Source organism: Litchfieldella qijiaojingensis, assembly GCF_014651875.1.
Lineage (GTDB): Bacteria > Pseudomonadota > Gammaproteobacteria > Pseudomonadales > Halomonadaceae > Litchfieldella > Litchfieldella qijiaojingensis.
Genome location: NZ_BMXS01000006.1, coordinates 110,647 through 167,310 on the forward strand (window position 1 = coordinate 110,647; position 56,664 = coordinate 167,310).

54 protein-coding genes and 1 tRNA gene (2 of these 55 cut by a window edge) are annotated in these 56,664 nt (G+C 62.0%); 35 read left to right on the top strand and 20 right to left on the bottom strand.

Annotated elements, in window-relative coordinates:
* On the top strand, positions 1 to 1,859 hold the 3' portion of the coding sequence (locus IE093_RS08300) for an nSTAND1 domain-containing NTPase (protein ID WP_189468056.1). Its footprint begins 2,446 nt before the window's first position; the window shows 1,859 of its 4,305 coding nt (coding positions 2,447-4,305); its start codon lies off the left edge, out of view; its stop codon occupies positions 1,857 to 1,859.
* Here IE093_RS08300 and IE093_RS08305 read toward each other — a convergent pair.
* The gene (locus tag IE093_RS08305) at positions 1,854 to 2,810 is read right to left on the bottom strand and encodes a hypothetical protein (RefSeq protein WP_189468058.1); all 957 of its coding nucleotides are present in this window, start codon (positions 2,808 to 2,810) and stop codon (positions 1,854 to 1,856) included. The two genes, IE093_RS08300 and IE093_RS08305, sit on opposite strands and share 6 nt — an antisense overlap.
* Before the next feature lie 199 nt (positions 2,811 to 3,009).
* Positions 3,010 to 3,489: a glycine zipper 2TM domain-containing protein gene (locus tag IE093_RS08310; RefSeq protein WP_189468060.1), complete on the bottom strand. Its 480-nt coding sequence runs from the start codon at positions 3,487 to 3,489 to the stop codon at positions 3,010 to 3,012.
* Positions 3,490 to 3,682: 193 nt separating this feature from the next.
* Between IE093_RS08310 and IE093_RS08315 the strand changes: the two genes are divergently transcribed.
* Positions 3,683 to 4,195 carry a DUF4231 domain-containing protein gene (locus tag IE093_RS08315; protein WP_229803395.1) on the top strand — a complete coding sequence of 171 codons (513 nt, stop codon included), beginning with the start codon at positions 3,683 to 3,685 and terminating at the stop codon, positions 4,193 to 4,195.
* A 62-nt stretch (positions 4,196 to 4,257) separates the two neighbouring features.
* Here the strand turns inward: IE093_RS08315 and IE093_RS08320 are convergent, their stop codons facing one another.
* The 4 genes from IE093_RS08320 to IE093_RS08335 are packed head-to-tail and all read right to left on the bottom strand — an operon-like array spanning position 4,258 to position 8,052.
* Positions 4,258 to 5,448 (bottom strand): branched-chain amino acid ABC transporter permease, encoded by a 1,191-nt coding sequence (locus tag IE093_RS08320; protein WP_229803397.1) that lies wholly within the window; start codon positions 5,446 to 5,448, stop codon positions 4,258 to 4,260.
* A gap of 3 nt (positions 5,449 to 5,451) precedes the next feature.
* Positions 5,452 to 6,522, bottom strand: a complete 1,071-nt coding sequence (locus IE093_RS08325; RefSeq protein WP_189468062.1) for a branched-chain amino acid ABC transporter permease — start codon at positions 6,520 to 6,522, stop codon at positions 5,452 to 5,454.
* Positions 6,523 to 6,524: 2 nt separating this feature from the next.
* A complete protein-coding gene (locus IE093_RS08330; protein WP_189468063.1) occupies positions 6,525 to 7,232 on the bottom strand; it encodes an ABC transporter ATP-binding protein in 708 nt (235 codons plus the stop codon).
* Positions 7,213 to 8,052, bottom strand: coding sequence for an ABC transporter ATP-binding protein (locus tag IE093_RS08335; RefSeq protein ID WP_189468066.1), 840 nt, complete (start codon positions 8,050 to 8,052; stop codon positions 7,213 to 7,215). Before IE093_RS08335 ends, IE093_RS08330 begins: the two co-directional genes overlap by 20 nt.
* A gap of 212 nt (positions 8,053 to 8,264) precedes the next feature.
* Between IE093_RS08335 and IE093_RS08340 the strand changes: the two genes are divergently transcribed.
* The 4 genes from IE093_RS08340 (at position 8,265) to IE093_RS08355 (ending at position 11,373) form a co-directional block, all read left to right on the top strand.
* A complete protein-coding gene (locus IE093_RS08340; protein ID WP_189468068.1) occupies positions 8,265 to 9,608 on the top strand; it encodes an ABC transporter substrate-binding protein in 1,344 nt (447 codons plus the stop codon).
* Between the two features lie 99 nt (positions 9,609 to 9,707).
* Positions 9,708 to 10,346 carry a DUF1326 domain-containing protein gene (locus IE093_RS08345; RefSeq protein ID WP_189468070.1) on the top strand — a complete coding sequence of 213 codons (639 nt, stop codon included), beginning with the start codon at positions 9,708 to 9,710 and terminating at the stop codon, positions 10,344 to 10,346.
* 207 nt (positions 10,347 to 10,553) lie between these two features.
* Positions 10,554 to 10,868: an antibiotic biosynthesis monooxygenase family protein gene (locus tag IE093_RS08350; RefSeq protein ID WP_189468072.1), complete on the top strand. Its 315-nt coding sequence runs from the start codon at positions 10,554 to 10,556 to the stop codon at positions 10,866 to 10,868.
* 73 nt (positions 10,869 to 10,941) lie between these two features.
* Entirely contained in the window at positions 10,942 to 11,373 is a 432-nt protein-coding gene (locus IE093_RS08355; RefSeq protein WP_189468074.1) for an anthrone oxygenase family protein, read from the top strand.
* Positions 11,374 to 11,382: 9 nt separating this feature from the next.
* Here the strand turns inward: IE093_RS08355 and IE093_RS08360 are convergent, their stop codons facing one another.
* Positions 11,383 to 12,453: a patatin-like phospholipase family protein gene (locus IE093_RS08360; RefSeq protein ID WP_189468077.1), complete on the bottom strand. Its 1,071-nt coding sequence runs from the start codon at positions 12,451 to 12,453 to the stop codon at positions 11,383 to 11,385.
* Positions 12,454 to 12,700: 247 nt separating this feature from the next.
* On the opposite strand from IE093_RS08360, the gene IE093_RS08365 reads away from it, so the two are divergent.
* From IE093_RS08365 to IE093_RS08395, 7 genes are all read left to right on the top strand, one after another.
* On the top strand, positions 12,701 to 13,891 hold the full coding sequence (locus IE093_RS08365; RefSeq protein WP_229803398.1) for a TRAP transporter substrate-binding protein: 1,191 nt from the start codon (positions 12,701 to 12,703) through the stop codon (positions 13,889 to 13,891).
* 127 nt (positions 13,892 to 14,018) lie between these two features.
* On the top strand, positions 14,019 to 14,630 hold the full coding sequence (locus IE093_RS08370) for a TRAP transporter small permease subunit (RefSeq protein WP_189468079.1): 612 nt from the start codon (positions 14,019 to 14,021) through the stop codon (positions 14,628 to 14,630).
* Entirely contained in the window at positions 14,627 to 16,048 is a 1,422-nt protein-coding gene (locus IE093_RS08375) for a TRAP transporter large permease (RefSeq protein WP_189468081.1), read from the top strand. Before IE093_RS08370 ends, IE093_RS08375 begins: the two co-directional genes overlap by 4 nt.
* Positions 16,038 to 17,393 carry an amidase gene (locus IE093_RS08380; protein WP_189468082.1) on the top strand — a complete coding sequence of 452 codons (1,356 nt, stop codon included), beginning with the start codon at positions 16,038 to 16,040 and terminating at the stop codon, positions 17,391 to 17,393. The genes IE093_RS08375 and IE093_RS08380 overlap by 11 nt, the downstream gene beginning before the upstream one ends.
* A complete protein-coding gene (locus IE093_RS08385) occupies positions 17,390 to 17,554 on the top strand; it encodes a hypothetical protein (protein WP_189468084.1) in 165 nt (54 codons plus the stop codon). Before IE093_RS08380 ends, IE093_RS08385 begins: the two co-directional genes overlap by 4 nt.
* 37 nt (positions 17,555 to 17,591) lie before the next feature.
* Positions 17,592 to 18,674: a multicopper oxidase domain-containing protein gene (locus tag IE093_RS08390; RefSeq protein ID WP_189468086.1), complete on the top strand. Its 1,083-nt coding sequence runs from the start codon at positions 17,592 to 17,594 to the stop codon at positions 18,672 to 18,674.
* The gene (locus tag IE093_RS08395) at positions 18,671 to 19,828 is read left to right on the top strand and encodes a ZIP family metal transporter (protein ID WP_189468088.1); all 1,158 of its coding nucleotides are present in this window, start codon (positions 18,671 to 18,673) and stop codon (positions 19,826 to 19,828) included. Before IE093_RS08390 ends, IE093_RS08395 begins: the two co-directional genes overlap by 4 nt.
* A gap of 127 nt (positions 19,829 to 19,955) precedes the next feature.
* On the opposite strand, the gene IE093_RS08400 is transcribed toward IE093_RS08395, so the two are convergent.
* A complete protein-coding gene (locus IE093_RS08400; RefSeq protein ID WP_189468091.1) occupies positions 19,956 to 21,332 on the bottom strand; it encodes a dihydrolipoyl dehydrogenase family protein in 1,377 nt (458 codons plus the stop codon).
* Between the two features lie 580 nt (positions 21,333 to 21,912).
* On the opposite strand from IE093_RS08400, the gene IE093_RS08405 reads away from it, so the two are divergent.
* The 14 genes from IE093_RS08405 to IE093_RS08470 all read left to right on the top strand — a co-directional run bounded on the left by IE093_RS08405 (position 21,913) and on the right by IE093_RS08470 (position 30,873).
* Positions 21,913 to 23,256: a site-specific integrase gene (locus tag IE093_RS08405; RefSeq protein WP_189468093.1), complete on the top strand. Its 1,344-nt coding sequence runs from the start codon at positions 21,913 to 21,915 to the stop codon at positions 23,254 to 23,256.
* Between the two features lie 123 nt (positions 23,257 to 23,379).
* Positions 23,380 to 23,838 carry a hypothetical protein gene (locus IE093_RS08410; protein WP_189468095.1) on the top strand — a complete coding sequence of 153 codons (459 nt, stop codon included), beginning with the start codon at positions 23,380 to 23,382 and terminating at the stop codon, positions 23,836 to 23,838.
* 94 nt (positions 23,839 to 23,932) lie between these two features.
* Entirely contained in the window at positions 23,933 to 24,241 is a 309-nt protein-coding gene (locus IE093_RS08415; RefSeq protein WP_189468096.1) for a hypothetical protein, read from the top strand.
* A gap of 5 nt (positions 24,242 to 24,246) precedes the next feature.
* Positions 24,247 to 24,516 (top strand): helix-turn-helix domain-containing protein, encoded by a 270-nt coding sequence (locus IE093_RS22880; protein ID WP_422730967.1) that lies wholly within the window; start codon positions 24,247 to 24,249, stop codon positions 24,514 to 24,516.
* 44 nt (positions 24,517 to 24,560) lie between these two features.
* The gene (locus IE093_RS08425; protein WP_189468099.1) at positions 24,561 to 24,956 is read left to right on the top strand and encodes a MarR family transcriptional regulator; all 396 of its coding nucleotides are present in this window, start codon (positions 24,561 to 24,563) and stop codon (positions 24,954 to 24,956) included.
* 187 nt (positions 24,957 to 25,143) lie between these two features.
* Complete coding sequence (locus IE093_RS08430; RefSeq protein WP_189468101.1) at positions 25,144 to 25,572, top strand: helix-turn-helix domain-containing protein; 429 nt, start codon at positions 25,144 to 25,146, stop codon at positions 25,570 to 25,572.
* A 60-nt stretch (positions 25,573 to 25,632) separates the two neighbouring features.
* Positions 25,633 to 26,616 carry a hypothetical protein gene (locus IE093_RS08435; protein WP_189468103.1) on the top strand — a complete coding sequence of 328 codons (984 nt, stop codon included), beginning with the start codon at positions 25,633 to 25,635 and terminating at the stop codon, positions 26,614 to 26,616.
* A gap of 8 nt (positions 26,617 to 26,624) precedes the next feature.
* Entirely contained in the window at positions 26,625 to 27,005 is a 381-nt protein-coding gene (locus tag IE093_RS08440) for a hypothetical protein (protein WP_189468105.1), read from the top strand.
* Positions 27,002 to 27,289 carry a hypothetical protein gene (locus tag IE093_RS08445; protein WP_189468107.1) on the top strand — a complete coding sequence of 96 codons (288 nt, stop codon included), beginning with the start codon at positions 27,002 to 27,004 and terminating at the stop codon, positions 27,287 to 27,289. Before IE093_RS08440 ends, IE093_RS08445 begins: the two co-directional genes overlap by 4 nt.
* A 35-nt stretch (positions 27,290 to 27,324) precedes the next feature.
* On the top strand, positions 27,325 to 29,343 hold the full coding sequence (locus tag IE093_RS08450) for a hypothetical protein (protein ID WP_189468109.1): 2,019 nt from the start codon (positions 27,325 to 27,327) through the stop codon (positions 29,341 to 29,343).
* Positions 29,340 to 29,579, top strand: a complete 240-nt coding sequence (locus tag IE093_RS08455; protein WP_189468111.1) for a hypothetical protein — start codon at positions 29,340 to 29,342, stop codon at positions 29,577 to 29,579. The genes IE093_RS08450 and IE093_RS08455 overlap by 4 nt, the downstream gene beginning before the upstream one ends.
* Positions 29,579 to 29,827, top strand: coding sequence for a hypothetical protein (locus tag IE093_RS08460; protein WP_189468113.1), 249 nt, complete (start codon positions 29,579 to 29,581; stop codon positions 29,825 to 29,827). Before IE093_RS08455 ends, IE093_RS08460 begins: the two co-directional genes overlap by 1 nt.
* 246 nt (positions 29,828 to 30,073) lie before the next feature.
* A complete protein-coding gene (locus tag IE093_RS08465; RefSeq protein ID WP_189468115.1) occupies positions 30,074 to 30,250 on the top strand; it encodes a hypothetical protein in 177 nt (58 codons plus the stop codon).
* Between the two features lie 71 nt (positions 30,251 to 30,321).
* Positions 30,322 to 30,873 (top strand): hypothetical protein, encoded by a 552-nt coding sequence (locus tag IE093_RS08470; protein ID WP_189468117.1) that lies wholly within the window; start codon positions 30,322 to 30,324, stop codon positions 30,871 to 30,873.
* Positions 30,874 to 31,119: 246 nt separating this feature from the next.
* On the opposite strand, the gene IE093_RS08475 is transcribed toward IE093_RS08470, so the two are convergent.
* Positions 31,120 to 31,195: transfer RNA gene (locus IE093_RS08475), tRNA-Thr, on the bottom strand.
* A gap of 262 nt (positions 31,196 to 31,457) precedes the next feature.
* On the opposite strand from IE093_RS08475, the gene IE093_RS08480 reads away from it, so the two are divergent.
* Together IE093_RS08480 and IE093_RS08485 are read left to right on the top strand one after the other, a co-directional pair.
* Positions 31,458 to 32,213 (top strand): TerC family protein, encoded by a 756-nt coding sequence (locus IE093_RS08480; protein ID WP_189468119.1) that lies wholly within the window; start codon positions 31,458 to 31,460, stop codon positions 32,211 to 32,213.
* A 170-nt stretch (positions 32,214 to 32,383) separates the two neighbouring features.
* Positions 32,384 to 33,130 (top strand): sulfite exporter TauE/SafE family protein, encoded by a 747-nt coding sequence (locus IE093_RS08485; RefSeq protein WP_189468121.1) that lies wholly within the window; start codon positions 32,384 to 32,386, stop codon positions 33,128 to 33,130.
* Positions 33,131 to 33,155: 25 nt separating this feature from the next.
* Here IE093_RS08485 and IE093_RS08490 read toward each other — a convergent pair whose 3' ends face one another.
* The 9 genes from IE093_RS08490 to IE093_RS08530 all read right to left on the bottom strand — a co-directional run bounded on the left by IE093_RS08490 (position 33,156) and on the right by IE093_RS08530 (position 43,214).
* On the bottom strand, positions 33,156 to 34,373 hold the full coding sequence (locus tag IE093_RS08490; protein ID WP_189468123.1) for an MFS transporter: 1,218 nt from the start codon (positions 34,371 to 34,373) through the stop codon (positions 33,156 to 33,158).
* Positions 34,374 to 34,381: 8 nt separating this feature from the next.
* Positions 34,382 to 35,314 carry a hydroxymethylglutaryl-CoA lyase gene (locus IE093_RS08495; RefSeq protein WP_189468125.1) on the bottom strand — a complete coding sequence of 311 codons (933 nt, stop codon included), beginning with the start codon at positions 35,312 to 35,314 and terminating at the stop codon, positions 34,382 to 34,384.
* The gene (locus IE093_RS08500) at positions 35,311 to 37,275 is read right to left on the bottom strand and encodes an aconitate hydratase (RefSeq protein ID WP_189468127.1); all 1,965 of its coding nucleotides are present in this window, start codon (positions 37,273 to 37,275) and stop codon (positions 35,311 to 35,313) included. Before IE093_RS08500 ends, IE093_RS08495 begins: the two co-directional genes overlap by 4 nt.
* Positions 37,268 to 37,798 carry a TRAP transporter small permease subunit gene (locus tag IE093_RS08505; RefSeq protein WP_189468129.1) on the bottom strand — a complete coding sequence of 177 codons (531 nt, stop codon included), beginning with the start codon at positions 37,796 to 37,798 and terminating at the stop codon, positions 37,268 to 37,270. Before IE093_RS08505 ends, IE093_RS08500 begins: the two co-directional genes overlap by 8 nt.
* Positions 37,799 to 37,807: 9 nt before the next feature.
* Positions 37,808 to 38,854, bottom strand: coding sequence for a TRAP transporter substrate-binding protein (locus tag IE093_RS08510; protein WP_189468130.1), 1,047 nt, complete (start codon positions 38,852 to 38,854; stop codon positions 37,808 to 37,810).
* 76 nt (positions 38,855 to 38,930) lie between these two features.
* On the bottom strand, positions 38,931 to 40,220 hold the full coding sequence (locus tag IE093_RS08515) for a TRAP transporter large permease (protein ID WP_189468132.1): 1,290 nt from the start codon (positions 40,218 to 40,220) through the stop codon (positions 38,931 to 38,933).
* A 12-nt stretch (positions 40,221 to 40,232) separates the two neighbouring features.
* Entirely contained in the window at positions 40,233 to 41,447 is a 1,215-nt protein-coding gene (locus IE093_RS08520; RefSeq protein WP_189468134.1) for a CaiB/BaiF CoA transferase family protein, read from the bottom strand.
* A 48-nt stretch (positions 41,448 to 41,495) separates the two neighbouring features.
* Positions 41,496 to 42,203, bottom strand: a complete 708-nt coding sequence (locus IE093_RS08525; protein ID WP_229803399.1) for a GntR family transcriptional regulator — start codon at positions 42,201 to 42,203, stop codon at positions 41,496 to 41,498.
* A gap of 192 nt (positions 42,204 to 42,395) precedes the next feature.
* On the bottom strand, positions 42,396 to 43,214 hold the full coding sequence (locus IE093_RS08530) for an acyl-CoA thioesterase (protein ID WP_189468136.1): 819 nt from the start codon (positions 43,212 to 43,214) through the stop codon (positions 42,396 to 42,398).
* Positions 43,215 to 43,394: 180 nt separating this feature from the next.
* Here IE093_RS08530 and tadA point away from each other — a divergent pair, with 180 nt between their 5' ends.
* The gene (gene tadA / locus IE093_RS08535; RefSeq protein WP_189468138.1) at positions 43,395 to 43,862 is read left to right on the top strand and encodes a tRNA adenosine(34) deaminase TadA; all 468 of its coding nucleotides are present in this window, start codon (positions 43,395 to 43,397) and stop codon (positions 43,860 to 43,862) included.
* Here tadA and IE093_RS08540 read toward each other — a convergent pair.
* Both IE093_RS08540 and mltF read right to left on the bottom strand, forming a co-directional pair.
* On the bottom strand, positions 43,859 to 45,844 hold the full coding sequence (locus tag IE093_RS08540) for a GGDEF domain-containing protein (RefSeq protein WP_189468140.1): 1,986 nt from the start codon (positions 45,842 to 45,844) through the stop codon (positions 43,859 to 43,861). The genes tadA and IE093_RS08540 overlap by 4 nt on opposite strands.
* 15 nt (positions 45,845 to 45,859) lie before the next feature.
* A complete protein-coding gene (gene mltF, locus IE093_RS08545) occupies positions 45,860 to 47,326 on the bottom strand; it encodes a membrane-bound lytic murein transglycosylase MltF (protein WP_189468142.1) in 1,467 nt (488 codons plus the stop codon).
* A gap of 167 nt (positions 47,327 to 47,493) precedes the next feature.
* Here mltF and purL point away from each other — a divergent pair, with 167 nt between their 5' ends.
* From purL to IE093_RS08570, 5 genes are all read left to right on the top strand, one after another.
* Positions 47,494 to 51,429 (top strand): phosphoribosylformylglycinamidine synthase, encoded by a 3,936-nt coding sequence (gene purL / locus IE093_RS08550; RefSeq protein ID WP_189468144.1) that lies wholly within the window; start codon positions 47,494 to 47,496, stop codon positions 51,427 to 51,429.
* 474 nt (positions 51,430 to 51,903) lie between these two features.
* Complete coding sequence (locus IE093_RS08555; protein WP_189468146.1) at positions 51,904 to 53,076, top strand: ImmA/IrrE family metallo-endopeptidase; 1,173 nt, start codon at positions 51,904 to 51,906, stop codon at positions 53,074 to 53,076.
* A complete protein-coding gene (locus IE093_RS08560) occupies positions 53,076 to 53,627 on the top strand; it encodes a DUF4411 family protein (protein ID WP_189468147.1) in 552 nt (183 codons plus the stop codon). The genes IE093_RS08555 and IE093_RS08560 overlap by 1 nt, the downstream gene beginning before the upstream one ends.
* A 474-nt stretch (positions 53,628 to 54,101) precedes the next feature.
* Positions 54,102 to 55,895 (top strand): DNA repair helicase RadD, encoded by a 1,794-nt coding sequence (radD, locus tag IE093_RS08565; RefSeq protein WP_479691162.1) that lies wholly within the window; start codon positions 54,102 to 54,104, stop codon positions 55,893 to 55,895.
* A gap of 236 nt (positions 55,896 to 56,131) precedes the next feature.
* Positions 56,132 to 56,664, top strand: partial view of a segregation and condensation protein A gene (locus IE093_RS08570; RefSeq protein ID WP_189468151.1) — the 5' portion only. Its footprint extends 412 nt past the window's final position; 533 of the gene's 945 nt are visible here — the first part of the coding sequence; the start codon lies at positions 56,132 to 56,134; the stop codon falls past the right edge of the window.

Sequence of the window (56,664 nt, forward strand, 5' to 3'; positions counted from 1 at the left end):
TGGCCATCTCGCCGCAAGGCGAGCGTCTACTTATCTGGACCCGGGAGGGCGAGGCGTTGGTCTGGCGAGTCGACACCGACACGCTGGTGGCGCGCCATGACGGCGATGTCGTCGGTGGGGCATTGGGCCGGCATGAGCGTGAAGTGGCGCTATGGAGCCGTGACGGCCGTTTGTGGTTACCCGCCATGCCCGGGAGCGATCTGGAGCCTGCGGAGGGAGGACGCTGCAGCCCTCGGGCCATCGGTGCACGGTTCCTGTCCGACGCTTCGCGCTTGCTGGTCTGGAACCACGGCGCCTGTGGTGCCGCCCGGCTCTGGGACCTCGACACACGGCGTCCCGTTGGGCCGACCATGCGGCATGACAATGAACTCACGTCTCCCGTGGTCCAGGGTGATCGCATGGTCACCTGGAGTCCCGGCAGTGGACCGGCACGGCTGTGGCATGGTTCGACCGGCGAGGCGGTCGCCACCTTCGCCGGCCCCGTGACCGGTGTACGTTTCGGGGAGGAGGGGAGCGGTCTGCTGATCACTTGGGGCGGTAACGAAGCCCGGCTATGGTCAAGCGTCAGCGGAGACCCACGGGGGTTACCGTTGCGACATGCGACATCGGTAGGGGGAGCGGTAGTTTCCGAGGATGGACAACGTGTACTTACCTGGGGAAGCGACGGTAGCTTGCGACTATGGCAGGTGCCACCGCCCGAAGTCGCGGAAACCATGCGGTTTCCGGCGGCTGTGCTCGATGCCGTGCTCGTAGCGGGTGAAGAGAGAGTCCGGGTCGTCACCCTCGGTGGACATGTCCAGGAGTGGTCTCCGGCTACCGATACGGTACCGGAGCTCCGGCTACTCGATCTGGAAGCCGTAAGCGCAACGTTCGCCCCTGGCGGTCGCCGCCTGCTCACCGCAGGAGTGAACGGTGACGTGCGTATATGGAACTGGGAAGGGACTCGTTTTCAGGCGCTGGCATCACCGGGCGGCACTGTCGGCAACGACCCGGTCGCGGGAGTGGTGTGGGGCGGGCCCGACCGTCTCCTGTTCTGGGGAGAGCAAGGGTGTACTGCCTCGCTGTGGCGGGTCGGCATCGCCCGTGTGGTGCCGGTCGAGCATGGTGGTGTCGTGGAATCGGAGGGGGCGGATGACTGTCGCCTGCGCGGTGCGGCCTTTTCCAGTGGCGATGGCGAGTATGTATTGACCTGGGGGGAAGACCGACGGCTGCATCTTTGGGATGTCGAGGCGAATGAGCCCGTGTTGCTGCGGACTCTTTCTGACGTGGCGCTGGTCCGTAGCGCCGCGATCGACGCCGAAGGGGAGCGTCTGCTGGTTGCCAGTGATGACGGCACCGTCGAACTGACCTGGGTGGATCGTAGCGACGCCGATGTTTCCCTGGAGCACGATGGTGTCCGTGGTGCCCGCCTGCATTCCGGTACCCAGCGCATCTTGAGCTGGGGCGGCGATAGCGTCCGCGTCTGGGACGCGGAGACCGCCACGCTACTCGCCTTTCTTGCTCATGAACGCGATGTCGCCGGCGCGGCATTCGGCCCCGAGGGGGAGCGCGTGCTTACTTGGCAAAGCGATGGGGCCATTCGTCTCTGGGACGCGGTCAGCGGCCATCCGTTGACCTCTGTGCTGCGCGGCGTCGGCCGTTCCTCACCAGTGATCGGAAGCGACTTCGGGGAGACGGCGATTCGACTGTTGGTCACTGCGGGTGAGCATGGCACCTTATGGAGATTGCCCCCGTTTTCCTCACCGCCGCCTCAGCCATCCCTACGCCAACAGATTCTTACCGGCAGCCATTTGACGACGCTTGGCGAGGTGGCGGCATTGCGGGGAGAGACGTGGCGGCAACTTGGATCATCCTTATAGTGACACGTTCACCCGGGAATCCGACCATGCCGTTACCCACCCTCCCGTAGGAGCCCAGGCACGCACCTTGAGCCGGTGCGTGCCGGTGGATATGCGCTGGCGTTCATCGCGTCCGTCCCACAGCCGTGGATCGATGCTGCGTCCGGCGGTGACACCGCCTGCAATGGGCTCCTCGTTGACGAAGAAGTGACGCTCGCCATCATCGGCTTCTTCGATGCGCATGAATTCCGCCACGGCACTGGGAAAGTCGGAATGCGAAAAGAAACGATAGGAGGCTTGCTCTTGCGCCTGGGCGCGGATTCGGCGTGGCAGGAACGACACTTCCTCGATGGCTACCGACCCCACGGCACGGGGGCCGCAACCCAGCGCCTGGACGCGGAACGTGGGCTCCGTGCGTTCACCGCTCATGTCGGTGGCGGTCACGGAGATGGCTGCGGGACGCTCGCTGTCGCCGAACGCCGGCGGCAGCCGAAACTGCACGCGATGACGCCCCGTCTCGTCGGCGCCGAAAGGCAGTCGCACGGTGTAGATGTCCGGAACGTCACGAGCACTGATGCGCAGGGTGACGATGACCGGGCGGTCGTGAGAGAAGTCGAGCACGAATGGCCAATCACCGCGCACCGTGCCAATGGCGGCAAAGGCACTGCTGTTGTATTGGGCTGGGAACTCTGGGCCTCGCTTTTGCAACTGCTCCAGCATGTCACTGTCGTCAGCGGCATCTTGTTGCGAGGCTTGGCTGCGCTGTTGCATCCAGCGACCCACCAGCAGCAGTGCGGCGGCACCCGCCACGATGGCCGGCAGTTTCCAGCCGTTATCGTCGCCGTTTCCGTCATCCCCATATTGAGGGTAAACGTCGTCACTGGTGGTCGATGCCAGACCCGGCAGGCCCGGGGTGAGCGCGAGCACGGCCGCGAGCTGGTAGGCGAGGATGCGTTTCCGGCACCGATGCATGACGAACTCCTGAGGTTTGTCCGAAAAGTCGCCAAGCGCATTTCGGGCAACACTTAGGGAGGCGCTGAATAAATCGACGAGCGGAGTGAAGCGCAAGGCGCACGGAGCGCAGGAACCGGAGCATATGGGGTATATGTGAGGCTTCCGAGCACCGCGCAACGCAGCGATTCCTCCGCGCAGGCAATTATTCAGTGCCTCCTTAGATTGTGGTCCAGGTCTGCCCATCCGGCCGCCTGCACGCCGTGCCATCGGCGCTACGGGGCTCGCCGTCGACGACGACCTGCATGTCGAAGTGACGACACTGCTGTCCATTCTGTTCGAAGGTATCCCGCGGCGTCATCGTGAACTCATTGCCGGTTTGGGGGTTGCGCCAACTCTCCGTCTCACCGTCGTCGGCGCGCTCGAGCACCGCACCCATTTCCTGTTGATCCTCGCAAGTAAACCGGGTGCCGATTTCTCGACCGATCAAACCTCCAAGCCCGGCGCCGATCACCATGGAGGCGGTTCGTCCGGAACCGCTACCCACCTGCGAGCCGAGCAGGCCGCCGATCACGGCGCCGATGCCGGTACTCACTCCCTCACAGCCACGCGGACCAAGGCTCTGGCAGCCGCTGAGCAGGAACAGGCTCAGCAGTATCACGGAAAGCATGCGTAAGGTGCTTGAGATAGACGCAGTCATACCTGCCTTCCTCGCTTCCTTACTTAATTTTGATGAATGGTGACCGCCATCGAGGGGCGAGTCGCGTGCTTCCTTGTCAGTATTGCACCGCTTGCATGGGGGCTCCATGCGAGTCTTATCCGGCTGCTATCTTTCCAAAGGAGGTGGATGGTACCTCCGTATGTCCGCACATTGATGAGCCTGGGAGGGCGCTTTGGACGACGCCGACCGCCGTGACTCACCGGCCACCGATGGCATCGCACCGGATGCGGATGCTGCACTGCGTCAGCGTGCCGAGTGGCGTCGGCTGGAAGAGCAACTTGCCTGGTATAGTCGCCGCAGTGGCCATTGCCAACGCTGGCACAAGGGGTTGCGTATCGTGCAAGTGATATTTGCCGCTTCCATTCCGGTGATCTCCCTGGCGGATGTGCCATTGGCTCGCTGGCTGACGGCCTCTCTGGGGGCACTGATTGCGGTCCTCGAAGCCGTCGAACAGATCAACCAGTTCGGGCCGCTGTGGATCCAGTACCGTTCGACCGCTGAACACCTCAAGCACGAGAAGTATCTATTTCTCGCTGGCGCGGGCCCTTACCGCGACATCGAGCGCGCGGAAGCCTTGCGACTGCTTGCCGAGCGGGTCGAGGAACATGTCTCCCGCGAACATGCCCGCTGGGTCCGCACTTCGGAGAAAGGTCAGACTGGCCAGCAGGGCGGGAAAGAGCAGTGAAGGTCATTGGACCTCGAGCACCCCACGGTGTGGGTAGGGCCTCACGATTGCCGATGCGATCGTCACTTGCGTAGATAGCGCGAGACGAGCTTCTCCTCACGGATCAACCCTTGGGGGCGGAATAGCACGATCGCGGCCAGCAGCAGGGCCACAAGCAACCAACGGAAGTAAGCCGCGCGTCTGGGCAGATCGTCAGCAATCAGCGCCAGCAGCGGCTCGATGGCATTGGCGAGGAAGGCGGTACCACTCCACACGCCCCATACGATGAAGCCGCCGATAATGGCGCCGCGGTTGTTGCCGCTACCGCCGAGCATCAGCATCACCCACACCAGGAAAGTGGCGAACAGGGCGTGGAAGTGACTGTAATCGATCGTCACCACGTAGTGGGCATACAGTGCGCCGGCGATTCCCATGATGACTGCCCCGACCACGAACGACTGGATGCGCACGTAGGTAATGTGCTTGCCGTTCATCGCTGCCGAGGCTTCCTCGTCACGGATGGCGCGCAGCATCCTCCCCCACGGTGACCGGCAGGCCCGTTCGATGAGCAGGTAGGCGCCGGCAACGAACAGCGAGATGATCACCAAATAGAACAGTGGATAATCGCGTGGCGAGAGCGGGTCCAGCACCGCTGTCACCCACTGTGGCAGCCAGGCACAACCTTGCGTTTCGACCACGCAATGCAGCGGTTGGGGAATGCCCCGCAGCGGTTGTGGCCCATTGGCGAGCCAGCGCTCGTTCTGGAAGATCAGCCGGATGATCTCCGCCACGCCGATGGTGGCAATGGCGAGAAAGTCCATGCGCAACCGCAACACTGGAACGGCTACCAGAAATGCCACCACTGCGGATACCAGTGCCGCGGCGGCGACCCCGACCAGGAACGGCAGGCCTAGGCCGAACGCCATCTGGGTGTACTGCGCGGCGATGCCGGTGGGTGCCTCGACGGTCATCAATGCGGAGGTGAAGGCCCCGATCGCGAAGAAACCGGCGACGCCGAAGTTCAGATGACCGGTGTAACCCCACTGGATGTTCAAGCCGAGCGTCAGCAGCGCGTAGACGCAACCCATGGTGGCGAACGAGACGGTGTAGGCGAGAATTCCACTGGGTAGTGAAGTCGTCAACGAGAAGGCCAGCACCACGCCTGCGACGATTGCCACGGGCAGGCGCCAGCGGCGTGCCGGCAGTACCAGCAGCAACAGCAGTGTGGCCGGTATGATCAGCAATAGCCCTTTGACCAGGATCAGTGGTGGCATCGCTCAGCCTCCCCCTCGTCCGAACAGGCCTTGCGGGCGCACCAGCAGCACGATCACCATTAGCACGAAGGCCACGGCGGGCCCGTAGGTTGGGTCAAGGAAAGCAGTGGATACTTGGTGCGCGACACCGATGATCAGCGCTCCCGCCAGTGCCCCATAGGGGTTGCCGATGCCACCCATGATGGTTGCCGCGAACATCGGCAGCAGCAACCAGAAGCCCATTTCGGGGCGTAACTGAGAGGATAGCCCGTACATGGTCCCGCCAGCGGCGGCGAGCGCTCCGCCAAGCAGCCAGGTCCAGGCAATCACCCGCTCGGTGTTGATGCCGCGCACCTGTGCAAGCTCCGGATTGTCCGCCGTGGCGCGCATGGCTTTGCCAATGCGCGTGCGCTCCAGCAGTGCATACACACCGAGCATGAGCACCAGGGCCAGTGCCAGGATAAATAGCTGGTCAGCACGTACGCGGATGTTCAGTGGCAGTGTCAGGGCCGGATTGGGTCGTCCTGGGTAATAAAAGTGAAAGTCCGGCCCCCAAGCGATGTAGATGATGCTGCGCAGGAAAAAGGCCATTGCCAGCGATGCCATCGCGAACAGTACGAGATGAGCATGCTGGTTGCGCAAGCGTCGATAGACGGCACGGTCGACGACCATGGCTACCAACCCGACCAGAGGCATGGAGAGCAGCAGGGCCACGGGGAACTCCCAGCCGAACGAAAGAGGCGACAGCGGCTCGCCCTGGGGCAGCCAGGCGAGAAAGGCGAAGGTGAAATAGGCTCCCAGGGTGACCAGGGCCCCGTGCGAGAAATTGGGAAACTTGAGCACGCCATAGACAAGTGTCAGCCCGATGCTCCCCAAACCGATGATGCCGCCGAGCATCATTCCCCAGGCGGCGAGCGACAGCAGTCGTTCGGCACTCACGCCCTGTAGCTGGGCGAGCACCAGTAACAGGAGGAGCACCACGGCGATCGCGGCCAGCAGGAAGGCACGCGTCTGGACCACGTCGTGCACCCGTTCGCCAAGCCGCTTGTCGCGCTTGACCGGTGCCCGCTCCTCGCTCTCTTGGATCGTGCCCATGCTCAGCCCCCTAGGTACAATCGGCCCACCTCTGGATCATCGAGCAGTGCCTGGCCCGGCCCTTCCACCCGGTTCTGTCCGCTGGCGAGCACATAGCCGCGAGCGGCCATTGCCAGCGACTTGCGTGCGTTCTGCTCGACCATCAGTACCGCTGGTCCCGTCTCGTTGATATGGCGAATGTTGTCGAAGATCTCGTCGACGAGCTTCGGTGACAGTCCGGCGGAGGGCTCATCGAGCAGTAGCAAGTCCGGCTCCAGCATCAGCGCGCTGCCGATGGCGACCATCTGGCGTTCGCCTCCGGACATCTTGCCGACGCGCTGGTGACGGCGTTCGCGCAACTTGGGAAACAGTGCATAGACCCACTCCTTGCGCTCGGGAATTGCCCGCTCGTCGAGCAGGTAGCCGCCCATCTCGAGGTTCTCCTCGACGGTGAGTTGCACGAAGACGTTGGCTACCTGGGGCACGTAGCACATGCCTTCCTTGACGATGTCGTAGGGGGAGCGGCCAGTGATTTCCTTGTCACGGAAGCGGATCGACCCTTGCTTCGGCGGGACCAATCCGAATACCGCCTTCATCAGCGTAGACTTGCCGGCGCCATTGGGGCCTATCAGCGACACGATTTCCCCTTCGTTCACCTCCAGGTGCACGTCGTGCAGGATTTCGGTGTCGCCGTATCCGGCAGTGACTCCCTCAGCCTTCAACAGCGGCATACTGCCCTCCGAGATAGGCTTCCAGCACCCTGGGGTTGCGACGAACCTCTTCCGGCGAGCCCGTCATGAGCTGTCGCCCCTCGCTCATCACTACCACCGGGTCGCACAACGACATGATCAGATCCATGTCGTGTTCGATGACCAGAAAGGTAATGCCGCGCTCGCGGTTGAGATAGCGGATGTTGTCGGTGAGACGATGCATGAGGGTGGGGTTGACGCCAGCGCCCGGCTCGTCGAGCAGAACCAACTGGGGGTCGGTCATCAGCGTGCGTGCCAGTTCCAGCAGCTTCTTCTGCCCGCCTGAGAGGTTACGCGCGTATTCGTCATGTAAGTGGTCGAGTTCGACGAACTCGAGTACTTCCAGCGCCTTGTCGCGGTTGGCCAGCTCCTGGCGTCTCACCGCGCCGGGGCGAAACCAGGTGTTGAACAGCCGCTCTCCCTGCTGGCCGGGTGGAATCAGCATGAGATTTTCCAGCACCGACAGGCTCTGATGTTCGCGAGGTATCTGGAAGGTGCGGCACAGGCCGTGTTGAAAAACCCGGTGAGGAGGCAGGTTGGTGATGTCTTTTCCGTTGAAGATGACGCGTCCCGCCTGGGCGAGATGGAAGCCGGTGACCACGTTGAACAACGTGGTCTTGCCGGCCCCGTTGGGGCCGATCAAGCCGGTGATCGTGCCCTCGCGAACACTCAGGTCCGCGCCGTCGAGCGCCCGCAGGCTATCGAAATCGCGTACGAGGCCTTGCACCTCTAAGAGGAGCGCGCCACTGGATCGTGACGTCTTGTTATGGAGCCCCTCGTCTTCAGTGGCTTGTGTCGTCATGCCATCCCCCCAGAGGTGGCCCTGCGCCAACGTCTTTGAACATAGCAACATCGCCAAAGCCTGTCGAAGCGCGGGGCAGGCGCGTCGGTCGCGATGCATCAGGTTCCAGCGTCTACACTCCCCAAAGAGGAACTGCTTGCGCCGTTTCGTCGAAATGCGTCCTGCGTCAGGCAGTCCCCTAGACAACCGACGAACGCAGGAGGGAAACATCAATGAACAACACACGACACACTGGCACCGGGCGTCATCGCGCGCCTGTGTCAGCCGCCCTCGGCGTATTTACCTTGAGCGCGGTGCTTGCCGCGGGTGGTGCGAGCGCCCAGGACGCGCCGCCGGCGATCAAGGTCGGGCAGATCGCTCCCTTCACGGGCGCAGGGGCAGAGTTTGGCGAGTTCTATCGTGATGGCGCGGCGCTGGGCGTCGACCACATCAACGCCGCGACGCAGGAAGTACTGGGGGGACCGGTGATCGCGGAACATTTGAGCGAGGATTCCAACACCCTGCCCACGCCGGCCATCCAGGCGGCACGCCAACTCGTCGAGGTCGAGGGCGTACCCGCCATTATCGGGGGCTGGTCGAGTGGCGTGACCGTGGCAGTGGCCACCTCGGTGACGATACCCTCGGAGGTGCTGCAGATCTCCAACGGCTCGACCTCGCCGCTGATTTCGGTGCTGCCCGAGGACCTCGAGGCCGACCTGCTGTTTCGCACCACGGCCTCCGATGCCCTGCAGGGGGTGGTCGCCGCCCAGCTCGCCCGTGGCGAGATCTTCGAGGACTATAGCGTGGACAGCGCCTCGACGATCTTCATCAACAACCCCTATGGCCAGGGGTTGTCCAATGCCTTCGCCAGGGCCTTCCAGGCTCGCGGTGGCACCATCACCGCCCAGGTCCCGCATCCCGAGGAGCCGCAGCCGACCTACACCTCGCAGCTTGCCCAGGCCTTCCAGGGCGACCCCGAGATGTTGCTTGCCGCGAGCTATCCCGGCCATAGCGCCACCTTCCTCCAGGAAGCCCGCGATATCTTCGACCAGACCGTGTGGCAGTTCGTCGATGGCAATCGCTCCCAGGAGGTCATCGACGCCGTGGGGGCCGATGACCTGGAGGGCTTGATCGGCACCGCGCCGGGACAGGATCCGAGCATCCCCGGCTTCGAGAACTTCGCCACGGCGTTCGAGGAGGCCTACGGCCATGACCGCATTCCGCCGTTCACCGAATCGGCCTATGACGCCGCCATGCTGATTGGCCTGGCCACGGTCAAGGCCATCGCCGACGGGCACGACAGCGTCGAGGCCATCACCGGTACGGTGCTACGTGACCGCCTGCGCGAGGTCGCCAATCCGCCTGGGATGGAGATCGTCGCTGGTGATCTGGACAGCATCACCGCGGGTGTCGAGGCGATCATGAACGGCGAGGACGTCGCCTATACCGGCGCGGCTGGACCGGCCGACTTCGACGACAGCGGCGACGTGATCACCCCGATCGCCATCTGGAAGTACACCAACGGCAGCATCGAGAACCTGCAGATCCAGTCGCCGGACGACATTCCTGCGGAATGAGCCGTGTCGTTTGGGCGGTGATCAACGTAACTAGCCCGGACGGGTTCGCCCCGCCCGGGCTATGAGGGAATCGAGTCGAGTCCGATCGGGAGGAAAACCATGATCGATTGGAGCATCGAATCTGTCACGTTCGGCAATTGCAACTGTGACTACAACTGTCCCTGCCAGTTCGAGCTGCGCCCCACCCAAGGAAACTGCCGCGGCTTCGAAGTGGGGCGGATCGAACACGGCCATTTTGACGACATCAGCCTCGATGGCCTCCGCTGGGCCCTGCTCTACGCATGGCCGGGGGCGATCTTCGAGGGCAACGGCACCATGCAGGCGATCATCGACGAGCGCGCCGACGAGCGTCAGCGCCAGGCGTTGATCACGGTGCTTCATGGCGGAGAAACCGAGGAAGCCAAGACCCACTGGTGGGTGTTCCATGCCATGTCGAGCACCGTCCACGAACCGCTCTTCAAGCCGATCGACGTCGAGATCGACATCGAAAGTCGCACCGCGCGGGTCTCGATTCCGGGCGTGCTGGTATCGAGCGGACAGCCCATCATCAGCCCGGCGACCGGCGAGGAACACCGCGTCCGCATCGATATCCCGGCCGGCATCGAGTTCGAGATTGCCGAGATCGGCAGCGCCTCGGCAAAGGCCACCGGCGCGATCGAACTGGATCTGAATGATAGCTATGGCCAGTTCAATGTCATACGCCATTCGGGGACGGGGGTGGTCCACACCCGGGTGTGAGACACCCTGCCGCCGGACGGTCGCATAGGACCGCGAGCGCACTGATTGCCTGGGGCAGTGCGACATTGACATGGCTGCCGTTGCTAGCTGACCCCATTGCTGCGGGGGCCTGTTCCGGTCTCCCGCATCGGCGCACTCAGGCGCTTGGCTGCGGGCCGCGAACAGGGCAAGGTAAAGACTCTCGCATCTGCCTGACAGGAGTCATCCATGATCGCCCAGACCCCCAAGCCGCCATACTACGCCGTGATATTCACTTCCGTGCGTAGTGAACTCGACGATGAAGACTATGAGGCCATGGCAACACGCATGGTGGAACTTGCCAGCCAACAGCCCGGTTTCCTGGGGGTGGAGTCGGCACGCGAGGACGTTGGCATCACTGTTTCCTACTGGGATAGTCTCGAGGCGATCAAACGCTGGAAAGCGCATGTCGAGCACCGCGAGGCGCAGCGCCTGGGTCTTGAACGTTGGTACTCGACGTTCAAGACCCGCATCAGTCGTGTCGAGCGGGACTATGGCATCTGAAATCGATCACAGGATGTCTTCCGGCATGTAGCTGGCGGTTGGTGCCGCGTTCCAACGACACAAGGAGAGTGTGATGCACGACGTTTTTTCGTTTCTGGCCGTAATTTGCAGCGGAGTTTTCGCCGGAGCTGCGATCTATATCAATGCGGTGGAACATCCGGCAAGGATGACATGCGGTGCGCGTGTTGCCCTGCAGCAGTGGGATCCGAGTTACGCCCGCGCGACGGTAATGCAGGCTTCTCTTGCCGTGATCGGTTGTCTGTTCGCCATTCTTGCATGGCTGACCGGTGCCAGTATGTGGTTCCTGCCCGCAGGACTGATCCTGCTCTCCGTGGCACCCTACACGCTGGTCGTGGTGATGCCGACCAACAAGCGGCTGCAGGCCTTGGGCCCGGATAGCGACGATGCTGAGATTGCGCGCTTGTTGCAGCGTTGGAACGTACTCCACGGTGTCAGGAGCGCGCTTGGATTCGTAGCCTTCGCTTGGCTCGTGGCCTTGGCCTAAGCTTTCTATCTACTTCACCACTTCCAACGAATCGGCGTACTCGCCGCACAGGTCCACGGTCGAGCGTTTTCCCAGGTCGACGAAGTGCTCGTCCAACCAGCGTTCCGCGGCGCGGTAGCCGATGTCGTGCAGGCGCTCGATAAAGGCCATCTTGGCATTCATGCGGGTGAAGGCATCGAAGGCGTTCATCTCCTTGGTTGCCTCGATCCGGTGAAGGTGCAGGCTATCGATCTTGCGGAATAGCTCTGCCTGGTAGTCGTGGCCTGACTTCTCTTCTTCGACCAGCAAACGTTTGATCAGGGCGATGGTGCGCAAGTCCTGGTGCAGGCTGCTGTTGAAACTGATCTCGTTAATGCGGTCGATGATATCGTGGGCCAGGCGGGGGACACCCGGGCGCTCCAGTGGATTGATCTGGACCAGCATGAGATCGCCCGGGCGGCTTTCCGCGACCAGTGGCAGCAGCGATGGATTCGCGGAATAACCGCCATCCCAGTAGCTTTCGCCTTCTATCTCGACGGCGTGAAACAGCACCGGCAGGGCGGCCGAGGCCAATACCGCCTCACGCGACAGCTCGGCATTGCGAAACACGCGCGATTTGCCGGTGTGCACATTGGTGGCGCAGACGAACAGGCGGATGTCATCGAACTTGTGTAGCCGTTCGAAATTTACATGCCGATCGAGGAGTTCCCGCAACGGGTTCACGTTGAACGGATTCATCTGATAGGGCGATATGAGACGCGAGATAGCGTCGAACACGCGGTACAAGGGCATGAAAGCCGAGTTCCAGTGGCCGAACAGCAATTGTGCGACGCTGGCGCCCGGCAAGCTGCTGTTGCCTGCATGACCTACATCGTGCCAGAAGGCGCTTAGCGCGTCGCGTGCGCCCTGCCGTCCACCCTTGGCCCAGCCGCTGGCCAGCACCACGGCGTTCATGGCCCCGGCACTGGTCCCGCTCAGGCCGCCGAATTCAAGCCTTTCGTGTTCCAGTAGCCGGTCCAAGACACCCCATGTGAAGGCACCATGCGAGCCACCGCCTTGCAGGGCCAGGTCGACGCACTTGGATACGCGCTGAGTTGGCATGTGGTGGCCTCGTTGGAGCTGGTAGCGTTGAACTTCCTCGAAGTATAAGACAGGTATTGACTACGCCACCGTCAAGGCCTGCCTGTCCTGCGTGGATGCATCGGCTTGTTTTCCGGATGGCACTTTTTAGAAAGGTCTTCTTTACTATATTTGAGGAAATGCAGGGGCCAGGTGCCCTGCCAGCCTTACTGCAGCAAATCGTGAACGATAACGATAACGACATTGCGTGCAATGGGAGAACAACACAATGATGAACACAACAGACGCCAGCTTGGACACCAAGCCAGAGCAGACCACTGCGGATACCGACATACGGACGAAGTCGACTTCGCGTCGGCAGTTCCTGAAAGGCGGCTTGCTAGCCACTGGTGGGGTGGCGGCGAGTACGCTGGCTGCTCCGGCGGTGCTGGGGCAAAGCCCGATCGTCATCAAGATGCAGACCTCATGGCCCTCGGGTGACATCTGGATGGACTTCGCGCGCGAGTATGTCGATCGCGTCAACCGGATGTCCGGTGGCCGGCTGCGGATCGACCTGTTGCCGGCGGGTGCTGTGGTCGGTGCCTTCCAGGTACTCGACGCCGTCAATGACGGCATTCTCGATGCCGCACACACGGTGCCGGTATACTGGTATGGCAAGCACAAGGCTGCATCGCTGTTCGGCACCGGTCCAGTTTGGGGCGGCGATGCCACTACCATGTTGGGTTGGTTCTATCAGGGTGGCGGCAAGGAACTCTACCGCGAACTGACGCAGGACATCCTCGGTCTCGACGTCTATGGCTTCTATGGTTTCCCGATGCCTGCCCAGCCGTTTGGCTGGTTCAAGGAGCCAGTGACCACGATCGATGAAGTCCAGGGCCTCAAATACCGCACCGTGGGGCTTGCCGCTGACCTCATGCAAGAGCTTGGCATGAGCGTTACTCAACTACCGGGTGGCGAGATCGTGCCGGCAATGGAGCGCGGTGTCATCGATGCCTTCGAGTTCAACAACCCGTCCTCCGACTTGCGCTTTGGCGCGCAGGACGTGGCCAAGAACTACATCCTTTCCTCGTACCACCAAGCCAGTGAGTCGTTCGAGTTCATGTTCAACAGGGACTTCTTCGACGACCTCGACGAGGACCTGCAGGCGATCCTGCAGTATGGCGTCGAGGCCGCATCGACTTCTAACACGGCGTTGGCGCTCGATCAGTACTCCAAGGACCTGCGGGCGTTGCAGGAGGAGCACGGCGTCACCGTACACCGCACGTCGCAGGAGATTCTCGACGCCGAGCTACAGGCTTGGGACAAGCTGATTCCTCAACTGGAGGAGGACGACTTCATGAAGCGGTGCATGGACAGTCAGCGCGAGTGGGTCGATCGCGTTGTTTTCTACGAGCTGATGAACAAGCCCGACCTGGCGCTTGCCTACGAGCACTATTTCCCGGGCAAGTTGAAGCTCTGAAATCGTCTGCCTGCCCCTGCCCCCGATCCTTGTGGCGGGGGCAGGGAGCGCGAACGATTCCGAATAACCCCCGGCGCGGCGGTCGTTTGGCCGTTGCAGGGGCTCACTCGGCAGGTGTACCCGCGTTATGATCAAGCTCGTCCAGTTCATAGATCGCCTTACGGGTTGGTTCGGTCGGGCGTTCGCCTGGTTGATTCTGCTGATGGCGTTCGGCATGGGCTACGAGGTGGTGGTGCGTTACGTCTTCAATGCGCCGACCGCCTGGGCCTTCGATATGTCCTACATCCTTTACGGTACGCTGTTCATGGTGGGTGGCGCCTATACGCTGTCACGCGATGCCCATGTGCGCGGCGACTTCCTCTATCGGCTATGGAAGCCGCGTACCCAGGCTATCGTCGAGCTGGTGCTCTACTTCATCTTCTTCTTCCCCGGCATCACGGCCTTGGTGATTGCCGGCTGGAAGTATGCCGCACGCTCATGGCGTTATCTGGAGGTGAGCACCTTTTCGCCTGCGGGCGTACCGGTGTTCCATTTCAAGACCATGCTCGTGGTGGCCGGGATGCTGCTGTTCATCCAGGGGATCGCCCAGGTTTTCCGCTGCATCATCTGTATCCGCACCAATGAATGGCCGCCGCACATGGAGGATGTCGAGGAACTCGAGGACAAACTGATCAAGCAGGCGGCCGCCGGAGAGATCGACAAGGCAGAGAAGTATGCGCACGGGAGAGACGACATATGACGGATCCTCAGATCGCCATCATGATGCTGGGGATCTTCATCCTCATCATCTTTTTCGGTTTCCCGATCGCCTTCACCCTGATGGCGCTGGGGGTCATCTTCGGTTACTACGCCTACTTCAATCCGGGCCGCATGTGGCGCGACTACGACCGCGCGCTAGAGGCAGGTGCCGGTAACTGGGAGCTACTCGAGACCTGGATCGGCGGGTTCTTCAATAACCGGATCTTCGACCTGTTCGTCAACCAGACCTACTCGGTGATGGCGAACGAGGTGCTGACCGCGGTGCCTCTATTCCTGTTCATGGGCTATATCGTCGAACGTGCCAATATCGTCGACCGGCTGTTCTCGACGCTTTATATCGCGGCTAAACGGCTGCCTGGTGCCATGGCGGTGGCGGCGTTGATCACCTGTGCGCTGTTCGCTACCGCGACCGGCATCGTCGGCGCGGTGGTGACGCTGATGGGGCTGTTGGCGTTCCCGGCGATGCTCAAGGCGCGCTACAACACCGGCTTCGCCTCGGGTGTGATTTGCGCCGGCGGTACGCTCGGCATTTTGATCCCACCCTCGATCATGCTGATCGTCTACGCGGCGGCCTCGGGAGTCTCGATCGTGCGGTTGTATGCCGGGGCGCTGCTCCCCGGCTTTTTGCTTGCTGGGCTCTATCTCGTCTACATCATCGGGCGTTCCATCTTGCAGCCGTCGGTGGCACCCAAACCAAGCGAGGAGGATGTCGGCGATATCCCTACCGCTCGGCTGATCCTGATGGTTTTGACTTCGTTCGTACCGCTGGCGGTGTTGATCATGGCGGTACTGGGGTCGATCCTGTTTGGATTGGCGACGCCGACCGAGGCGGCGTCGGCAGGGGCGCTAGGCGGGTTGGCGCTGGCGGTGGCCTATCGCGCATTGACCTGGCAGCGACTGCGCGAGGCGGTCTATCTGACGATGAAGACCACGGCCATGGTCTGTTGGCTGTTCGTCGGCTCGTGGACATTCTCGTCGGTGTTCTCCTATCTGGGAGGCGAGCATCTGATTACTGAGTTCGTTACCGGGCTCGATATCTCGCCGCTCACTTTCCTGATCTTGGCGCAGCTCATTATCTTCCTGCTGGGCTGGCCGCTGGAGTGGTCGGAGATCATTATCATTTTCGTGCCGATTTTCCTGCCGTTGCTGCCGCACTTTGGCGTCGATCCGCTGTTCTTCGGTATCCTGGTGGCACTCAACCTGCAGACCTCGTTCCTGACGCCACCCATGGCGATGTCAGCCTATTACCTCAAGGGAATAGCGCCGCCACACGTGCAACTGGTCGAGATTTTTCGTGGCTGCATGCCATTCCTGGCGATGGTATTCCTGGCCATGGTGGTGCTCTACAACATTCCCGGGATCGTATTCTGGCTGCCGGAGGTGATCTATGGCCGCTAAGCGGATTCCGACAGAGGGGCCCTGCCTGTTGACGGCGCGCGAGGCCGCCTGGCGTATCGCCGAGGGCGCGCTGAATTCAAGCGAGTTGGTCGCGGCTTGCCTAGAGCGCATCGCGGCGGAGGAGGAACGGGTCCAGGCCTGGGAGTTCATCGACCGCGACAAGGCGATGGCCGAGGCCGAGGAGCGCGACCGGCGCCGTAGGCGCGGGTGGCCGCTCGGGCCTTTGCACGGGGTGCCCGTGGCAATCAAGGACATCATCGACGTCAAGGGAATGCCGACGGCAAACGGCACGCCCATCGATGCTGGCAGACGGCCGTTCGAGGACGCCACGGTGATTCGCCGGCTGCGGGCCGCCGGGGCGGTGATTCTCGGCAAGACGGTCACCACTGAATTCGCCTACTACCACCCAGGCAAGACGCGCAATCCCCACGATCCAGGGCGGACACCCGGCGGCTCGTCGAGCGGCTCGGCTGCGGCGGTGGCGGCCGGCATGGTGCCGCTGGCGCTCGGTAGTCAGACCAACGGTTCGGTGATCCGGCCAGCCTCTTTCTGTGGCGTGATCGGATTCAAGCCTTCCTTCGGTGCTGTCCCGCGAACCGGCGTATTGACACTGGCGCCGAGCCTAGATCAGGTCGGCGTCTTTGCCCGCACCATCGAGGACGCAGCGTTGGCCGAGCTGCTGATGGGGCCGGATGGACGGGACGCGGATGTGCTGGAAAGCCCGGGGCCGCTGATCGGCACTGCGCTGTCCGAGCCACTGGTGACACCGGCGCTGGCTTTCGTCAAGACACCCATCTGGGAGAGTGCGGATGCTTCGACGCGGGATGCTTTCGGCGAGCTTGGCGAGGCATTGGGCGAGCAGGCCGACGAGGTCGAGTTGCCCGAGGTCTTCAGTCGCGGTATCGGTTGGCTTGGCAGCGTGATGGCGGCCGAAATGGCGCGCAATCTCGGTCACTATGTCGACCGCGCCCCGGATCGGATCAGCGAGAAGTTTTGCCAACTGATCGCCGACGGGCGGGCGATGAGGGCACCCGATTACCTGGCGGCGAGGGATATGCGCTGGGTACTGCGTGATGCACTTGGGCCCATTTTCGACCGCTTCGACGCCATTGTCACGCCGGCGGCACCGGGCGAGGCGCCCGAGGGGCTGGAGGGCACCGGCGACCCGGTCTTCAACAGCCTCTGGACCTTCTGCGGCCTGCCGACAATCAGCCTGCCACTGATGACAGGGCCGAATGGATTGCCTCTGGGGGTGCAGTTGGTCGGTCAGTACGGTCAGGATGCACGGCTACTCAGAACGGCGCGCTGGCTGGTGCGCACGCTCTCCGGGGAGGGAGATGCATGACTGACAAGGTGCTTGCGATCGTTGCGCTGCTGGGATTGATCACCTTCGTGATCACGGTACCGCTCTTCGTGCCGCATATCGACCTGATCATCTTCACGATCGGGTGCGTGTTACTGGCCGCCTTCGACTTCTGGCGCGAGTTGTTCCGCGGTAAACGCTGAGGGGGGACTTCCATCCTCAGTTTGTTCAGGAGTTCCAATGAAACTGCCGATGTTCAACCGTCGCGGATTCCTGAAGTCAGGCTTCTGGGGCGCTGTCGGTTCCCTGCTCGGTCTCGGCGGACATGCGACAGCCGACTCGAAGAGCTATTCGATGCATGGAGGAATGTCGGAGCCCACGTCGTCCGGAGGCATGATGACGGTGGGCGAGGTGGATCATGCACGCAACGGCTTCGATCCAAGCATCGTCCTGTCCGACTGGGATACGGGCAAGGTGGGGCGACTGCCCAATGGTCAGCCCCTGCGTGAATACACCATCGTCGCCTTGGACAAGGAGGTCGAGATCGCGCCGGGTGTCTTCTTTCCAGCGTGGACCTACAACGGCCGTGTTCCCGGGCCCAGCCTCAGGGCGATGGAAGGCGACCGCATTCGCATTCGCTTCATCAACCAGGGCAGTCATACGCATACGATGCACTTCCATGGCATACATTCCGCACGTATGGATGGCATCCCCGGTGCCGGTGAGGTCGCGCCGGGAGAATCGTTCACCTACGAATTCGATGCGTTACCTTTTGGCTGCCATCTCTACCATTGTCATTCGGTACCGTTGAAGCGGCATATCCACAAGGGCTTGTACGGAGCGTTCATCGTCGACCCCGATCCCAGTCGCCACCCTGAACATGCCGATGTTGCACGTTCCCGAGTCCTGGGCAGCGAGGAGAACCAGCCTTGGCAGGAGTTCGTGATGGTGATGAATGGCTTCGATACCAACTTCGACGAGGAGAACGAGGTATATGCCGTCAACACAGTGGCCCATGCCTATGCCAATCACCCGATTCGCATCGCGCGTGAGCGTCCGGTGCGGGTCTATCTGGTCAACGTCACTGAGTTCGATCCCGTGAATTCACTTCACCTGCACGCGAACTTCTTCGATTACTACGATCACGGCACGACGCTCACGCCGACGCTGCGTACCGTGGATACTGTCATACAGTGCCAGGGACAGCGCGGGATCCTGGAATTTTCCTTTGCCGATCATGAGCCGGGACTGTACATGTTTCATGCTCACCAGAGCGAATTCGTGGAGCTTGGCTGGATGGGCTTCTTCGAGGTCGTGGAATGAGCGCTCGGTTCTGGAGTTCGTTACTACTGCCGGTTGTATTGCTTGGCGTGGCGATAGCTACCTTCTTGGTCACCGAACCGCTGTCGCTGCTCGGCGTTTCGCCGCCTCCGATCGAGCAACTCACGGTCGAACGTACCGTCCTGGATGAAGAGGGTATCGATCTCAAGGTTCGGGCCACTGGCTCCGAGCCCATGCATATTGCCCAGGTGCTGGTGGACGGCGCCTACTGGCGCTTTACCCAGGAACCCGCCGGTGCCCTTGGGCGAGGGACGAGCGCCTGGATCCACCTGCCGTATCCGTGGGTCGAGGATGAACTTCACGAAATCACTTTTATCACCAATACCGGCGCCACTTTCGATCACACCATCGAAGTCGCCGAGGCGACACCTCAGGCGAGTGCCGCACAGTTCATCGGCTATGGTCTGCTCGGCTTGTACGTCGGCGTGCTGCCCGTGGCGCTTGGCATACTCTTCCGCCCGGCGTTGCAGCAATCCGGGCCGCGCGGGTTCGAGTTCGCGCTGGCGTTGACGCTGGGCTTGCTGGTCTTCCTGCTGGTGGACACGCTCGAGGAGGGGCTCGAGCTGGGAGATCAAGCCGCTTCGATCTTCCAGGGACATGCCCTGGTCTGGCTGGCAGCACTGGTCGCCTTCGTTGCGTTGATGGCGGTCGGTCGTCGACACCGTGAACCACCCCGAGGGCTGGCTCTAGCCAGTTATCTTGCGTTGGGAATCGGCCTGCATAACCTGGGGGAGGGGCTAGCGATCGGCGGTTCGTTCGCCGCCGGGTCGGCGGCGTTGGGCACCTTCCTCGTCATCGGTTTCACCCTGCACAACCTTACCGAAGGCATCGGCATTGCGGCACCGCTGACCCGCGAGCGTGTGCGCTGGGTGGCGTGGATCGGCCTGATCGCTCTGGCCGGTTTGCCAGCGGTGCTGGGGACATGGATCGGGGCCTATGCCTATGCCCCGCACTGGTCGGCGCTGCTGCTGGGGATTGGCGCGGGCGCTATCCTGCAGGTCATGATCGAAGTGGGGGACTTCCTGCGCCGCACCTCGATAGCCAGCGGTGGCGCCATGATCTCCGTTGCCTCGATCAGCGGTTTCACAGCGGGCATCGTCATCATGTATGCCACGGCCTATTTCGTGCAGGTTTAAGGAAATATGAAGTGAATGACTGTGCGAGCGGGCATCCTTGCCTCAAAGGTAGGGTCGAGATCTATACGGCTTTCGTTGTGCATTCCTCGGCTTCAAGGTACAGATGTTTCTGAGGCCGGACAGACGCCTACGCCGTGGCGTCGAACACCTGCTTGACCAACTCGGCGAGTGTCGGGTGGACGTGGATGCTGTCGCGCACGCGTGCTGCCGTGGCCCCCGCGGTGTTCATGGCGACCACCACCTCGTGAATCAGGTCGGCTGCCTGGGGTCCGATCATATGGAAGCCCAGGATCCGGTCGCTGCCCTTCTCAACGAGGAGTTTCGCAAAGCCCGGTGGTGAACCGACGATCTTGCCCTTCGCGAAATCGGCGTAATTCTTCCGGGCCACGGTGTAATCCAGGCCCTGGTCGCGACAGGCGCGCTCGGTTAGCCCGACCGAGCCGATCTGCGGGTTGCTGAACACGGCGTGCGGATTGGCGGTGTAGTCGACAGCAAGGGAGGCACCGTGGGCGTTGCGGTAGGCAAGCTCACCTTCGTAGCTCGAGGTGTGCTTGAACATCCCCTGCCCGATGACGTCGCCATAGGCATAGATGTCGGGGTGCGTGGTCCGAAGCTCGTCGTCGACCACCACGAAGCCGCGGCCGTCTAGCTCGACCCCCGTCTGCTCCAGCGCGAGGCGATCGGTGTTGGGACGCCGACCGGTGGCCAGCAGGATCTGATCGCCGAGCATGGTACGTTCGCCGTCGTCGGTGGTGACGACCAGGCCGCACTGCCCGTCGCGCACCAGCGCCTGGCGTGCCTCAGCTTGCAGCACCAGCTCCACCCGCTTGGCAAGCTCCTGCGTGAACAGCGCCCGCACATCGTCGTCTTCGGCCAGCAGGCATTCGGAATGGTCGATCACCGTTACGCGGGTGCCCAGGGAGGAGAAAAAATGGGCAAACTCGCAGCCGATGTAGCCGCCGCCAAGGATGATCAGGTGCTCGGGCTGCTCGGTGAGGTCGAAGATGACGGACTCGTTGGTGAGGAACCCGCTCTCCGCCAGCCCGGGGATCGGCGGGATCGCGGGTCGCGCGCCCGCCGCGATGAAGATCCGCTCTCCGGTCAACTGGCGCCCATCCTCCATCTCGATCAGCTTGTCGTCCACAAACCGCGCCTGGCCATAGAAGGGAGTGAAGGCGCCTTCCACCCAGCGGCGTACGGCAGCGGCGTCGTTCTCGCGCCGCCGGCGAACCGTTTCGAGAACGGCCTGGAAGTCGACGCGAACCGACGACTGATCCAGGTGGATACCAAAGTCCCCAGCGTGCCGGATTGTTTGCATCACCTCGGCAGCCTGAATCAGGCCCTTCGTCGGGATGCAGCCGCGGTTCACGCAGGTGCCGCCGAGCTGGTCGGGACGATCATCGACCAGCGCGACCGACTTGCCGTCCTGCTGAGCGTAATAGGCGGCGGTCAGGCCGGAGCCGCCGCCGATGCAGATCACGTCGTAGCGCTCAATCGCCGCCATGGTTCCTCCCCGCGTCACTGCGCGGCGCGAGTACGAGGGCTGGGGCGTCGAACGCCAAACGAGATCCGCCACCCTGCGCCGCGCTCAATGTGGTCCGGCCGGCCCTGTCGAGGTCGGCGATCAGGTTCTTCCTTTGCGAGTGTAGTCCACTCTATGCCCGCCACAGGGAGTTCGAAAGACGGCTCCAGGAACCGGTCACGACAACGTGAAATGATGCCTGAATGATTGGCGTGTGGTAATCGCGTCTCCGCAGCCGTCTGTCACTGGTCGACCTGGTTTCATTGCATGTCACCTATTCGTCACCTAGAGAGGTGTGCAACGAAAAACCGCCACCCGACCGATGTCGAAAGTGGCGGTTTTTCAGTGAGTAATGGTGCCGCAAAGTGGACTCGAACCACCGACCTGCGCATTACGAGTGCGCGAAAGCGGTAAATCAGCAGAAACAAGCGTCACCAAGAGAGCATCTAAATATTCAAGTAAAACAGTATCTTGAGTGGTTGTTGAAGGTTTCCTGTTGTTGCCCGGTATACCCTGTTATATCCTACCAGTGGAACCTATTTGGAACCTGGAAGGGTTGGGCATGGCCAAGAAGACCGAAAAACTCACCACCCGGGTGCTCGAGCGGCTGGCCCGTGAGCTGCCCGAGGGTGACGAGGTGTGGGACAAAGATCTGTCTGGCTACCACGTCCGCGCCGGCAAGCGTGGCCTTACTCTGCGGCTGTCCTACTACAACCTCACTGGCAAGCGTCGTGTCCTGACCATCGGTCGCTATGGAGCCGACAACCTGACTGCGGATAGTGGTCGGAAGCGTGCCAAGGAGGCGCGGTCAGTCGTGACCCAGGGCGGCGATCCGCGCGCGGTGCTGGAGGAAGCCAAGGCCGAAGCCGAGCGCCAGCAGCAGCAGACCCTCCGCGCCTACCTGGACGGCCCCTATGCCGCCTATCAGAACCGTATGAAGGACGGCGCGGCCAACCTGCGCCGCATCAAGAATGACTTCTCCGACTGGCTCGACAAACCGATGAGCAGCCTTGCCCGCGTCGATGTCGAGCGCTGGCAGGCTGATCAGGAGGCCATGGATAAGCCCCGCGCTTTCGGCACCCTGAAACGCACCTACGACGCCCTGTGTGGCCTGCTGGCCCACGCTGCCGAGCGCAAGGTGATACCGGCTCACCCGCTGAAAGGCGTGAAGCTGCAGAAGCCGGCACTGAGCGACGAGGAGCTGGCCGAGCAGGGCGCTGAGCGCCGCTATCTGGAGCCTGAGGAAGTCGAAGCCCTGTTCGCTGGCCTGGAGGCGTATCAGGAGGAGAAGCGCCAGCAGCGACGCAGCAGCCGCGCCCACGGCAAGGCGTATCTGCCCGATCTGGATGGCGTAGCCTACGTGGATCACGTCAAGCCGTGGATCTTGACCATGTTCTACACCGGCTTTCGGCCTGGCGACCTGTTCGGCCTGCGCTGGGAGCACGTGAACCTGACCTTTGCCACGGCCCGAAAGGTGATCGAGAAGACCGCCCATAAGCGACCAGAGCCCCAGACCTTCCCGCTCTCCCGGGCGGCGGTGGACGTGCTCAAGACCTGGTGGAAACAGCTGGGTGAGCCGAAGACCGGCCTTGTGTTCTCGTCACCGGTCACTGGCAAGCGGATGAGTTCGACCGCCATGCAGAAGCCGTGGGCCGCCGTCCGCAAGCTGGCCGGGCTGCCCGATGACCTGCAGCTCTACACCTTGCGTCACAACTTCGCGAGCCAGTTGGTGATGGGCGGCGTTGACTTGCTTACCGTCTCCAAGCTGATGGCCCACGCTGACATTCAGACGACCATTGCCCACTACGCCCACCTGGCCCCCGACCACAAGCGCGATGCCGTGGAACTGTTCGCCAGGAAGGCGCCGGGGCAGGGTGATGAGATAGCCGCCGAGGAGGCGGTGTAAGAGATCGACAGGCCAATGCCTGTTGAGACGACCCCGTTGGCTGGCCTAGAGTAGCTCCCGAACGCGCGGCAACTCCACCGCGCTGGCCAGCCTCCTTACTGGAGTGCGTGAGGAGTGCCGCTGATGAAACGGAAACCCCCAGCCGGCGGGCCAGAAGGCGCCGAGAACTGGACCTTGGAGGAGATCGAGAACTACATCATCGAGGAGCGGAAAAAGCCGTTCCATCGTGCCCAGGGCAAGATAACTCAGTTCGTCAATGGCTGCGTGATGGACCCCGACTTCAAGGAGTCTCCTGCCCTTCTCATGTTATTACTTATGCTGCGTGATGTGCTGGCCAAAGAGGCGACCGAGGAATGGGACCTTGACGAATATCTTGAGCCAATTATTTCCGAGTTCCCGAGCCGTGGAGGAAAAGCACGGCATATCGATAACAAGCGAGATAAGGCATTCGTGATTCAATACTACGAAGATCATAAGAATGAGTTTAAAAGCACGAGAGCCGCTGCTAAAGCAATCGATGAAGCCCATCTAGTGGATATAAAGTTTCGAACTATTTACGATTGGCTGCGAGAGATTGAGTAATCTCTAATATGTACAGTCTGCCGGCTGACGGCATATAACACCAATCTAATCGTGGCCATGATCGAAAGCGTCAAGCAACAAGGAGACGCTTTCGATGTCTGCAAACCATCAAGATCCTACCGCTGTCCTGGCCGCCGCTATGGCGCGGTATCGTGCCGGTGACGACCCGGGATTGATCGAACTTCCCGAGTCTGCTGTATTCCCGCATCTCATCCACGCACAACCCACTACCGCGCGGAAATCACGCGTAACCGGCGTGCTGTTGGGCAGACCAACCCCGATGTTCGTTAAACGGGGCCGGAGCATTCGTTACCGCCTTAGCGACGTACTCGCCTGGCTCTCCGAGGGCGAGGCCGTGGGTAGCACTGCTGAAGCCGGCATGGCAGAGGGGATGGCGCAATGACCGACATGAAAAATCCCGGGCGTGGGGGCGACCGGGATACTTCCAAAACACTTCCGAAAGTTGATGCTAACACCCAGCAAGGCCACGTGCTAGAGGCGCTTAAGCAACGACCAATGAGTGCCGCAGAGTTGCAGTGGTCGCTTCCCCTGGCCGATGCCCGAGCCGTGGTTCGAGATCTTCGCCGAAAGGGCATCCCCATCACCACGAAAAAGCACCCCGACCCATCCCGACCAAGCAGGTGTGTTCAACGCTACCACTTGGCCGAGACGGACTGAATGGGAAGCGGGCGCTGCTGGCGCTCGCTGCCCTGGAGGGTGCAATGGCAAGGAAAAAACCCAAGGTCCAGTGGGGGCCGGCTGGCGCCTTCGCGCTGCCCAAGCTGCTGATGGATCACCCGGACTTCCGCGAGCTCTCTGGCTCGGCCCTGAAGGTCCTGCTGGCGCTGGGGTACCAGCACAACGGATTCAACAATGGCGACCTCTCCTGCACCAGCACGACCATGAGTGAGTGGGGAGGCATGTCCCCCACCACGCTAGCCAAGGCGCTACGCGAGCTCCAGGAGCGCAACCTGATCATCAAGAGTCGCGACGCCCAGGTGGGCCGCGAGGGCCCCCGGTGCGCTCTCTATGCGTTCACCTGGGCGCCCATTGATGACTGCGGCGGCAAGCTGGACATCAGCCCCACCACAACGCCCAGGAGGAGGCTGAGCAAATGAGAATTTCGATATTTACCGTCTCCAGAAATTGGAGTCCCACGCTTCAGAAAATGGAGCAGTCGGGCCGCCCGGCCATTCATCGCTCGATAAACGCTCCAGATTCTGTAGCAGTGTGGCCGATTTTGGCCGTTGACCGACTCCAGAATCTGGACTCCTTACTAATTTACCAGGCAGTGGGGGGTAGGCCATGACATATGACGCCGATTCCCGAGAGCGTGTCGGGCCTGTTGTCATCCCTGAAGCCGCCCACGCGCTCGGAGTGAGCGAGAGCACCCTACGTCGCTGGATCGCTGCTGGCGCTCCGGTGGCAAGGCGGGGCGGCCGTGGGCGCGGCAACGTGACGTTGGTGGATCCTGATGCCGTGATCGCCTGGTTGAATGAGTGCGATGCCACGGAGGCGATGAGAGCCTTTGCCGGCCAGGTGCCGGAGCTGGTGGCCGGGGCCATATGGGAATCGTTCCGGCTGGCCGAGGGCCCCCATAAGCGCGGGGTGGCCGAGCTGCTGGTGACCCTCTGGTATCTGGCGTCAACCGAGATCATGGAGGCGGCGGGAGCGGACGCACCTGAAGCATGGCCGGAAGCCATCGAACGGCTTCGTAAAATCGCCGGCAAATGATGAATTTTAGCGCTTTTCATTACGCTGCCAGTGGAGTCAACCACACCCGAGGATTACCAGATGGACCCGATTATGCGAGGAAAGGCGCTGCGTGCCTCCCGGCTGATGGAGGAGGTGGCTGGCGCTGCTGTCCCGCCCAAGGAGCAGTTGGCCGAAGCTGCACGGGAGATTCACCTCCTCAAAGCGCTGGGCCTGAAAGGCGAAGAGCTGCGCGCGGCGATGGAAGCGCACGACAACCCGATGTTGAACAAGGCCGCCGTCCCTGCCGATACCCTGGGCTCTGGTGACTTCGGCGAGGGCGTTCTGAACGCCGCCTGGTTGACCACGACCCTGGAGCTGAACCTGCTGGACGCCCTTGTTGATCAAGGCAGCGTCCCGCTGTTGCCTGGCGTCCGCGCTGCCATCTACGGCACAGGATGGACTGCCGATTCAGTCGGCGAGGGCCTGCCGAAAGCCATCCGTCAGAGCGGTCTGGACATCGAGCAGTTCGCGCCGCAGAAAGTGGCCACGATCACCGTGGCCACGAAGGAGCTGCACGACTACGAGCAGTTCCGCCAGCATATGGATGCCGAGCATCGCCTGGGCCTAGCTCGGGGTACGAATAGGGCTGTTCTCGACACCCTGGTGGACAGCTCAACCGCAACCACCGCGACCCTGGAGGACGCCCTGGCCACCGCTGGACCCGCTACCGGCTTCGTCGTCGCGATGCCCGCCGGCGACGTGGCGGTAATGGCCTTACAGGCCGCGAAGAGCGGCAACACCGCATTCGGCGTGCGCGGCGGCCTGCTGGCGCCTGGGCTGCGGATTGTCGCCGTGGATGACCTGGACGATACCGTTGTGATCCCGGCCTCACGGCTGGCTGTTCGTGACTTCGGGATGCGTGTCCAGACCGCTGTCCACGCGTCCATTGCCATGGCCGATGACCCGCAGTCACCGGCCGAGCTGGTGTCGATGTTTCAAACGAACTCGGCGGCGATCCTGAGCGAACGGGCCTTCATTCTGGGCGGCGACTTCTCGGGCGTTGTCGTGGTCTCTGGTAGCTGAGGCGAGCCATGAGTATTGATCACAACGCACGCTACAAAGCAGCCTTTCTCGCCAAGTTCGAGCGCGCCCTGGCGGATCAGCCGGAATGGATTCGAGAACGGGCGGTTCTTGGGGCAACCAACCCCGGGCAGATGGGAAGCACCTTCTATCCGGATACTGGCAAGTGGGAATTTCGGGATGCTGACGGCAACGTGCTTGAGGCGCCCAAGGCAGCCCCGACTCAGAGACGTGCCGGCATGAGCGAGCAGGATATGAGGGTGATTGCCAAGGGATTGGGTAACGCGCTGGCCGAGCGTGACGCGCGTATCGATGAGTTGGAGGCAACGATTCGCGGCCTGGCCAAGAAGGTCGGGCTGCTGAGCCAACGGATGAAGGAGGGCGCGAAATGATCGACACCACCCCTGACTGGGAGCCTGTGACACAGGGTGAGGCGGACGAGCTGGCGCCTTTCACCCTGGACGCGAAAGGCTTGGATGACGAGGCCGTCTACCTCCTAATGACAGGGCATAAAGATATTCTGCGTCGCGCCATACTGGTCGTTGCGAAGGCTGTGGGACGTATGCCTACCGATGACGAGATCCTGATGGTCGCCCGCGAGGTGGTGCGCTGGCTCAACGAGAATCGCGTTCCCGAGCTGCACGCGGCGTCTATGGCAGGCAAGGAGATTCATTGATGTCCCGATCACTTGGGAAGCTAACGCTCGACATGGTGCTCCAGACCGGCAATTTTCTCGGCCCCATGGATAAAGCGCAGCGGCGCACGAAACGCAGCACCAATGACATGGTGAAGAGCTTCAAGCGCGTCGGTGGCGCGGTCGCGGCCATGGGGGCGGCGGCTGTCGCGGCGGCGGCTGGTGGCTTGACGCTGATGACCAAGACAGGTCTCCAGAACGTCGATGCGCAGGCAAAGCTCGCCCGCCAATTGGATGGCACCATTGGCGGTCTTCGAGGCCTACAACTTGCCGGCGGTGATGCGGGTGTCGAGATAGGCACCTTGAACGGCGCCATGGAGCGCCTATCGTCTCGCTTGGGGGAAGCAGAGCGCGGCGAAGGTGCGGCTGCCGATGCTTTGGATCGTATCGGCGTGAGCGCATCAGCACTGGCCAATATGGATGTCGATGAGCGCGTTGCGACCATCGCCGACCGCGTGCATGAGCTTGGCCTCTCCGGCGCCCAGACCGCCGACCTGTTGCGGGATCTCGGCATCCGTAATACCGAGATGGTCAACCTGTTGCGTCAGGGTGGCGACCCCATACGCGAGGCTCGCCAGGAGATCGAAGACTACGGCCTGGCCATCGACGCCATTGATGCTTCTGTTGTCGAGGCGGCGAACGATGCCCTCTCACGCACCGGGCTGCTCATTGAAGCGACACAGAACGCCCTGGCGGTGGAGCTGGCGCCAATAATCCTCGAGATAGCCGACCGATTCAATGACGCCGCTCGTGAGGCTGGCGGCATGGATAATGCGATCCGCGTTGGCGTTGAGTCCAGCCTGATCTACATCGGCGAGCTATCCGACAACATCTGGAAGATGTGGCAGCTGATGAAGCGCGGCGAGCTGATCATGGCCGACATCGAGTTTGCCTCTGCCAAGTTCGCCCGCAATGCCTGGTCCTATATCGCGCCTTTCTTCGACAAGTGGGGGGATAGGATCAACAACATCATCGAGCAAATGAACCGTATCCCTGGCTTCGGCGACATCGAGCCGATTACGATTTTCTCCGAAGGCGACTTCATTGCCGGGATTGAACGCAATTTTGAGCGTGCGCTTGGCCGGCGCAACCTGGCACAGATTGAATTCGATGCGGCGATGGACTTCACGCCATCCAAGGCCATTGAGGAATTTCTCGACTCGGTTGAGGAACGACGTAAGCAGATTGCCGAGGCAGCTTCTAACAATCCTCTCATACCGCCCAGCGACCTTGATTCTATCGAAGATGCCGAAAAGGCGCTGAAGGAGGCGGCGCGCGAGGCCGAGCAATTCGCAAGCTCCTTGTCGTCCCTTGTCGACCAGCTATTCCCTGTCGCAGCGGCGCAGCGCGAATACGCCGAACAGCAGGCCACTCTCACCCGAGCTTTTATGGAAGGCATACCCATCGTGGGCGGATATGCCGAGGCCATGGAGAGGCTTGCAGAGGCCCAGCTAAGCACCCAACGGCCAGAAGACATCTACGACTTCCTGCAGCCTGACACCGATAAGATCAAGGCGCAGTTCGATGCCATGGATGAGTTCTCCAAGAACGCGGCTCGTGGCATGCAGTCGCACTTCGCCGACTTCCTGTTCAACCCGTTCGAAGACGGCCTGAGAGGAATGCTCGAGGGCTTCGGTGAGACGATGCAACGGATGGTCTCCGAGGCTGTCGCCGCCGACCTGACCCGCCACTTATTCGGCTCGACGGTCGAGGGTGGCAGCGGCGACGGCTGGATCGGCACGGCATTCAATGCCGCGGCGAGCTTCTTTGGTGGCGCATCCTTCGATGGTGGCGGCGATACCGGCAGCGGACCACGTAGCGGTGGCCTCGACGGCAAGGGTGGCTTCCTTGCCATGCTCCACCCGCGTGAGACCGTGATCGATCACACGAAGCCCAGTTCTGGGCGGTCAGGCGTAGTGCAGCAGAATACCTACAATTTCGTCCTGTCGCGCAATCCGGATCGGCGTACTCAGAAGCAAATGGCGCTGGAAGCATCCGCCGCCCAGCGTCGGGCCAACGCGAGGTTGGGATCATGAGCTTGATCGAGGAGCAGTGCACTCTACAGCTACACGGATTGCGTGATGAGGACATCGATAGCCTGAGGATTGAGTGCCACGAAAGGTTGGTCGAGGAGATCCTTACCCTCGGCAGAGAGCTGGGCCGAGTACCTGATCAAGACGAGGTAGAGAAGGTCGCCAAGGCTGTCGTTGCCTACCTCAACGAGCATCGCATTCCCGAACTGCGCGAGCTGGCAGAGAGGGTGATCCACTGATGGCCGAGCACGCCGACCTGCCGCCACCGCCAAAGATGTTCTTCACGCAGATGCGGCGTGCCACTCGCCTTGGCTATTGGCTGCATAAGGCCGATCGCGAGTGGCAGCGCCAGAAGCAGGGTGGCCGATATGTGCTCACCTTGCCACGTGGCAGAGACCCATTGCTGGTGACTGACGACATGCGAGAGGTCAAGGCGTGGCTGAATCACCGGGACGCCGAGACCCGAGAAGGAGAACAGCATGGGTAGCCGGGGGGGCATGATTGAAGTCGAAACCGCATCGCAGCGGAAACCGCGCCCAAACCCATTCGGAGATTTTTTCGCCTTAACAAGGGTTGTTAACACTTAACGCCGCGAGTTAACGGCCGAGCGCTTTGTTAACACCGCCAGCTGATCACCAGACCACCCTCCCGATCATCGCATCACAAAAAAACTTTGCGCCATGTGATCCATTGAACTAACTTGTAACACATACGAACACATCAAGGGCTCGACATGTCCCCTCAGGATCAACACGTCACGCTTCGCCTCTCTGCCGAATTGCTGGAGCGGGTGGAAGCTTACCGCAAAGAACTGGAGCTTATGACACGGCAGCCAGTGACCCGAGCCAATGCGCTGCGATCGCTGGTCGATGCTGGGTTGGAGTTGGTCGAGCAGCAAAAGAAAAAGTAGGAAGGATGCCCCGAGGTGTGGCAGCACCTCGAGGCGATACACATCGGCAACCACTTACAGGAGACGCCGACATGCAACGCAATGATAACACTATCCATCAACTCCCAACCCAGAGCCCCCTGGCTACCGAAGCCCAAGAAATGGCTAATCGCCTCGAAGCTGTCGCCAACATGATCCAGGCTCTCGGCGACCCCGACGCGACATGTGATGTGTTCGAGGATAGCGATGCCAAGTCGGCCTATTATATTGGCCGCCGACTCATGCAGGCTGCCGAAGTCTGGAAGGCGTTGAGCTCCAACTGCAGCAACCCTGAGATCAAGGTTGCTGAGCTGGATCTCAAGGACAGCACCAAGGGCGACATCGAACGGAGCGCAAAGGAAAAGGACGGCGCAGATCTTGGAGGGGCGCTAGAGGAATTTGCTGACCTGTTCATCGACCCCGCCAGGCATATGTTCTTTGTGATCATGAATCGGTACGAGTCGGAGGCCCGCGGTGAAGGGGGTGTGTACCAGAGCGCCTTCTTCATTGACCGTATGCTCGGGGATCTGGTTCAGGACTCGGACAATCTGTTGAAACGGTTCTGTAACCACTGGAGCGGTCAGGAAGTATTCAAGGTCGCCTGATACCCCAAAGCCCCAAGCCCGGCCATCGAGTCGGGTTTTTTTCTTTGGGTCGCCAAAACGGTCTCAGTCAGGTCAAAACGACCTCAATCAGGGCATGTCGACCTGTCTCTAAACCAGAGACAAGCCGACATTTCCACGCGCGCGGGCGGGAAGAGATCCTATGGAACCTATTTGGAACCTATAGCCAGACAGATGGAAAATCGTCATCCACTTATTTTTCTAAATGGCAGTTTTTAATTACTTTTTTGGTGCCGCAAGGCGGACTCGAACCGCCGACCTGCGCATTACGAGTGCGCTGCTCTACCAGCTGAGCTATTGCGGCATGCGAGAGCTGGAAAAATGATAAGAACAAAAGGGGCTCGATGCCAGCCTCTCTTCCCGAGCCGGTGCTTCCGGATCCACCTCGATTCAAGAATGAAACTTCTCATAGCCTCTAGAAGAGGCGATCATGGCCGAAGGCTTGGCTGATACCGGCACATTACTCGGATATGCTGGCCCCGTAGGCAAGGACGCCGTTGCCTTTCGTGCGTCACTTGTTGGATTAACGGTAATCACAACCTTCTTGGCAAGGGTAGGGTATACGCATGGAATGGCTTTCGGACCCTCAGGCATGGGTGGCGCTGGCGACGCTTACGGCACTCGAGATCGTGCTCGGTATCGATAACATCATTTTCATCTCCATCCTGGTGGGCAGGCTGCCCGCCGCACAGCGTCAGAAGGCGCGGCTGATCGGTTTGTTGCTGGCGATGGGCATGCGCATCCTGTTGCTGCTTTCGCTTGCCTGGGTGATGGGGCTCACGGCACCGTTATTCGAGGTCTTCGGGGTGTCGGTCTCGGGACGCGATCTGGTCCTTCTGGGGGGTGGCCTGTTTCTGTTGGCCAAGAGTACCCATGAGATCCACGCCAGTCTCGAGGGTGGGCCTGAGGAACACCGCTCAGCCGGGACGGCGAGCATGTATTCCATACTGATCCAGATCGCCTTGATCGATATCGTCTTTTCTCTGGATTCGGTCATTACCGCTGTCGGCCTGGCCGATCACGTGCAGGTAATGGTTATCGCCATCGTGCTCTCGGTCGGCGTGATGATGCTTTCCGCCAAGGCAATCGGTGATTTCGTCGATCGTCACCCGACCATCAAGATGCTGGCGCTGAGCTTTCTGATCATGATTGGCGTCATGCTGGTGGCCGAGGGTCTGCACTTCCACATCCCCAAGGGTTACATCTACTTCGCCATGGCCTTTTCGGTTGGCGTGGAAATGCTCAACCTGCGGATACGTTCGAAAACCCGGCCTCCCGTCAAGTTGCAACGCCGGCTGCAGGAGAACGAGTCGACCGAGTGATCTCACCTGCGATGTGAGCTGCCGAGCACCAGCAAGGCCAAGCCCAACGATGCTAAGATGCCGGCTTTTCCAGAGACGGGCCATCATGCCCGCCTCGCAGAAGCCCGCCGCGGCCGCTGGCTGACGGTGAATGGGCACAACGAAGTCAGCGGCGTCTTGGATAAGCCAAAGTGTCGATTTTTACTGCATTAGCCTTTCTGGTCGTGGTCTTTCTGACCTCCGCCTTGTCGGGGATTTTCGGCATGGCGGGGGGGCTGATCCTGTTGTGGTTCCTGTTGCTGGCGCTACCGGCGACAGTGGCCATTGCCGTGCATGGCGTGATCCAGCTCTGCGCCAATGCCTCGCGGGCCTGGTTGTCGCGCCGTTACATCGACTTCCGTATCGTTGCCATCATCGCTTCGGGCGGGGCGCTCGCCGCCGTGTTATTGGCGTTGGTCGACTACACGCCGAACACGGCCACCGTGTCGATACTGATTGGCCTGATGCCGTTGCTGGTATGGGTGCCCAAGGTTTGGTTCCACTTCGATGCCTCGCGTACCAGCCATGCTTTTTGCTGTGGGCTGGTCGCCGGCGGCTTGACCATCGCTTCCGGCGTGTCGGGGCCGACCATCGATATCTTCTTCATCCGTACCCATATGGATCGTCGGCAGGTCGTGGCGACCAAGGCGGCGGTCCAGGTCATCGCGCATGCCATCAAGATCGTGTTCTACCTGAGCGCGGCGCTGACACTGAGTACGGGCCAGTGGGGCCTGATATTGCTGGCGATTCCCTTCGCCATTCTTGGTACGCGCTCGGGCAATGCGATATTGCGCCGCCTGACCGATGCTCGCTTCCGTTACTGGACGCGCTGGATCGTCACCGCGATCGGTGCTTTCTACTTCGTTCAGGGGGTGGTGTTGCTCAGCAACATGGCGTGACGGCGCAGTGGTTCCTATGCGCAGGTCATCCGCCATGCGTGGAGCAGACGTGATGCCGAGCGCCGCTTTCCCGGCGCGAGGCGAGCCGTGCCTGTTGCACGAGGAGCAGTCCCAGCAGGGCGATTGCTGCCAGCGCGACGAAGACTCCGCTGTAGCTGTCGAGTATCCCGTGCAGCAGGGTGAAGGCGGGCAGGCCCAGCGGCACGCCGGCATAGGTGAAGACCAGGCAGCCTCCCGAGGCATCGGCGACGCGTTCCGGGGGGGCCAGGCGCACGACCTCGGCGAGATAAACGCCGTTCCAGCCCAGAGCGGCCCCGCCCATCAGGCATAGTACGCCGGCCACGATGCCCAGTGGCCAGCCGGGCGTCATCGCGGCGACCGTCAGCGCGCCCAGCGCCGTGACGATGCCGATCACGCCTAGCGTGGCCAGTGGGTTGTCGAGCCGGTCGGCGATCCAGCCCCAGAAGACGCGGCCCCCCACGCCGCAGACCTGGATCGCCGCCATCACCATCCCGGCAGCTACCAGGCGGATTTCCAGGTCCTCGACCAGCAGCGACACGGTGAACGCCGACAGTGACAACTGGATGGCGGAAAAGCACAGACTGATCAGCGCCACGTAGCGCAGCGAGCGCTGTCGCCAGACCACCAGCAGACCGGCCAGGGGCGTGCGCCACCAGCGGCTACGCGAGTCGCGCTGGTCGTCCCACCGGGCGCGCTTGGCCTGCAGGGCAAGGATGCCGGTCAGCGCCAACAGGCAGAGCCACAACAGCCCCGCCTGCCAGCCCACCGCCAGTGCCAGCCAGGGCGCGATCAACCCCGCCAGCACGCCGCCCAGCGGCACGCCGGTCTGCTTCAGCGAGAAGATCAGCCCCTGATGGCGGCGGGGCGTGAAGCGTACCAGCAGCAGCGAAGCGGCGGGATTGGTCAGGCCGTAGCCGAACCCCACCACCAGCGAGGCCATGGCGAAGGAGGCGAGTGAGGGAATGGCCAGCAGTCCCGCCCCGAGGCCGACCAGCAGCAACGAGAGCTGGCTGGTGCGGCACGGGCCGAGACGGCGGGTGAGCGGGCCGCCGATCAGCGCGGTGAGCATGGCCCCGGTGAAGATCAGGCTGACCTGCAGTCCCACGGTGGCTGAGGACACGCCCAGTGCCGGCGCGACTTCCGGGGCGATGGCCGCGGGATACAAGGCGACCAGTGAGGAGAAGGCCAGCACCAGGGTGGTGGCAAAGACGACGATTATCATGGCCTGGGTCAGCTCACCCGCTCGCGAGGCACCTCACGCAGGTGGCTGGCGGTCTGGCCGCCAGGCAGCGCGGCGATCAAGTCGGCGGCGTTCAACAGGAGCGGCAGGTCGATGCCGGTGTGAACCTTGCCGCCCTGTAAGGCGTAGACTAGATCCTCGGTGGCGGTGTTGCCGGTGGCGCCGGGCGCGAAGGGACAGCCTCCCAGCCCGCCGCAGGCGGCGTCCACTGCCGTGGCGCCATGGTGGATGGCGAACAGCGCATTGGCCACGCCCATGCCGAAGGTGTCGTGGCCATGGAAGGCCCATCGCAGGCTGGGGCGTTGATGGCGTTCGCGCAGTCGGGTGAAATGCTCGGCCACCTGATAGGGCGTGGCGCGTCCGGTGGTGTCGCATAGGGCGACCTCGAGTTCGAGGTCTCCGCACAGGGCCAGCGCCTTGTCCAGCGCCGCGTCGACTTGGGTCCAGGCGATACGCCCCTCGTAGGGGCAGTCAAAGCTGGTGCCCAGGTCAAGGCGCAGGCAGGCATCGCCCGCCTGGCGCAGACACTCGACGACCCTGGCCAGATCGGCGAGCGATTCGTCGACACTGCGCCGTACATTGCTCTGGTTGTGCGATTCCGACACCGAAACCACGTAGACCACTTCGCGCACGCCTTGCGCCAGGGCCAGTTCCGCTCCCTTGAGGTTGGGCACCAGTGCCGAGAAACGCATGCCGGGCCGATTGGCGAAGGCGGCGACCAGCTCGCCGGTATCGGCCATCTGCGGTATGGCCTTGGGGCTGACGAAGGAACCGATCTCCATTCGGGTGATACCGGCATCGATCAGCGCCTGGATGCAGCGCTGCTTGTCGGCGGTGGGCAGCGGATCGCGGATCGACTGGAAACCGTCGCGCGGGGCGACCTCGACGATTTCCACCGCCTTGGGGGGCGTGAGCGGTGTCATGACGTTGCCTCCTGTGATGGCGTGGGGCTCGGGCGCTGCTTGAGCCAGTTGATCACTCCTCCGTGGGAGAGAATCTCCAACTGGCGAGGGCTGAGTTCGTGTCTCAGGGTGAGGGTGTCGTCGTCTAGCGAGGCCTTGAGGATCTGCCCGGCGGCCAGCTGCTGGCGCAGGTCGTCGATACGTACTCGTTGGCCTTGCTGCAAACGGTCGAAGTCGGCCGGATCGGTGAACGTCAGCGGGAGCACGCCGAAGCAGGGCAGGTTCTGCCAGTGAATGCGCGCGAAGCTCTTGGCGACCACCACCTGCAGCCCCAGCAGGCGCGGCACCAGGGCGGCGTTCTCGCGACTCGAGCCCTGGCCATAGTTGGCGCCACCGACGATCACGTGGCCGGCGTCGCCCTGTTGTCGCGCGCGCTCGACATAGCCGGGGTCGACGGCCTCGAAGGTGTGCTCGGCCGAGGCGTGGACGTTGCTCCACAGCGGTAGCACCCGGGCACCGGCCGGCATGATGTCGTCGGTCGAGATGTTGTCGCCGGTCTTGAGCAGGATGGGAATTTCGAGGCTGTTCGGCAGGGGCTCGAGCAGCGGCAGCGGTGGGGTGTTGTCGGTAGCCAGCAGTTCGACGCCACGGGCTTTCTCGGGCGGCAGCGGCGGCACGAACCAGCTGTCGTTGACCACCATGCGCCCGGGCTCGCGGGGACGTGGACACGGCATGTCGAGGGTGCGCGGGTCGGTGATCACCCCGGCCAGGGCCGAGGCGGCGGCGCTTTCCGGGCTGCACAGGAATACACTGTCCTCCCGGGTGCCGGAGCGGCCCGGGAAGTTGCGCGGTACCGTGCGCAGGCTGTTGCGGCCGGCGGCAGGCGCCTGGCCCATGCCGATGCAGCCGTTGCAACCCGGCTGATGCAGCCGTGCACCGGCCTCGACCAGGGCGCTCAGGTGGCCCTCGCCGATCAGCGCCGCCAACACCTGGCGGGTCGAGGGGTTGATGTCCAGCGAGACGTTGGCGGCCACGCTGCGACCCTTGACGATCTCCGCCACCACCGCGAAATCGCGATAGCCGGGGTTGCCCGAGGAGCCAATGTAGGCCTGGTAGAGCGGCTCGCCGGCCACCTCGCTGACCGGTACCACCTTGTCGGGGCTGGAGGGCAGGGCGATCAATGGCTCGAGCCGCGACAGGTCGATGTGTTCGGTGCGGTCGTATCGGCAGTCCGCATCGGCGGCGTGCGGTTGCCAGTCGCCCTCGCGACCGCGCGAGCGCAGGAACTCGCGGGTCACCTCGTCGCTGGGGAAGACGCTGGTGGTGGCGCCCATCTCGGTGCCCATGTTGGCCAGCACATGGCGGTCCATGGCGTCGAGCGCAGCGAGCCCCGGGCCGTGGTATTCGAGGATGCAGTTCTTGGCCCCGGCCACCCCATGGCGGCGCAGCAACTCGAGGATGATGTCCTTGGCGCTGACCCAGTCGGGTAGTTCGCCTTCGAGGTGCACGCCGACGATCTCCGGCATGGGTAGGTAAAGCGGCTCGCCGGCCATGGCCATGGCCACTTCTATACCGCCGGCACCGATCGCCAGCATGCCCAGCGCACCGGCTGCCGTGGTATGGCTGTCGCAGCCGACCAGACTCTGGCCGGGCACGCCGAAGCGCTCCATGTGCACCGGGTGGCTGATGCCGTTGCCCGGCCCGCTATACCACACGCCCAGCCGTTCGCAGGCGCTCTTCAGGAACAGGTGGGAGTCGGCGTTGATGTTGTCCTGCTGGATCAGGGTGTGGTCGATGTATTGCACGCTCGGCGAGGTATGCACGCGCTCGATGCCCATGGCATCCAGCTCGAGCATCACCAGGGTGCCGAGAATGTCCTGCAGCAGGGCCTGGTCCATGCGCAGGGCGATCTCGCTACCCGGGGTCATATCGCCGTCGACGAGATGGGCGGCGATCAGCTTGTGGCTCAGGGTGTCAGGCATGGGGAGAACTCTCCTGTCGCTTGAGCGCGTCGGGATGAAGCCATTGCTGGCCAGCACGCAGCGTGTCGATGGCGAACTGCAATCCCAGCAGGCCGAAGCCGACCGGCAGTATCGCGTAGGGGATACCGATCGGGGTGCCGAGAGAACTCGACACCCGTTCGCCATACTCAAAGGCCTGCATCATCATGATCCCGCCGCGCCAGGCCAGCACGAAACAGAATATGACGCCAAGAATGCCGGTGATCACGCCGATCGCGGCTTGCAAGCGGGCCGACAACTTGACCTTGAAGTAGTCGATGCGGATATGGGCATCGTGGCGCTGGGCCTCGGCGGCACTCATCACCGCCAGGTAGACCAACAGGAAGGAGTTGATCTCCAGGCTCCAGTTGGTCGGGGCCATGAACACATAGCGCATGACGGCGTCGTAGCAGATCGTCACCATCATGAACAGCAGCACGGCCATCGAGGCCCAGCGCAGGACGGCCATCAGGCCGTCCCAGGGGCGCATGATCAGGGATGTCATGGCACCCTCCTACGCCTCGCCCAGGGCCAGGGCGATGGCGCGCTCGCCGACTTCCTCGCCGACATCCTCCTTCCAGGCCGTCCAGATGGCGTCGGCGCCTTCGTTGAAGGTGGCGATATCCTCATCGGAGGGCTCGATCACCTCCACGCCCTCGGCCTCGACCTGGGGCCAGTACTCGTTGGGATAGATGTCGTCGTTGCAGTGGCTGATGAAGTTCTCGTCGTACCACTGGGCGGCCCGCTCGAGGATCCCGCGGGTATCGTCGTCGAGGCGGTCCCAGCGGTCGCGGAGCATGAACGGGGCCACCGTGAACGCCGTGGTCGGCAGCTTGTAGCAGGTGTCGAGCTGCTCGTGCAGGCTGCGGCCGATCACCGTCGAGATATTGAACACCCCGGCATCCACGGTGCCGCGTTGCAGGGCCATGTAGGTTTCCGAGGACGGGATGCGGGTGGCGCCGATGCCGTACTTCTCGAGGGCCAGCGTCGCCTCGTAGCTGACCACACGCACTTTTTTGCCCTGCAGGTCGGCGAGTGAGCGAATCAGGCTGCCCTCGGTGCTCCAGATGTACTCCGGCTCGAGGATGCCGCCGCCGGCCGTGGGCATGTAGAGGTTGTCCTCGGCGAGTTGCTCGTTGATCAGCTCGAGCAGCGGGCTGCCCATCGCCAGGCGCTCGGGATGGCGATAGAGCTCGCCAACCACCCCGGGCAGCCCGGTGATGCCGAGAATCGGCAGCGAGCGGGTGATATAGGAGGAGGTGTGGAACATGAAGTCGATGTTGCCGGCGCGCAGGGCGGGCAACTGCTCGTCGGCCTTGAGCAACTGGCCGGAGTCATGGAAGTCGACCGCGAGGGTATCGCCCCCGTTTTCCGCAAGGAAGTCGACGAAGCCTTGGGAACCGTAGGTCAAGGCCTTGTAGGAAGGGGGGAGGTAGGTGACGCCCACCAGGGTGTTGGCGGCCATGGCGCGCGGCGAGAACAGGCTGTGGCCGCCGAACAGGGTGGCGCCGGCGGTGGCGAAGGTGCCGTATTTGAGCACTTGGCGACGGGTTAGGGTCATGATGATGTCTCCTGCTTGTTGTTGTGAGCGTGGATTCGATTGACGTTGCAACCGTTGCCGGTTGTCTTGCACCGGGCTACATCAGGCCCGGCAACCACAGGCTGAGGCTGGGGAAGAACACGAACAGCATCAGCACGAGGAACTGGACGGCGACGAAGGGCAAGGCACTGCGGATGATTTCTTCCACCGAGAGTTCGGGACAGACGCCGCGCAGGGCATAGAGATTGAGCCCCACCGGCGGCGTGACCACGGCGATTTCCAGGTTGAGCACCATGACGATGCCGAACCACAGCGGGTCGTAGCCGAGTGCCTCGATCAGCGGCAGCAGCACCGGAGTGGTGACCACGATCAGTGACACGGCGTCGACGATCATGCCCAGCAGCACCAGCAGAAGCATCACTGCCAGCAGGATGGCCCAGGTGGGCAGGCCACTGGTGGTGAGCATCTCGGTCAGCAGTTGCGGCACGCGCACCATGTTCAGGTAGTCGCCGAAGATCTTGGCGCAGCCGATGATCAGCAGGATGGCACCGCTGATGCGCGCGGTGGAACCGAGGATCTCGACCATCTTGGCCCAGGTCAGGCTGCGGAAGATCACGGCGGCGATCAGGAAGGCGCCCATGGCGCCGATACCGGCGGCCTCGCTGGGCGTGGCAAAACCGGTATAGATCGAGCCGAGCACGGCCAGCACCAGCAGGGCGGCGTGCCAGATGTTGCCCAGGCTCTGCCAACGCTCGCGCCAGGTGAAGCGTTGCGTGGCCACCGGGGCTTCACCGGGATTGAGCAGCACACGGACAAAGATGAATAGCGACAGGGCAACGGCGAGCACGATGCCGGGCACGATACCGCCGATGAACAGCTCGGCCACCGACACGCTGGAGACCGCGCCATAGATGATGAAGGGCACGCTGGGCGGGATCAGCATCGCCAGTGCCCCGGCGCTGACCACCGCACCGGCGGCCAGCGAGCGGCTGTAGCCACGCTCGAGCATCTGCGGCACGGCGATCGAGCCGACTGCGGCGACCCCCGCCAGGCTGACGCCGGACACCGCGCCAAACATCGCCGAGGCGCCCACCGAGGAGATCGCCAGGCTGCCGCGCAGCCAGTTCAACCAGCGCACGGCAGCCTGGAACAGGCTGGAGCCCACCGGTGTTGCCCCCAGGAAGTTGCCCATCAGGATGAACAGCGGCAAGGCGATCAGTTCGAAACCGTTTAGCTGGCCGAACAGCGACGAGGGTGCAAAGAAGAACGCCAGTGAGCCGCGCGCCAGGTACAGGCCGATCAGTCCGGCTACGCCCAGCGCCAGGAAGATCGGCATGCCGAGCCCAATCATGCCGACCAGCGCGATCACGACGAATACGGGTTCCATGGTGGTGCCCCCCTAGATCACGTTGTCGCGGCGAAGCGTTTCGAGCGTGTCGCGGTCAAGGTCGAGCCAGTCGCCGAGAATGGCCTCGGTATGCTCGCCCAGCGCCGGCCCGACATGGCGGATTTGTCCCGGCGACTCCGTCAAACGTGGGAAGACGTTCTGCATGGGCAGCGGCTTGCCGTGGCGGTCGGGGACCTCGACGATCGATTCGCGGGCCTGGAAGTGGGGGTCGGCGAGCATGTCCGGGGCGCGATAGACCAGCCCAGCCGGCACCCCGGCCTCGGCCAGCCAGTCGACGATATCCTGGGCATCATGCTGGTGCGTCCAGGCGGCGATCAGGTCGTCGATGGCCTGCTGGTTCTCGCCGCGCGCGCGATGGGTGGCGAAGTCGGGATGTTCGGCCAGCTTGGGCTGACCCATGACCCGGCACAACCGCTGGAACACGCTATCCTGGTTAGCGCCGATGATCACATCGCGGCCATCGCGGGTGGGATAGGCATTGGACGGCGCAATCCCTTTCAGGAAGCTGCCGCTGCGCTCGCGGATCTTGCCGGTGCGGGCATAATCCGGCACCAGACTCTCCATCATCGCCAGCACCGACTCGAAGATCGCGCTGTCTACCACTTGGCCGCGGCCGGTGCGTTCGCGGTGATGCAGCGCGACCAGGGCCCCCATGGCACCGTGCAGGCCGGCCAGGGTGTCACCCAGCGAGATGCCGACGCGTACCGGGGGGCGGTCGGGATAGCCGCTAATGTAACGCAGCCCTCCCATGGCCTCGCACACCGAGGCGAAACCGGCGCGCGAGGCGTAGGGGCCGTCCTGGCCGAAGCCGGTGACGCGCACCATGATCAGGCCGGGATTGACCTTGGCCAGGTTGTCGTAGTCCAGTCCCCAGCGTTCCATGGTGCCGGGACGAAAGTTCTCGATCAGGATGTCGGCCTGGCCAGCCAGTTCGCGCAGGATGTCCTGGCCACGCGTCTGGCGCAGGTCCAGCGTCAGCGACTTCTTGTTGCGGGCGATGACGTTCCACCACAGCGGTTCGCCGCTGTCGTCGGCCTCGCCCCATTGGCGCATGGCGTCGCCCTTGCCGGGTGGCTCGATCTTGACGACCTCGGCGCCGAAATCGGCGAGGACTTGGCCGCAGTAGGGGCCGGCGATCAGCTGGCCGAGTTCGAGTACCTTGAGATCGGTGAGCGGTGTCTGGGGTGTGAGGGGGCTGTGGGACATTGTTGTTGTGCTTCCTCTGATAACGAAGGGTTCGCTGAGGCGCGGGATTCAAGGCGCCGCGCCATCGGGCGCCGTGTCGGGGAACCTGACATGCAGCGCGCGGGCCGCGAGCAGGTGCGAGCGCATCACGTTTTCCGCCCAGGTAGGACTGCTGGCCTCGATCGCCTGCAGGATCTCGCGGTGGTGACGCATACTGCGGCGCAGGTGGTCGATATCGTAGTTGCCGAAGTTGCGCCGGATCACCGAGGTTCTCACTACGCTGTCGAGCACCGCGATCAGTCGCTGGTTGTCGCTGGCCTGTACGAGCTCGCGGTGGAACTCATGGTTCAAGTTGGCGATTTCGTTGCGTGCCTCGGGATCGGCGACGACGCGCTCGGTGAGTTGCTCCATGCGCGTCGCCAGGCTATCGAGGTAGGCCAGGCGCGAGGTCTCCATGCGATGGCAGGCCAGGCCCACCGCCATGGGTTCCAGTACCAGACGCAACTCGAACACCTCGCGTGCGTCCTTTTCGGTCCAGGCCACGACTCGTGCGCCGTGATGGGGGATGGCCTCGAGCCAGCCTTCTGACACCAGCTCGCGAAGGGCCTCCCGTACCGGTGTGCGGCTGACGTTGAGCTCGCGCGCGACACTGGTCTCGCGGACATATTCATGGGCCCGGTAATGGCCATCGATGATGCGCTGCTTGATGGCTTCGTGTACCTGGGAGGTGGCGGTTTTCGCCACGCCGTCGATGTCGGTGCGTCTGGCCTTGGCCACAATGACTACCTCGAAGTTGCATACAATACCAACCCTAGGTCAGGTGATATCCATCTACAAACTAGACTTTCGGGTAGTGTTGCATGCAATTTCTTGGGCAGAGGAGGCTGCTGGATCGGCACCGCCAACGCCCGGTGGGGTCAGCGCTTCAGCAAGGTGGACGGGGCTGTGTCGAGTTTGGCGATGACGAAATCAGTCGCGCATGCGGATCAGGCCCTCCTGGGCGGCCGAGGCGACCAGTTGACCTGCGCGATCGTAGATGCTGCCGCGGGCGAAGCCGCGGGCGCCGCCGGCCCAAGGGCTATCCATGTCGTAGAGCAGCCAGTCGTTGACGGTAACGTCCTGGTGGAACCACAGCGCATGGTCGAGGCTGGCGATCTGCAGCCGAGGGTCGCCGAACGCGATACCATGGGGTACTAGCGAGGTGGTCAACAGATTGAAATCGCTGCTGTAAGCCAGCAGGTAGCGATGCAGGGCCGGGTCGTCGGGCAGGTTGCCGGATAGCCTGAACCAAAGCCGCTTGCGCGGTGGCCTGTCGCTGCCATTGCCAGGGTCATCACCAAGGTGCAGGAACTCGATGGGGTGCCACTCGAAACGTTGCACCTTGGCTCCCTTGGCGATCAGGCTGTCGGGATCGTCCTGATGGGGCATGGCGAGTTGGTGAGATAGACCCTCTTCCTCGCCATGGAAGGAAGCGCTGCAGAAGAAGATCGGCTTGCCCTTCTGGATGGCGGTAACGCGGCGGGTGGTGAAGCTGCCGCCGTCGCGCACGGTATCGACCTGGTAGACGACTGGCCGCTTCGCGTCGCCAGGGCGCAGGAAATAGCCGTGCAGGGAGTGCACGCGACGTTCCGGGATAACCGTCTGGCTGGCTGCCGACAGTGCTTGGCCAAGCACCTGGCCGCCGAACAACTGCGGAAAGCCCAGATCCTGGCTCTGGCCTCGGAACAGGTTTTCCTCGATCATTTCCAGGCCCAGCAGGGCGACTAGGTCATCCAGGGCTCGAGTCATGGCGCTATTCCTCTAGCAGTATAATGCTTCAGGAAACGCTGAATGAACGCCTGCGCGACTCGATCAAGGTGTTACGCGGTGCTGATGTTCAGGCGTCTTGTGCTCGATGCCGCTCGTCGGTTCATCAGTATTTCCTTTACGATCGTTTCATGTCACTCAGCATACCGGAGGCCGCCACCGATGCGCAGCGATGAATTCTACATGCACCGGGCACTCGATCAGGCGCGATTAGGCTTGGTGGCCGGCGAGGTCCCGGTCGGCGCGGTGCTGGTGGATGCCTCGGGCGAGATCGTCGGGCGTGGCTACAATGCCCCGGTGGGCGAGCACGATCCCAGTGCCCATGCGGAGATCCGCGCCTTGCGCGATGCCGCCGTCCGGCTGGGCAATTACCGCCTCGACGGCTGCACCCTCTACGTGACCCTGGAACCTTGTCTGATGTGTGCTGGAGCGATCATCCAAGCGCGTGTGGCGCGGCTGGTCTATGGCGCCGCCGAGCCCAAGACCGGCATGGTCGAGTCGAAGGCCAACCTGTTCGCACAGCCGTGGCACAATCATCGGGTACAGGTGGATGGTGGGCTGCTGGCGACCCAGGCGCGTCGTCTGCTGCGCGATTTCTTTGCCGAGCGACGCGGGGGTGACGACAGCTAGCGTCTCGTTTCCAGCGAGGCATCACCCGAAGCGCATACCACGCGGTCGCGACCGCTGGCCTTGGCTTGGTAAAGCGCCTCGTCGGCCGCCTGCATCAAGGCGGCGATGTCCAATGGTCCGTCTTCCAGGGTAGCCAGGCCGATACTGACGGTGAGCTGGCGTCCATCATGGTGCAGAAGATTTTCCTCTTGCATTCGCTCACGCAGGCGCTCGGCCACGGCTAGTGACGAATGGGCGTCGCAAGCGGGTAGGCATGCCACAAATTCCTCGCCGCCGTAGCGAGCGAACAGGCCTCCGGCCTCCTCGACGATTTCTCGCCCAACCTCGCTCAGACTTTTGAGGTAGCGGTCGCCGATCAGGTGTCCCTGATGGTCGTTGACCTGCTTGAAATGGTCCACATCGCAGATCAGCACGCTCAGCGGACGTCGCTCGGCCTGGGCCTTCAGCGTTTCCATGAACAGGCGGCGATTGGGCAACGCCGTCAGCTCATCATGACGCGCCAGCCACTCGATTTCCTGCTGTAGCTTGGCACGCGCCTGGACCTCGTGGCGCAATTCGATGTTGGAGCGGTGCAGGGCGCGGTGCTGCAAGGCCAAGCGCCGGTAAGCATAGAGCACTAGATAGAGCAGGTAGGCCAAGGTCAGTCCGGTGGCCAGGCCGACCACGGGAAGGCGAGCGCGACGCTCCAGCAGCAGAGCACGGCTGGGTCGAGTGACCAGGGTCAGTGATTGGCCGGCCACATCGAGCGAAGCCTGGTGTTGCCAAGGGCCGAGCCCGGTGGTCGGGCCGAGTTGCACCAATGTGGTCTCGCCCTGGCGCAACTCCAAGAACATGCGCCCGGTGTCGACTTCGTCGAAAAAGGTACCCATCAGTACCGGTAAGCTGACCACCATGGCCGCCGCGCCCAGAATGCGTCCGTCGTCGGCGCTGGTGACAGGCAAGTAGTGGATGATGCCGGGACCTCCCTGCAGCAATTCGACGACCCCGGTGCGCCCCACGCGGCCATGGAACAGTGCCTGACTCAGCGCTTCGCGACCTTCGGGCTGAACGTCGAACAGTCGCGCCCCCAGTACCTGCAGATTGGGCTGTACGGGGTATACCCTGATGACCCGGCTATCCAGATTGATGAAGGCGATATTGAGGAAGTAGCGGAAATCGCGATAATAGGGAGCGGTTTGTAGTGCCCACTGCTCGACGGTCGGTGCGCTGTCGAGCAGATTCCAGGAGTTCGCGAAGCGATGCATGGCGGCCACGTGCTCCTTGAACTCATGGGTGGTGTGACCGGCCAACTGCTGGCCTTGTGCGTGTACTTCAGCACGCAGCGTGCGATCTTCCAGTGCCTTCTGCTGATGCCAGAACAGCAGCGTTACCCCCACCAGCGCGAGAGCCGGCCACAGCGGTCGATGCAGGTTGTGACGCTCGGCATACCCGATGGGCAGGAAGGCCAGCCCTTGGGCGAGCAGCAGCCCCCATTGGGTAAGTTGCTGCGTGGGCGAGGCGGCGTAACGCAGCACCTGATGGGCAGTGGCGTTTGGCAGGCTTTCGAGACCCTGAATCACCAGCAGCAAGGCGACCGTGCCCAGCAACAACGGTGAGCCGAGGTTCGGGCGTTCCCCCAGCCAGGCGTTGACGGCCAATAGTGCAAGGCTCAGGGTGGCCAGTAAGGCGGGACGCCAGTCGTCCAGCAAACTACCGGGCAGAAACCGATGGGCCAAGCTGTCCCAAGTGGCGAGGCTGATCCAGTATTCGGGCAGCAGATAGCTCGACAATGCCAGCATCAGGGGGGCGAGCGCGCAGACCAGCAGCAGTCTGGCCAGCATGGGGTGTCCCGCGAGCCGGGCCAATTGACCCATACCGACCAACACGATCAGCAAGGTCTGAGGGGAGGACAAGGCATTGTCCCAGGCACGCTGATCGCCTATCAAGACGACCCCGGCCAGGCCCAGCGCCAAGCTGGTCAACGCGATGGCGGCGCGAGTCACGGCGCCGCCACTCTTCTAGAGAACCGGTGGGACGGTGTTGAAGATGCTATCGTCATCTGCATCGGGTTGACGTTGATTGAGCAGGAAGAACTGCTGCTGACTACGGTCAACGTAGTTGAGAATCTCATAATAGCGGCGGATGTTGCGCACATAGATCACCGGCTCGCCACCACGGGCATAGCCGTGGCGTGTCTTGCTGTACCATTCGCGATTCTGCAGCAGCGGCAGGGCTTCGCGAACATCGGCCCAGGCGTTGGGATCGCCGCCTCGCATCTCGGCGATCTTTCGAGCATCGTACAGGTGTCCCAGGCCGACATTGTACGCGGCCAGAGCCATCCATAGTCGGTCGGAGTCGTCGATATCCTCGGGCAGGCGTTCCATGATCTGGCGCAGATAGCGGGCCCCTCCGTCGATACTCTGGGCCGGGTCGAGTCGATTACCGATATCCATTTCCCCGGCGGTGGCATTGGTCAGCATCATCAGGCCGCGTACGCCGGTGGGCGAGGTTGCCTTCGGGTTCCAGTGGGACTCCTGATAGCCCACTGCCGCCAGCAGTTTCCAGTCGAAGCCGGTATCGCGGGCCGCGCGAAGGAACAGGTCGGCATAGTCGGGCAATTTCTCATGCACGTGGTCGATGAAGATCCTGGCCCCGACGTACTCCAGGTAATCATCGTGGCCGAAATAGCGCTGTACCAGATCGTCCAAAGTACCATCGAGGCGCAACCTGTCCAGGAACCGATTGGTCTCCTCCAGCAACCCCAGTCCCTGGCTCGAGGGCAATGCCCAGGCCATGCTCAGCGGCTCACCGAGTTCCAAGCCATTTTCCACGCCGGGGAAGAACAGGCGGTTCAACTTGAACTGGTGAGCATACAGGACCGCAGCGTCCAGGCTGCCATTCTCCACACGCTGCAACAGGTCGGCGACTTCCAGGTCGGGTGTCTCCTTCCAGCTCAGCTCGGGCAACTCGGCTTGCAGTTCGCGCAGAATCAGGCCTGCACCGGATCCTTGTATTGCCGCTACATTGAGACCTACCAGGTCGGCCGGCTCGCGTAGTGGCGGCAGTCCGCGACGGTAGACCACCATCGGTTGCAGTTCGAGGATCGGGCGGCTGAAGTGCAGACCGGGAAGGGTCGGGTCCAGCGGTAGCGCCGCGGCGCCGATATCGCCTTCGCCGTTGCGCACGGCTTCGAGCACACCCGCGATGTTATGGCTGGCATCCATCGACAGGCTGACACCGAGATGGTCGGCGAAGCGCCGGATCAGTTCGTATTCGAAGCCGCTGGGGCCGTGGCGTCCTTCATAATAGGTGGTGGGGGTATTGCGCGTGAACACCGCGATGAAGTCCCGGCTGCGAATATCGTCCAGGTGCCGACCTTGGGAAGGTACCTGGCGGTTGGGGATGAGCGCCAGTACGAGTGCGGACAGCAGCAGGAGATACCACCGTCGATAACGATTGAGGTGGCGAAAAAAGGCCTTGGACATGAGCAATGTGCGATCACGATGAGACGATTCACCTTACCGGCCGCCGAGCACTCTGTCACCTCGTGTCGACCACGGATTTCGCCATGCCTACGCTTTCCAGTATCATGTGCGCTCATCGCCGCCGGCCGCGGCCCCCGTTTTTCGCTTTCTTCAGAGGCTCTATCGACATGCTCGAACTGCGAGGCGCGCCCGCCCTTTCCGCTTTCCGTCATGCCAAGCTGCTGGCCGCCCTGCGTGCGCATGTGCCCGAGGTCGAATCGCTGCATGCCGAATATGCGCACTTCGTCGATCACGACGGCGAGCTGTCCGGCGATGACCGGGCAGTGCTCGAGCGCTTGCTTGACTATGGCGCCCACCAGGAGTCGGCACAGGGGAGTGCGAGCTCTCCGCGCGAGGGGCATTTATTCCTGGTGGTGCCACGTTTGGGAACGCTGTCACCTTGGTCGTCCAAGGCGACTGATATCGCCCGTAATTGCGGCCTGACCCGAGTTCGGCGATTGGAGCGAGGCATCGCCTATCGCGTCAAGCTCGCCGGCATGCTCTCGGAAGATGCCTTCAATTCCATCGTTGGCGTTTTGCACGATCGTATGACGGAGTCCGTGCTGGCCAATGCCTCGGATGCCGCCAAGCTGTTCGCTCACCACGAGCCGGCGCCGCTGGGGCAGGTGGATATCCTCGAAGGCGGACGTGAGGCGCTGGCCAAGGCCAATGTCGAACTGGGGCTGGCGCTGGCCGAGGACGAAATAGACTACCTGTGTGACGCCTTCCAGGGGTTGGGGAGAAATCCGGCCGACGTTGAGTTGATGATGTTCGCCCAGGCCAACTCCGAGCATTGTCGCCACAAGATCTTCAACGCCGATTGGGTGATCGATGGCGAGTCCCGTGAGCGCTCGCTGTTCAAGATGATCAAGAACACCTACGAACACTCACCTGGCAAGATTCTCTCGGCCTATAGCGACAATGCCGCGGTAATCGAAGGCACTACGGCGGGACGCTTCTTCCCGGCCCCACTGGTCGGCAAGGAGGGTGAGAAAGCCGCCTATGGCACGCACCGCGAGCCGATCCATATCCTGATGAAGGTCGAGACCCACAACCACCCCACGGCGATCGCTCCCTATCCCGGTGCGGCCACTGGTGCCGGTGGCGAAATCCGCGACGAGGGGGCGACCGGTATCGGTGGCAAGCCCAAGGCCGGCCTGACCGGGTTCGCGGTTTCCAACCTGCGCATTCCCGAGTTCGTGCAGCCTTGGGAGGCATTCGACTATGGCAAACCCGAGCGCATCAAGAGCGCGCTCGAGATCATGCTCGAAGGCCCGATCGGCGGGGCGGCCTTCAATAACGAGTTCGGCCGTCCCAACCTGTGCGGCTATTTCCGGAGTTACGAGCAGGATGCGGTGGGGCCGGGCGGCATCGAGCGACGCGGCTACCACAAGCCGATCATGATCGCCGGTGGCTATGGCAACATCCGCGAGCGCCACGTTTCCAAGGGCGAGATTCCCGTCGGCGGCAAGCTGATCGTCATGGGCGGGCCGGCGATGCTGATCGGCCTGGGCGGCGGAGCGGCATCCTCCATGGCCTCGGGCAGTTCCAGCGAAGACCTCGATTTCGCTTCGGTACAACGCGACAACGCTGAGATCGAGCGCCGCGCCCAGGAAGTCATTGACCGCTGCTGGGCGTTGGGCGAGGCCAACCCGATCCGCTTCATCCATGACGTGGGGGCCGGTGGCCTGTCCAACGCCTTGCCCGAACTGGTCAAGGATGGCGAGCGTGGCGGGGTATTCGAGCTGCGCGCCGTACCCAACGCCGAGCCGGGCATGAGCCCACTGGAGATCTGGTGCAACGAGGCCCAGGAGCGCTACGTCCTGGCGGTGGCCCCGCAAGACCTCGACACCTTCGATGCCCTCTGCGCCCGCGAGCGCTGCCCGTACGCGGTGGTTGGCGAGGCCAGCGAGGCGCACCATCTCGAGGTTCGCGACGGTCACTTCAATACCCAGCCGGTGGACCTGCCGATGAGCGTGTTGTTTGGCAAGCCGCCCAAGATGCAGCGTGAGTTCCAGCGCCAGACCCTCGACCTGCCTGGCGTAGCATTGGACAACCTCGACCTTCGCGAGGCTCTGGAACGGGTGCTGCGTCTTCCCACGGTGGCCTCGAAGAGCTTCCTGATCACCATCGGTGACCGCTCCATCACCGGCCAGGTCGCCCGTGACCAGATGGTCGGCCCCTGGCAGGTGCCTGTGGCCGATGTCGCGGTGACCACGGCGAGCTTCGATACCCATGCCGGTGAAGCCATGGCGATGGGCGAGCGCCCGCCGGTGGCGCTGATCGACCCTGCGGCCAGCGCCCGCCTGGCGGTGGCCGAGGCTATCACCAACCTGGCTGCGGCACCTATCGAGGCGCTTTCCGACATCAAGCTTTCCGCCAATTGGATGAGCGCCGCCGACCATGTCGGCGAGAACCAGGCACTGTATGACGCCGTGCATGCCGTCGGCATGGAACTCTGCCCGGCGCTTGGCATCGCCGTGCCGGTAGGCAAGGACTCGATGTCGATGCGTACCGCTTGGCAGGAGGACGAGGAAGAGAAGAGCATCACCGCACCGCTGTCACTGGTGATTACCGGCTTTGCCCCGGTCACTGACGCGTTGAAGACCCTGACGCCGCAGATCAACCTGGAACAGGACGAGAGCGACCTGATCCTCATCGATCTGGGCGCCGGCCAGAATCGCCTGGGCGGCTCGGCGTTGGCCCAGGTTTATGGCCAGGTCGGCAACGAGTGCCCGGACCTTGACGATGCCGAGGATCTCAAGGCTTTCTTCGGCGTGATCCAGGGTCTCAATGCCGACGGCAAGCTGCTGGCCTACCATGACCGCAGCGACGGTGGCCTGTTGGTGACGCTGCTGGAAATGGCTTTCGCCGCTCATGCTGGCCTCGAGATCAAACTCGACTGGTTGATCGACGAGCCTCACGAGGCGGTCAACGCGCTGTTTGCCGAGGAGCTGGGCGCGGTGATCCAGGTCAATCGCCGCGACACCGAGTTCGTACTGGCCCAGTTCGCTGCCGCCGGTATCGACACTTGCGGCGTCATTGCCCGCCCGCGCTACGACGACCAGGTGCGCGTGACCCTGTTCGAGGAACCGCTGCTCGAGACCACCCGCCTGCTGACCCAGCGTTCCTGGGCCGAGACCAGCTACCGCATGCAAGCGTTGCGTGACAATCCCGACTGCGCCAAGAGCGAGTTCGACGGCCTGCTGGACGACCGCGACCCGGGCCTGTCCGCTTCGCCCTCCTTCGATATCGACGAGGACATTGCTGCGCCCTTCGTCAATAGCGTACGTCCACCGGTGGCCATACTGCGTGAGCAGGGCGTCAACGGCCAGGTGGAGATGGCCTGGGCCTTCGACCGCGCTGGCTTCGAGAGCATCGATGTGCACATGAGCGACATTCTCGAAGGGCGCGTGGATCTCGAGGAATTCAAGGGCCTTGTCGCCTGCGGCGGGTTCTCCTACGGTGACGTGCTTGGTGCCGGTGGTGGCTGGGCCAAGTCGGTGCTGTTCAACGCGCGTGCCCGCGATCAGTTCGAAGCCTTCTTCCAGCGCGATGACAGCTTCGCCCTGGGGGTATGCAATGGCTGCCAGATGCTCTCGCAGCTCAAGGAACTGATTCCCGGGGCCGAGAACTGGCCGCGTTTCGTGCGTAACGAGTCCGAGCAGTTCGAAGCGCGCACGTCGATGGTTCAGGTCGAGAAGAGCCCATCGATTCTGCTGGCCGATATGGAAGGCTCGCGGCTGCCCATCGCCGTGGCGCATGGCGAGGGACGCACCGAATTCCGCGACAGTGGTCACTTGCGGGCCATGCAATCGAGCTCGCAGATCGCCTTGCGCTACGTCGACAACTACGGCCAGGTCACCAGCCGGTACCCGGCCAACCCCAACGGCTCACCGGCGGGGATCACCGGCCTGACCACGCCGGATGGTCGCGTCACCATCATGATGCCGCACCCCGAGCGGGTGGCACGTGCGGTGACCAATTCCTGGCGCCCGGCCGAATGGACCCAGGACGGCGCGTGGATGCGTTTGTTCCGCAACGCTCGCGTCTGGCTGGGTTGATGCCCGCGCACGGTGTCAGGACGCAAGAGGCGGCCTGCGGGCCGCCATTACCCTGCGGTTCTTGCCGGAGCTGCGAGGCCGACTGTCAAAGAGTTTTAGATTAAAACAACCGGTCGGTAAGTTATCCGGATAATCAGTGTGTTACAAATCTTCATTGAAGATGGGCGAGTGCTCAGCGTCGAAGAAGCCACTGCACTACCTCGGCCTTTTGGAGAGAGTAAGTGATCTGTTTGACGATGTGCTCGCCTCAACACATGAATCGAATTACACCTCTAGCTAGGACAAGCGTACTGGCAGCACGACCGGGAAGAAACCAAAACAGCAAACAGCGCAGAGGAACAACCCTTGCTCTGCCTTTGTGCTTGAACACGATGAACGCTAATCTTGCTGACAGGCACCGTGTCAGGAGAGCCTGCACTAGGGCTCCCCAGCAAGGCGCAGAGATACTGAGCCGATGGGGTATGGGTAAACGAAATGAGTAAAGTGAATCCGGACATACTCAAGTGGGCAAGAGAGAGTGCTGGCCTGAGTCTCGAGCAGGCAGCTAGGAAGTTGTCACTCAAGAGTACACGCATGTCTGGAGCTGAGGTACTGGCAGCATACGAGGCTGGCGAGAAAGAGCCGACCCACAAAAAGCTACTGGATATGGCTAAGCACTACCATCGTCCGTTCATTACTTTTTTCTTGCCTGAGCCACCCAAGAGCGCATCTATGGGTGAAGACTTCAGACGCTTGCCTGACACCCAATTTGATGAGAATGAAGGCGGTGCCAAGGCGCTAGTGCGAGATATATACATCAGGCAGTCTCTTGTAAAAGATGCTCTTATAGATACCGAAGAAGATGAGGTGATCGATTTCGTCGGGATGGGCAATACGGTGCCGGCTATTGATGACGCATGCCGTAAGGTTAAAGATTATTTCAACTTTGACATTGGTATGTATCGCAGTAAGTCTAATGCGCATCAAGCCTTTAACTACCTACGGGAGCATGTTGAAAATAGGGGGCTCTACGTTCTTCTAATAGGAGATCTGGGAAGTCATCACTCGTCGATAAGTACTGATGTCTTCAGAGGCTTTGCTCTATCAGACCCCATAGCTCCGTTTGTAGTTATAAATCACAATGACTCGAAGGCAGCATGGAGCTTTACCCTGCTGCATGAAATTATTCATGTTTGGCTAGGGAAAACTGGCATAAGTGCTCAAAGCAATGAACATCAAGTTGAGCGATATTGCAATGATGTTGCAAGCCATATTTTGGTGAGCTACGGTGAAGTGGGAGATATTTATAAACTATCTCAGGGGGCTGGTGATGAGTTTGTATCCACGATCCAGCGTGAGGCGAATAAGCTCAATGTTAGTGCCTCTCTAATAGCCTATAGGTTTTACAGAGATGGCTTCATTGCTAAATCTGTATGGAAAAACATAAGCGCAGAACTTCGCGATTTGTGGAAACAGTCCAAGCGCCATAAGAAAGGTGAGTCGTCTGAGTCGAGTGGTAATTTTTATAATACCCGACGGCATAGGGTGGGTGGCGCGTTGATCAATCTCGTTCGTCGGTCGCTGCATGATGGAGTCCTAACAGAAACTAAGGCAGGTAGGGTGCTGGGTGTCAGTCCGGGAAACGTTGCTGAAATGGTAGGGTTATAATGCCTGGCGAGCAAAAAAGATTATTCTTGCTGGATGCAAACGTCATTATACATGCCCATGATCTATACTACCACATGGATAGGGTTCCAGAGTTTTGGCGCTGGCTCGAATTTCATGCTGGAAACGGATTGATCCGCATGCCTCTCGAAATTATTGATGAAATAAAAGGTGGGGACAAAGCACAGCACGTTCAGTGGGCGAAGGACCGGGATATACGAGATATTATGATCTTGGATGAAGAGTTCGACGTGGCTCTGCTGAATCGGGTGATTTCGGAAGGATATGCTGACGATCTCAATGAAGTTGAGGTCGATAGGCTTGGTATGGACCCTTTCTTAATAGCGTACGCGCTCAAAGATAGGGGGAGCCGAATTGTTGTATCTAACGAAGTTTCAAAGCCAAGAAAACAGCGTGCCAACCGAAAGGTTCCCGACGTTTGTGCTAGTGTTGGTGTTCAATGTTGCAATGTTTATGAACTGTTAAGGGAGCTGGATTTCAGCACTGATTGGCATGGCAAGCTCATGCTGACAGGAGGCTCTGCTGCTTCTTAGCTTCTCAGATTACTGGCTGCTTGCCTGCTCTTACTTGTCGCGTTCCGTGTGGCTAATGGTTTGATTTTGAGATAACTCTAGTCTTTTGAATTGCCAGTCTTTCATCGCTGAAACTGAAGGTTAGTGGCTCATCGTTTTCTATCTACATAGTGACTGTGAAGCTAGCAATTGTGCTGAAGCGTTTGCTCTAGGTCTTCTCATGATACATACTGCCGTGTTGCCAGTACTTCGCTGATACGACCATTAAAGAGCAGTAGATATGGCTATGGCCACAACAGGAGGGAGTACTCTCTTTAGGAGGATGCATCAATGGGGAATCTCCTCCTTAAAGTAAACCATCTTGAAGGGGTAAGTGAGATCTGCACCTCTTTTCAGGACAGTTTGGTATGATGGATGACGCTTCATGATAAGATCAAGGCACCGCGAGATACAGTAAATAGGCCACTAACTATTTCTCCCTCGAATTGTTCGACATTGCCCAGTCAAAGACTTTCTTCTCTGTCGTCGCCACCCACCCTACGCCCCTACCAGCAACAGGCAGTCAGCCGGGTGGTGGCGCACTTTCGCCAGACCGACGAGCCCGCGGTGGTGGTGTTGCCCACCGGCAGTGGCAAGTCACTGGTGATCGCCGAGCTGGCGCGTCTGGCTCGTGGCCGGGTACTGGTACTCGCTCATGTGCGCGAATTGGTCGAGCAGAACCATGCCAAGTATCAGGCCTATGGGCTCGAGGCGGACATCTTCAGTGCCGGCCTGGGGCGCAAGGAGAGCGGGCGCCAGGTGGTATTCGGCTCGGTGCAGTCGGTGGTGCGCCATCTTGACAGCTTCGACGATGGCGCCTTCACCCTGTTGGTGATCGACGAGTGCCACCGCGTCTCGCTGGACGATGACTCGAGCTACCGCCAGGTGATCGACCGCTTGCGCCAGGCCAATCCGCGCCTCAAGGTGCTGGGATTGACCGCGACTCCCTATCGCCTGGGACAGGGCTTCATCTATCACCGTCATCATCACGGCATGGTGCGTGGCGAGGCCGACTGCTTCTTCGCCGACTGCGTGTTCGAACAGCCGCTGCGACTGATGGTCAAGCAAGGCTATCTGGCCGAACCGAAACGCATCGATGTTGCCGTCGAGCGCTACGATTTCTCGGCGTTGGTGCCGTCGACACGTGGCTTGTTCAGCGAGGACGATCTCAATCGTGTGGTCAGTGGCCAGCGTGTCACGCCCGGCATCATCGCCGAACTCGTCGAGCGTGCGCGTGACCGTTGCGGGGTGATGATCTTCGCCGCTACCGTGGCCCACGCTGAGGAGATTCTCGGCTATCTGCCGCAGGGCGAGGCGGCACTGGTTACCGGCACTACTTCCTCCGGTGAACGGGAACGGTTGATCGCTGCCTTCAAGGGTGAGCAGCTCAAGTATCTGGTCAATGTGGCGGTGCTGACCACCGGCTTCGATGCACCGCATGTCGACTTGATCGCCATCCTGCGACCCACCGAGTCGGTGAGCCTCTATCAGCAGATCGTCGGACGAGGGCTGCGCTTGGCGCCAGGCAAGTCGGACTGCCTGATCCTCGACTACGCCGGCAACCCTTGGGATCTGTATGCCCCCGAGGTTGGCTCGCCGCGGCCCGACTCCGACTCGGAACCGGTACAGGTCGAATGCCCAGCCTGCGGCCATGCCAACCTGTTCTGGGGCAAGCGCGACGGCGAACTCGTCATTGAACACTTCGGTCGCCGTTGCCAGGGCTTGGTCGAGGATGGCGACCGTCGGCGCCAATGCGACTTTCGCTTCCGCTTCAAGACTTGCGAGACCTGCGGCGCCGAGAACGACATCGCTGCCCGCCAGTGTCACGGCTGCCAGGCGCGGCTGGTCGATCCCGACGACAAGCTCAAGGAGGCGCTGCGCCTCAAGGACGCGCGGGTGCTGCGGGTCAGCGGCATGCAACTCGAGGCGACGCACAACGGCCGCGGTCTCGAGCGGCTCAAGGTTACCTACCATGACGAGGATGGCGCCACGCTCAGCGAATGGTTCGCGTTGGAAACTCCGCCGCAGAGAGCCGCCTTCGCGGCAGTGTTCCTGCGCGATCATCTACGTGCGCCGGGTGCCGCCTGGCGGCCCACCTCGCCACACGAAGTGATCGATGGCGAACGTCGTCTGCGAGCCCCGGACTTCGTCGTCGGGCGCAAGGTCGGCCGCCACTGGCAGGTGCGCGAAAAGCTGTTCGATTATACGGGGCGCTATCGGAAGGCCGATGACGCGGCCGAGACGTCATAAGCGGATCGGCTTGGGAAGCGTTGAACAAATCGACGAGCGGAGTAAAACGCAAGGCGCACGGAGCACAGGAACCGGAGCATATGGGGTATATGTGAGGATTCCGAGCACCGCGCAACGTAGCGGTTTGCCCGCGCAGGCATTGGTTCAGTGCTTCCCTTACGCAGGAGGCCCCTGTCTTGCTAGACTGCACGATTGATCCATCCGTAGACCGGAAGCCTCAGGAGGCCAGGCCACGCGTGAGCGATACGCCTTCGACCGCCGTCGCCGATACCCCAGCCGCCCAGCAGGTGGATGCCTTGGCGCGGCTGTTCGACGAGCCGATTACCGAGCTGCCCGAGGATCTGTACATTCCGCCCGAGGCGTTGCGGGTCTTTCTCGAGGCCTTCGAGGGGCCGCTCGACCTGTTGCTGTACCTGATCCGGCGGCAGAACCTGGATATCCTGGCCATCGATGTGGCGGCCATCACCCATCAGTACATCGAGTACGTGGAACTGATGAAGGCGCTGGAGATCGAGCTGGCCGGCGAATATCTGCTGATGGCGGCGATGCTGGCCGAGATCAAGTCGCGCACCTTGTTGCCGCGTCCGCCCAAGGGCGACGACGAGGACAACGAAGCCGATCCGCGCGCCGAACTGATCCGTCGTTTGCAGGAGTACGAGCAATTGAAGTTGGCGGCCGAGACTCTCAACGAGTTGCCGCGCTTCGGTCGTGACTGGTTTCCCGCCCAAGCCGGGTTGCCGGAGCTGGAAACACGGGTGGTGTATCCCGA

Excerpts from the sequence above, each read along its gene's own strand:
- IE093_RS08305 (WP_189468058.1), bottom strand. The coding sequence starts at position 2,810 with ATGCATCGGTGCCGGAAACGCATCCTCGCCTACCAGCTCGCGGCCGTG.
- IE093_RS08310 (WP_189468060.1), bottom strand. The coding sequence starts at position 3,489 with ATGACTGCGTCTATCTCAAGCACCTTACGCATGCTTTCCGTGATACTG.
- IE093_RS08320 (WP_229803397.1), bottom strand. The coding sequence starts at position 5,448 with ATGCCACCACTGATCCTGGTCAAAGGGCTATTGCTGATCATACCGGCC.
- IE093_RS08325 (WP_189468062.1), bottom strand. The coding sequence starts at position 6,522 with ATGGGCACGATCCAAGAGAGCGAGGAGCGGGCACCGGTCAAGCGCGAC.
- IE093_RS08330 (WP_189468063.1), bottom strand. The coding sequence starts at position 7,232 with ATGCCGCTGTTGAAGGCTGAGGGAGTCACTGCCGGATACGGCGACACC.
- IE093_RS08335 (WP_189468066.1), bottom strand. The coding sequence starts at position 8,052 with ATGACGACACAAGCCACTGAAGACGAGGGGCTCCATAACAAGACGTCA.
- IE093_RS08340 (WP_189468068.1), top strand. The coding sequence starts at position 8,265 with ATGAACAACACACGACACACTGGCACCGGGCGTCATCGCGCGCCTGTG.
- IE093_RS08345 (WP_189468070.1), top strand. The coding sequence starts at position 9,708 with ATGATCGATTGGAGCATCGAATCTGTCACGTTCGGCAATTGCAACTGT.
- IE093_RS08350 (WP_189468072.1), top strand. The coding sequence starts at position 10,554 with ATGATCGCCCAGACCCCCAAGCCGCCATACTACGCCGTGATATTCACT.
- IE093_RS08355 (WP_189468074.1), top strand. The coding sequence starts at position 10,942 with ATGCACGACGTTTTTTCGTTTCTGGCCGTAATTTGCAGCGGAGTTTTC.
- IE093_RS08360 (WP_189468077.1), bottom strand. The coding sequence starts at position 12,453 with ATGCCAACTCAGCGCGTATCCAAGTGCGTCGACCTGGCCCTGCAAGGC.
- IE093_RS08365 (WP_229803398.1), top strand. The coding sequence starts at position 12,701 with ATGATGAACACAACAGACGCCAGCTTGGACACCAAGCCAGAGCAGACC.
- IE093_RS08370 (WP_189468079.1), top strand. The coding sequence starts at position 14,019 with ATGATCAAGCTCGTCCAGTTCATAGATCGCCTTACGGGTTGGTTCGGT.
- IE093_RS08375 (WP_189468081.1), top strand. The coding sequence starts at position 14,627 with ATGACGGATCCTCAGATCGCCATCATGATGCTGGGGATCTTCATCCTC.
- IE093_RS08380 (WP_189468082.1), top strand. The coding sequence starts at position 16,038 with ATGGCCGCTAAGCGGATTCCGACAGAGGGGCCCTGCCTGTTGACGGCG.
- IE093_RS08385 (WP_189468084.1), top strand. The coding sequence starts at position 17,390 with ATGACTGACAAGGTGCTTGCGATCGTTGCGCTGCTGGGATTGATCACC.
- IE093_RS08390 (WP_189468086.1), top strand. The coding sequence starts at position 17,592 with ATGAAACTGCCGATGTTCAACCGTCGCGGATTCCTGAAGTCAGGCTTC.
- IE093_RS08395 (WP_189468088.1), top strand. The coding sequence starts at position 18,671 with ATGAGCGCTCGGTTCTGGAGTTCGTTACTACTGCCGGTTGTATTGCTT.
- IE093_RS08400 (WP_189468091.1), bottom strand. The coding sequence starts at position 21,332 with ATGGCGGCGATTGAGCGCTACGACGTGATCTGCATCGGCGGCGGCTCC.
- IE093_RS08405 (WP_189468093.1), top strand. The coding sequence starts at position 21,913 with ATGGCCAAGAAGACCGAAAAACTCACCACCCGGGTGCTCGAGCGGCTG.
- IE093_RS08410 (WP_189468095.1), top strand. The coding sequence starts at position 23,380 with ATGAAACGGAAACCCCCAGCCGGCGGGCCAGAAGGCGCCGAGAACTGG.
- IE093_RS08415 (WP_189468096.1), top strand. The coding sequence starts at position 23,933 with ATGTCTGCAAACCATCAAGATCCTACCGCTGTCCTGGCCGCCGCTATG.
- IE093_RS22880 (WP_422730967.1), top strand. The coding sequence starts at position 24,247 with ATGAAAAATCCCGGGCGTGGGGGCGACCGGGATACTTCCAAAACACTT.
- IE093_RS08425 (WP_189468099.1), top strand. The coding sequence starts at position 24,561 with ATGGCAAGGAAAAAACCCAAGGTCCAGTGGGGGCCGGCTGGCGCCTTC.
- IE093_RS08430 (WP_189468101.1), top strand. The coding sequence starts at position 25,144 with ATGACATATGACGCCGATTCCCGAGAGCGTGTCGGGCCTGTTGTCATC.
- IE093_RS08435 (WP_189468103.1), top strand. The coding sequence starts at position 25,633 with ATGGACCCGATTATGCGAGGAAAGGCGCTGCGTGCCTCCCGGCTGATG.
- IE093_RS08440 (WP_189468105.1), top strand. The coding sequence starts at position 26,625 with ATGAGTATTGATCACAACGCACGCTACAAAGCAGCCTTTCTCGCCAAG.
- IE093_RS08445 (WP_189468107.1), top strand. The coding sequence starts at position 27,002 with ATGATCGACACCACCCCTGACTGGGAGCCTGTGACACAGGGTGAGGCG.
- IE093_RS08455 (WP_189468111.1), top strand. The coding sequence starts at position 29,340 with ATGAGCTTGATCGAGGAGCAGTGCACTCTACAGCTACACGGATTGCGT.
- IE093_RS08460 (WP_189468113.1), top strand. The coding sequence starts at position 29,579 with ATGGCCGAGCACGCCGACCTGCCGCCACCGCCAAAGATGTTCTTCACG.
- IE093_RS08465 (WP_189468115.1), top strand. The coding sequence starts at position 30,074 with ATGTCCCCTCAGGATCAACACGTCACGCTTCGCCTCTCTGCCGAATTG.
- IE093_RS08470 (WP_189468117.1), top strand. The coding sequence starts at position 30,322 with ATGCAACGCAATGATAACACTATCCATCAACTCCCAACCCAGAGCCCC.
- IE093_RS08480 (WP_189468119.1), top strand. The coding sequence starts at position 31,458 with ATGGAATGGCTTTCGGACCCTCAGGCATGGGTGGCGCTGGCGACGCTT.
- IE093_RS08490 (WP_189468123.1), bottom strand. The coding sequence starts at position 34,373 with ATGATAATCGTCGTCTTTGCCACCACCCTGGTGCTGGCCTTCTCCTCA.
- IE093_RS08495 (WP_189468125.1), bottom strand. The coding sequence starts at position 35,314 with ATGACACCGCTCACGCCCCCCAAGGCGGTGGAAATCGTCGAGGTCGCC.
- IE093_RS08500 (WP_189468127.1), bottom strand. The coding sequence starts at position 37,275 with ATGCCTGACACCCTGAGCCACAAGCTGATCGCCGCCCATCTCGTCGAC.
- IE093_RS08505 (WP_189468129.1), bottom strand. The coding sequence starts at position 37,798 with ATGACATCCCTGATCATGCGCCCCTGGGACGGCCTGATGGCCGTCCTG.
- IE093_RS08510 (WP_189468130.1), bottom strand. The coding sequence starts at position 38,854 with ATGACCCTAACCCGTCGCCAAGTGCTCAAATACGGCACCTTCGCCACC.
- IE093_RS08515 (WP_189468132.1), bottom strand. The coding sequence starts at position 40,220 with ATGGAACCCGTATTCGTCGTGATCGCGCTGGTCGGCATGATTGGGCTC.
- IE093_RS08520 (WP_189468134.1), bottom strand. The coding sequence starts at position 41,447 with ATGTCCCACAGCCCCCTCACACCCCAGACACCGCTCACCGATCTCAAG.
- IE093_RS08530 (WP_189468136.1), bottom strand. The coding sequence starts at position 43,214 with ATGACTCGAGCCCTGGATGACCTAGTCGCCCTGCTGGGCCTGGAAATG.
- tadA (WP_189468138.1), top strand. The coding sequence starts at position 43,395 with ATGCGCAGCGATGAATTCTACATGCACCGGGCACTCGATCAGGCGCGA.
- mltF (WP_189468142.1), bottom strand. The coding sequence starts at position 47,326 with ATGTCCAAGGCCTTTTTTCGCCACCTCAATCGTTATCGACGGTGGTAT.
- purL (WP_189468144.1), top strand. The coding sequence starts at position 47,494 with ATGCTCGAACTGCGAGGCGCGCCCGCCCTTTCCGCTTTCCGTCATGCC.
- IE093_RS08555 (WP_189468146.1), top strand. The coding sequence starts at position 51,904 with ATGAGTAAAGTGAATCCGGACATACTCAAGTGGGCAAGAGAGAGTGCT.
- IE093_RS08560 (WP_189468147.1), top strand. The coding sequence starts at position 53,076 with ATGCCTGGCGAGCAAAAAAGATTATTCTTGCTGGATGCAAACGTCATT.